The sequence below is a fragment of the Streptomyces antibioticus genome (genome assembly GCF_002019855.1).
Classification (GTDB): domain Bacteria; phylum Actinomycetota; class Actinomycetes; order Streptomycetales; family Streptomycetaceae; genus Streptomyces; species Streptomyces antibioticus_B.
The window spans coordinates 4,063,928-4,120,540 of record NZ_CM007717.1 but is presented as its reverse complement, the minus strand read 5'-3'; the positions used below and the strand labels follow the sequence as shown (position 1 = coordinate 4,120,540).

General features: G+C 71.9%; 51 protein-coding genes, 1 tRNA gene and 1 pseudogene (2 of these 53 only partly in view). 33 read left to right on the top strand and 20 right to left on the bottom strand.

What is annotated here, in order from left to right; all coding sequences use genetic code 11:
* On the bottom strand, positions 1–92 hold the start of the coding sequence (gene dtd / locus AFM16_RS18480) for a D-aminoacyl-tRNA deacylase (protein ID WP_078633979.1). The gene continues 334 nt to the left of window position 1, outside the view; the window shows 92 of its 426 coding nt (coding positions 1–92); it begins with the start codon at positions 90–92; the stop codon falls past the left edge of the window.
* Between the two features lie 215 nt (positions 93–307).
* On the opposite strand from dtd, the gene AFM16_RS18475 reads away from it, so the two are divergent.
* The 3 genes from AFM16_RS18475 to AFM16_RS18465 all read left to right on the top strand — a co-directional run bounded on the left by AFM16_RS18475 (position 308) and on the right by AFM16_RS18465 (position 3,556).
* Positions 308–940: an RsiG family protein gene (locus AFM16_RS18475; RefSeq protein ID WP_078633978.1), complete on the top strand. Its 633-nt coding sequence runs from the start codon at positions 308–310 to the stop codon at positions 938–940.
* Positions 941–1,016: 76 nt separating this feature from the next.
* Positions 1,017–2,282, top strand: coding sequence for a GNAT family N-acetyltransferase (locus AFM16_RS18470; RefSeq protein WP_078633977.1), 1,266 nt, complete (start codon positions 1,017–1,019; stop codon positions 2,280–2,282).
* Positions 2,283–2,656: 374 nt separating this feature from the next.
* Positions 2,657–3,556, top strand: coding sequence for a winged helix-turn-helix domain-containing protein (locus AFM16_RS18465; RefSeq protein WP_245177728.1), 900 nt, complete (start codon positions 2,657–2,659; stop codon positions 3,554–3,556).
* Positions 3,557–3,612: 56 nt separating this feature from the next.
* Here AFM16_RS18465 and AFM16_RS18460 read toward each other — a convergent pair whose 3' ends face one another.
* On the bottom strand, positions 3,613–3,807 hold the full coding sequence (locus tag AFM16_RS18460; protein WP_030795223.1) for a hypothetical protein: 195 nt from the start codon (positions 3,805–3,807) through the stop codon (positions 3,613–3,615).
* A 118-nt stretch (positions 3,808–3,925) separates the two neighbouring features.
* Between AFM16_RS18460 and AFM16_RS18455 the strand changes: the two genes are divergently transcribed.
* The gene (locus AFM16_RS18455; protein ID WP_175519232.1) at positions 3,926–4,804 is read left to right on the top strand and encodes a FadR/GntR family transcriptional regulator; all 879 of its coding nucleotides are present in this window, start codon (positions 3,926–3,928) and stop codon (positions 4,802–4,804) included.
* A complete protein-coding gene (locus tag AFM16_RS18450; RefSeq protein ID WP_078633975.1) occupies positions 4,753–5,553 on the top strand; it encodes an HAD family hydrolase in 801 nt (266 codons plus the stop codon). Before AFM16_RS18455 ends, AFM16_RS18450 begins: the two co-directional genes overlap by 52 nt.
* Before the next feature lie 4 nt (positions 5,554–5,557).
* On the opposite strand, the gene AFM16_RS18445 is transcribed toward AFM16_RS18450, so the two are convergent.
* Positions 5,558–5,740 (bottom strand): hypothetical protein, encoded by a 183-nt coding sequence (locus tag AFM16_RS18445; protein ID WP_078633974.1) that lies wholly within the window; start codon positions 5,738–5,740, stop codon positions 5,558–5,560.
* A 173-nt stretch (positions 5,741–5,913) separates the two neighbouring features.
* Between AFM16_RS18445 and AFM16_RS18440 the strand changes: the two genes are divergently transcribed.
* Both AFM16_RS18440 and AFM16_RS18435 read left to right on the top strand, forming a co-directional pair.
* Positions 5,914–6,798, top strand: a complete 885-nt coding sequence (locus AFM16_RS18440; RefSeq protein ID WP_078633973.1) for a GntR family transcriptional regulator — start codon at positions 5,914–5,916, stop codon at positions 6,796–6,798.
* 288 nt (positions 6,799–7,086) lie between these two features.
* Entirely contained in the window at positions 7,087–9,198 is a 2,112-nt protein-coding gene (locus tag AFM16_RS18435) for an aminoglycoside phosphotransferase family protein (RefSeq protein ID WP_078633972.1), read from the top strand.
* 7 nt (positions 9,199–9,205) lie between these two features.
* On the opposite strand, the gene AFM16_RS18430 is transcribed toward AFM16_RS18435, so the two are convergent.
* The gene (locus AFM16_RS18430) at positions 9,206–10,180 is read right to left on the bottom strand and encodes a zinc-binding dehydrogenase (RefSeq protein ID WP_078637012.1); all 975 of its coding nucleotides are present in this window, start codon (positions 10,178–10,180) and stop codon (positions 9,206–9,208) included.
* 118 nt (positions 10,181–10,298) lie between these two features.
* Between AFM16_RS18430 and AFM16_RS18425 the strand changes: the two genes are divergently transcribed.
* Together AFM16_RS18425 and rox are read left to right on the top strand one after the other, a co-directional pair.
* On the top strand, positions 10,299–10,826 hold the full coding sequence (locus AFM16_RS18425) for an HAD domain-containing protein (RefSeq protein ID WP_078637011.1): 528 nt from the start codon (positions 10,299–10,301) through the stop codon (positions 10,824–10,826).
* A 130-nt stretch (positions 10,827–10,956) separates the two neighbouring features.
* Positions 10,957–12,396: a rifampin monooxygenase gene (rox, locus tag AFM16_RS18420; protein ID WP_078633971.1), complete on the top strand. Its 1,440-nt coding sequence runs from the start codon at positions 10,957–10,959 to the stop codon at positions 12,394–12,396.
* A gap of 50 nt (positions 12,397–12,446) precedes the next feature.
* Here rox and AFM16_RS18415 read toward each other — a convergent pair whose 3' ends face one another.
* On the bottom strand, positions 12,447–12,782 hold the full coding sequence (locus AFM16_RS18415) for a YnfA family protein (RefSeq protein WP_030795199.1): 336 nt from the start codon (positions 12,780–12,782) through the stop codon (positions 12,447–12,449).
* Between the two features lie 69 nt (positions 12,783–12,851).
* Positions 12,852–13,700, bottom strand: a complete 849-nt coding sequence (locus AFM16_RS18410) for a GNAT family N-acetyltransferase (RefSeq protein WP_030795197.1) — start codon at positions 13,698–13,700, stop codon at positions 12,852–12,854.
* Positions 13,701–13,812: 112 nt separating this feature from the next.
* On the opposite strand from AFM16_RS18410, the gene AFM16_RS18405 reads away from it, so the two are divergent.
* From AFM16_RS18405 to AFM16_RS18380, 6 genes are all read left to right on the top strand, one after another.
* The gene (locus tag AFM16_RS18405) at positions 13,813–14,208 is read left to right on the top strand and encodes a GNAT family N-acetyltransferase (RefSeq protein ID WP_078633970.1); all 396 of its coding nucleotides are present in this window, start codon (positions 13,813–13,815) and stop codon (positions 14,206–14,208) included.
* Between the two features lie 116 nt (positions 14,209–14,324).
* A complete protein-coding gene (locus AFM16_RS18400; protein WP_209313226.1) occupies positions 14,325–15,488 on the top strand; it encodes a hypothetical protein in 1,164 nt (387 codons plus the stop codon).
* A gap of 11 nt (positions 15,489–15,499) precedes the next feature.
* Positions 15,500–15,859, top strand: a complete 360-nt coding sequence (locus AFM16_RS18395) for a VOC family protein (protein WP_078633969.1) — start codon at positions 15,500–15,502, stop codon at positions 15,857–15,859.
* Positions 15,860–15,956: 97 nt separating this feature from the next.
* Positions 15,957–16,394 (top strand): helix-turn-helix domain-containing protein, encoded by a 438-nt coding sequence (locus tag AFM16_RS18390; protein WP_030795187.1) that lies wholly within the window; start codon positions 15,957–15,959, stop codon positions 16,392–16,394.
* A gap of 137 nt (positions 16,395–16,531) precedes the next feature.
* On the top strand, positions 16,532–17,200 hold the full coding sequence (locus AFM16_RS18385; RefSeq protein WP_030795184.1) for a hypothetical protein: 669 nt from the start codon (positions 16,532–16,534) through the stop codon (positions 17,198–17,200).
* Positions 17,201–17,374: 174 nt separating this feature from the next.
* Entirely contained in the window at positions 17,375–17,713 is a 339-nt protein-coding gene (locus AFM16_RS18380; protein ID WP_030795181.1) for a DUF2516 family protein, read from the top strand.
* Positions 17,714–17,800: 87 nt separating this feature from the next.
* On the opposite strand, the gene AFM16_RS18375 is transcribed toward AFM16_RS18380, so the two are convergent.
* From AFM16_RS18375 to AFM16_RS18365, 3 genes are all read right to left on the bottom strand, one after another.
* On the bottom strand, positions 17,801–19,240 hold the full coding sequence (locus tag AFM16_RS18375) for a PP2C family protein-serine/threonine phosphatase (protein ID WP_078633968.1): 1,440 nt from the start codon (positions 19,238–19,240) through the stop codon (positions 17,801–17,803).
* 338 nt (positions 19,241–19,578) lie between these two features.
* Positions 19,579–20,667, bottom strand: a complete 1,089-nt coding sequence (locus AFM16_RS18370) for a C40 family peptidase (RefSeq protein WP_030795175.1) — start codon at positions 20,665–20,667, stop codon at positions 19,579–19,581.
* Between the two features lie 956 nt (positions 20,668–21,623).
* On the bottom strand, positions 21,624–22,433 hold the full coding sequence (locus tag AFM16_RS18365; RefSeq protein WP_078637009.1) for a class I SAM-dependent methyltransferase: 810 nt from the start codon (positions 22,431–22,433) through the stop codon (positions 21,624–21,626).
* 212 nt (positions 22,434–22,645) lie between these two features.
* Between AFM16_RS18365 and mshA the strand changes: the two genes are divergently transcribed.
* Both mshA and AFM16_RS18355 read left to right on the top strand, forming a co-directional pair.
* Positions 22,646–23,986: a D-inositol-3-phosphate glycosyltransferase gene (gene mshA / locus AFM16_RS18360; RefSeq protein WP_179123287.1), complete on the top strand. Its 1,341-nt coding sequence runs from the start codon at positions 22,646–22,648 to the stop codon at positions 23,984–23,986.
* Positions 23,979–24,503: a type III secretion system chaperone family protein gene (locus AFM16_RS18355; protein ID WP_078633966.1), complete on the top strand. Its 525-nt coding sequence runs from the start codon at positions 23,979–23,981 to the stop codon at positions 24,501–24,503. The genes mshA and AFM16_RS18355 overlap by 8 nt, the downstream gene beginning before the upstream one ends.
* A gap of 17 nt (positions 24,504–24,520) precedes the next feature.
* On the opposite strand, the gene AFM16_RS18350 is transcribed toward AFM16_RS18355, so the two are convergent.
* The gene (locus AFM16_RS18350; RefSeq protein WP_078633965.1) at positions 24,521–25,369 is read right to left on the bottom strand and encodes an AraC family transcriptional regulator; all 849 of its coding nucleotides are present in this window, start codon (positions 25,367–25,369) and stop codon (positions 24,521–24,523) included.
* A 49-nt stretch (positions 25,370–25,418) separates the two neighbouring features.
* On the opposite strand from AFM16_RS18350, the gene AFM16_RS18345 reads away from it, so the two are divergent.
* Positions 25,419–25,874, top strand: a complete 456-nt coding sequence (locus tag AFM16_RS18345) for a DUF2000 domain-containing protein (protein WP_179123286.1) — start codon at positions 25,419–25,421, stop codon at positions 25,872–25,874.
* Between the two features lie 34 nt (positions 25,875–25,908).
* Here AFM16_RS18345 and AFM16_RS18340 read toward each other — a convergent pair whose 3' ends face one another.
* Positions 25,909–27,219, bottom strand: a complete 1,311-nt coding sequence (locus AFM16_RS18340; RefSeq protein WP_051780913.1) for an MDR family MFS transporter — start codon at positions 27,217–27,219, stop codon at positions 25,909–25,911.
* Positions 27,220–27,400: 181 nt separating this feature from the next.
* On the opposite strand from AFM16_RS18340, the gene AFM16_RS18335 reads away from it, so the two are divergent.
* Positions 27,401–28,162 carry a phosphoglyceromutase gene (locus AFM16_RS18335; protein ID WP_030795152.1) on the top strand — a complete coding sequence of 254 codons (762 nt, stop codon included), beginning with the start codon at positions 27,401–27,403 and terminating at the stop codon, positions 28,160–28,162.
* A 78-nt stretch (positions 28,163–28,240) separates the two neighbouring features.
* Here the strand turns inward: AFM16_RS18335 and AFM16_RS18330 are convergent.
* Positions 28,241–28,925 (bottom strand): annotated as a pseudogene (locus AFM16_RS18330) (tyrosine-type recombinase/integrase); the annotation flags it as partial.
* 899 nt (positions 28,926–29,824) lie between these two features.
* Here AFM16_RS18330 and AFM16_RS18320 point away from each other — a divergent pair.
* Entirely contained in the window at positions 29,825–31,183 is a 1,359-nt protein-coding gene (locus AFM16_RS18320; RefSeq protein ID WP_078637008.1) for an alpha/beta hydrolase family protein, read from the top strand.
* Between the two features lie 364 nt (positions 31,184–31,547).
* Here the strand turns inward: AFM16_RS18320 and phoU are convergent, their stop codons facing one another.
* Positions 31,548–32,255: a phosphate signaling complex protein PhoU gene (phoU, locus tag AFM16_RS18315; protein ID WP_030795144.1), complete on the bottom strand. Its 708-nt coding sequence runs from the start codon at positions 32,253–32,255 to the stop codon at positions 31,548–31,550.
* Between the two features lie 210 nt (positions 32,256–32,465).
* On the opposite strand from phoU, the gene phoR reads away from it, so the two are divergent.
* Both phoR and phoP read left to right on the top strand, forming a co-directional pair.
* Positions 32,466–33,743, top strand: coding sequence for a two-component system sensor histidine kinase PhoR (phoR, locus tag AFM16_RS18310; RefSeq protein ID WP_030795141.1), 1,278 nt, complete (start codon positions 32,466–32,468; stop codon positions 33,741–33,743).
* Between the two features lie 5 nt (positions 33,744–33,748).
* Positions 33,749–34,420: a two-component system response regulator PhoP gene (gene phoP, locus AFM16_RS18305; protein ID WP_018568744.1), complete on the top strand. Its 672-nt coding sequence runs from the start codon at positions 33,749–33,751 to the stop codon at positions 34,418–34,420.
* 122 nt (positions 34,421–34,542) lie between these two features.
* Here the strand turns inward: phoP and AFM16_RS18300 are convergent, their stop codons facing one another.
* Complete coding sequence (locus tag AFM16_RS18300; RefSeq protein WP_078633962.1) at positions 34,543–35,226, bottom strand: DUF461 domain-containing protein; 684 nt, start codon at positions 35,224–35,226, stop codon at positions 34,543–34,545.
* Between the two features lie 665 nt (positions 35,227–35,891).
* Between AFM16_RS18300 and AFM16_RS18290 the strand changes: the two genes are divergently transcribed.
* The 6 genes from AFM16_RS18290 to AFM16_RS18265 all read left to right on the top strand — a co-directional run bounded on the left by AFM16_RS18290 (position 35,892) and on the right by AFM16_RS18265 (position 42,372).
* Complete coding sequence (locus tag AFM16_RS18290; protein WP_003953493.1) at positions 35,892–36,374, top strand: CarD family transcriptional regulator; 483 nt, start codon at positions 35,892–35,894, stop codon at positions 36,372–36,374.
* Positions 36,375–36,701: 327 nt separating this feature from the next.
* Positions 36,702–37,478 (top strand): 2-C-methyl-D-erythritol 4-phosphate cytidylyltransferase, encoded by a 777-nt coding sequence (ispD, locus tag AFM16_RS18285; protein WP_078633960.1) that lies wholly within the window; start codon positions 36,702–36,704, stop codon positions 37,476–37,478.
* Positions 37,468–37,971, top strand: a complete 504-nt coding sequence (gene ispF, locus AFM16_RS18280; protein ID WP_078633959.1) for a 2-C-methyl-D-erythritol 2,4-cyclodiphosphate synthase — start codon at positions 37,468–37,470, stop codon at positions 37,969–37,971. Before ispD ends, ispF begins: the two co-directional genes overlap by 11 nt.
* A 131-nt stretch (positions 37,972–38,102) precedes the next feature.
* A complete protein-coding gene (gene cysS, locus AFM16_RS18275) occupies positions 38,103–39,503 on the top strand; it encodes a cysteine--tRNA ligase (RefSeq protein ID WP_030795124.1) in 1,401 nt (466 codons plus the stop codon).
* A 108-nt stretch (positions 39,504–39,611) separates the two neighbouring features.
* Positions 39,612–40,553: a 23S rRNA (guanosine(2251)-2'-O)-methyltransferase RlmB gene (rlmB, locus tag AFM16_RS18270; protein WP_030795121.1), complete on the top strand. Its 942-nt coding sequence runs from the start codon at positions 39,612–39,614 to the stop codon at positions 40,551–40,553.
* Between the two features lie 115 nt (positions 40,554–40,668).
* Positions 40,669–42,372 (top strand): DoxX family membrane protein, encoded by a 1,704-nt coding sequence (locus tag AFM16_RS18265; RefSeq protein ID WP_078633958.1) that lies wholly within the window; start codon positions 40,669–40,671, stop codon positions 42,370–42,372.
* A 72-nt stretch (positions 42,373–42,444) separates the two neighbouring features.
* Here the strand turns inward: AFM16_RS18265 and AFM16_RS18260 are convergent, their stop codons facing one another.
* The 3 genes from AFM16_RS18260 to AFM16_RS18250 all read right to left on the bottom strand — a co-directional run bounded on the left by AFM16_RS18260 (position 42,445) and on the right by AFM16_RS18250 (position 46,078).
* Complete coding sequence (locus tag AFM16_RS18260; RefSeq protein WP_030795115.1) at positions 42,445–43,176, bottom strand: nucleotidyltransferase family protein; 732 nt, start codon at positions 43,174–43,176, stop codon at positions 42,445–42,447.
* A gap of 1,114 nt (positions 43,177–44,290) precedes the next feature.
* Positions 44,291–44,761, bottom strand: a complete 471-nt coding sequence (locus tag AFM16_RS18255; RefSeq protein WP_030785590.1) for a hypothetical protein — start codon at positions 44,759–44,761, stop codon at positions 44,291–44,293.
* Positions 44,762–44,989: 228 nt separating this feature from the next.
* Positions 44,990–46,078: an ABC transporter ATP-binding protein gene (locus tag AFM16_RS18250; RefSeq protein ID WP_030785588.1), complete on the bottom strand. Its 1,089-nt coding sequence runs from the start codon at positions 46,076–46,078 to the stop codon at positions 44,990–44,992.
* Between the two features lie 219 nt (positions 46,079–46,297).
* Here AFM16_RS18250 and AFM16_RS18245 point away from each other — a divergent pair.
* The 3 genes from AFM16_RS18245 to fxsT all read left to right on the top strand — a co-directional run bounded on the left by AFM16_RS18245 (position 46,298) and on the right by fxsT (position 52,389).
* A tRNA-Thr gene (locus AFM16_RS18245) sits at positions 46,298–46,370 on the top strand.
* 137 nt (positions 46,371–46,507) lie between these two features.
* Entirely contained in the window at positions 46,508–47,980 is a 1,473-nt protein-coding gene (locus AFM16_RS18240; RefSeq protein WP_143648391.1) for a VMAP-C domain-containing protein, read from the top strand.
* 332 nt (positions 47,981–48,312) lie between these two features.
* On the top strand, positions 48,313–52,389 hold the full coding sequence (fxsT, locus tag AFM16_RS18235) for an FxSxx-COOH system tetratricopeptide repeat protein (protein WP_078633957.1): 4,077 nt from the start codon (positions 48,313–48,315) through the stop codon (positions 52,387–52,389).
* A gap of 79 nt (positions 52,390–52,468) precedes the next feature.
* Here the strand turns inward: fxsT and AFM16_RS18230 are convergent, their stop codons facing one another.
* The 3 genes from AFM16_RS18230 to AFM16_RS38585 form a co-directional block, all read right to left on the bottom strand.
* Positions 52,469–54,286, bottom strand: a complete 1,818-nt coding sequence (locus AFM16_RS18230; RefSeq protein ID WP_078633956.1) for an HEXXH motif domain-containing protein — start codon at positions 54,284–54,286, stop codon at positions 52,469–52,471.
* 18 nt (positions 54,287–54,304) lie between these two features.
* Positions 54,305–54,475 carry an FxSxx-COOH-like cyclophane-containing RiPP peptide gene (locus AFM16_RS39385; RefSeq protein WP_167797211.1) on the bottom strand — a complete coding sequence of 57 codons (171 nt, stop codon included), beginning with the start codon at positions 54,473–54,475 and terminating at the stop codon, positions 54,305–54,307.
* Between the two features lie 127 nt (positions 54,476–54,602).
* On the bottom strand, positions 54,603–55,748 hold the full coding sequence (locus AFM16_RS38585) for an effector-associated domain 2-containing protein (RefSeq protein ID WP_143648389.1): 1,146 nt from the start codon (positions 55,746–55,748) through the stop codon (positions 54,603–54,605).
* 211 nt (positions 55,749–55,959) lie between these two features.
* On the opposite strand from AFM16_RS38585, the gene AFM16_RS39380 reads away from it, so the two are divergent.
* Both AFM16_RS39380 and AFM16_RS18215 read left to right on the top strand, forming a co-directional pair.
* Positions 55,960–56,130 (top strand): hypothetical protein, encoded by a 171-nt coding sequence (locus AFM16_RS39380; protein WP_167797210.1) that lies wholly within the window; start codon positions 55,960–55,962, stop codon positions 56,128–56,130.
* A 4-nt stretch (positions 56,131–56,134) separates the two neighbouring features.
* Positions 56,135–56,613: the start of an HEXXH motif domain-containing protein gene (locus AFM16_RS18215; RefSeq protein ID WP_167797209.1), read on the top strand. The gene runs 1,225 nt beyond the window's last position; the window shows 479 of its 1,704 coding nt (coding positions 1–479); it begins with the start codon at positions 56,135–56,137; its stop codon lies beyond the right edge, outside the window.

Genomic DNA, 56,613 nt, shown 5'->3' with positions numbered 1-56,613 from the left:
AGGACGCACAGTCCCTCGCCGGTGATCTCCCCGACCGTCTCGCCGTCCACGACGACACTCGCGCCGTCCACTCTCTGCACCACCGCTCGCATGCGCACCATGATGCCGGGTGCGCGGCGGGGCCCGGCGGCGACCCCCGGGCCCGGGCTCCAGGGCCCCGCGGCTCCAGGGCTCCAGGGCTCCCGGGCGAAACTTCCTTTGATCCTTAACGTCCCATCTAGGGCCGTTCGGGGGCACTCGGTCACATTGCGGCCACTTGGGGTGGCACGATGCTTGCACACGCCGGTCGAGGGGACGGTTGAGGCGTATGAGCACACCGAGTACCGGGCGGCTGGAGACACACCGGCCGCCCCCACAGCGCGGCGACAGCCCGGCGACGGCACCGGCTCCGGCCGGCGGACCGCCCGGGCACGAGCTGCTCCGGCTGAGCCTGCCCGAACTGCGCACCCTGCGCCGGGACGCCCAGCGCGACGAGGCCGACCTCAGCTATGTACGGCGGCTGCTCCAGGGCCGTATCGACATCCTGCGCGCGGAACTCTCCCGCCGCGGCCCCGCGCCCGCGCCCGGGACCAGGGCCGCCCTCGGCCCGGTGACCGTGCCGCAGCCCGCCTCCGAGGCGTCCGTCGTGGCGCGGCTGCCGGAGATCCTCACCGACGCCCCGGCCCGCCAGCGGTCCTCCGCCCGCCATGTCACGCTCGGCACCCCGCACAGCGAGGAGTACGGCCGGCTCGCCGCCGAGATGCTCTCCGAGGTCGAGCTGTCCGACCTCGTCGCGCGCACCGACCCGGAGCTGCACGAGGCGATGGCCCGTCTCGTCCGCTACGAACAGCAGGTCTCCAGCCGCCGCCAGCGCCTCCAGCACACCGCGGACGGGGCGGGCGCCGAGATCTCCCGCCGCTACCGGGAGGGCGAGGCCCAGGTGGACGACCTGCTGCTGTGAGCGGCCCGCGCGGGGTGGCACGCGGCGTGCGGAAAATGGGCCGCGGTGAGGCCGGTCCGCTGCATACCGTGGGCGTATGAGCCGTCGTTCCGCCGCACTTGAGTTCCGCCAGACCGAAGACAACGACCTCGCCGACTGGATGCGGGCCCTGAAGACGGGCTTCCTGCGGTCGCCGGTGGTGACCGAGGAGCAGTTGGCCGCCCGGCGCGCCGCCACCCCCGGCTCCCGCACCTCGGGCGCCTACGACGCCGGCCGGTGCGTCGGCACCTTCCGCTCCTTCCCGCAGGAGGTGACCGCCGTCGGCGGCGCCGCGGTGCCCGCCGACGCGATCACCAACGTCTCCGTCCTCCCCACCCACCGCCGCCGCGGCGTCCTCAGCCGGCTGATGTCGGACGACCTGGCCGCCGCGAAGGAGCGCGGTGACGTGCTCGCCACCCTGATCGCCGCCGAGTACCGGATCTACGGCCGTTACGGCTTCGGCCCGGCCACCACGATGACCGAGTGGGCGGTCGACGTCTCCCGCTCCGGCCTCGACGGGCGCGCCCCGGTCCCGGACCCGCGTGACGGCGGCCGTATCGACCTGGTCGACGGCGGGGAGATCCGCAAGCTCGGCCCCGCGCTGCACGCCCGGCTGCGCCCCGCCCAGCCCGGCGCGGTCAGCCGGGACGAGAGCTGGTGGGAGGTCAACACCGGTGTGCTGCGGCCGTACGGCGACGAATGGAGCGAGCCGTTCTACGCCGTGTACCGCTCGGCGGACGACGAGGTCGAGGGCGCGGTGTCGTACCGCGCGGACGACCGCTGGAGCGACGCCAAGCAGCCGCTGAACACCGCCTCGGTCAACTGGCTCCTCTCCGTGACCCCGGCCGCCGAGCGCGCCCTGTGGCACTACCTGTGCTCCGTCGACTGGATCACCCGGGTGAAGTCGGGCTGGCGCTCCCCGGACGACCTGCTGCCGCTGCTGCTGCCCGACCCGCGCGCGGCGAGCATCACCACCCAGGCCGACTGGCTGTGGATACGGATCCTGGACGTCGTACGGGCGCTGGAGGCGCGGACGTACGACACGGCGGGCGCGCTGGTGCTGGAGGTGGCCGACGCGGCCGGTCTGGCCGGCGGGCGGTATCTGCTGGACGCCGGTCCCGACGGGGCGTCCTGCACGCCGACGGACCGCGGTGCCGATCTCACGCTGGACGTGGCGGAGCTGGCGTCGCTGTGGCTGGGCGACGAGTCGGCGGCGCGGCTCGCGCGGCTGGGCCGGGTCCGGGAAGAACGAACGGGCGCCGCCCGGAAGGCCGACGCCCTGCTGCGTTCGTCCGCGCGACCGTGGTGCCCGGACCTGTTCTGACTCTGACTCTGGCTGTGATTCTGGCTCTGACTCTGCGGCCGGCTCCTTCCGTGGGGTCGGTGGGACGGGTCGCTCGATCTCATCCGTAGCTGTGCCTGTTGCTCGGTGCGGTGCCTGCTTGTTCAGTTGTGGCTGTGCGCGCGATGTTCGGTTGTGGCTGTGCCGCGATGTGAAGTTGTGGCTGTACGTCGGTGCCGGCCGTCCGGGCTCCCGGCTCCCCTCCGGAAGGGAGCCCGACCGCCAACCGTATGAAAGCTTGACCATGTCGGTGAAGTTGGCTGCCAACTTCACTGTACTTATGTCCGCTTGGAAGCGTCCTATAACCATCTCTCTTTGAACTGCCCAAAGATGGCGGGAAGTTGTACGGTGCGGTGGTGGAGCCGGAACATGCCTCCGTCAATGGGCGGAGGAGGGCCGAGCGGACGCACCGAGAGGTGGCCGACGAGCTGCGCACCCGGATCAGAACCGGTGTGCTGCGGCCCGGCCAGCGCATGCCCACGCAGGCCGAACTGGCCGTCGAGTTCGGTGTCGAGCGGGGTGCCGTGCGCCAGGCGCTGCGCATTCTCCAGTCGGAGCAGTTGCTCACCAACGTCTCCAAGGGGAGCCCCGCGACGGTCGCCCTGACGCCCCTCGCGCCCGGTCCGCCCGCCGGGTTCCGGACGGAGCCCCAACCCGCCATGGCGGAGCTGCCGTTGAGGATGACCGAGGCGTTCGCGGCGGACCATGTCCAGGTGGACGCCCTGTGTCTGACCGCGGTCTCGCTGACGGCGGCGATCGGTGAACCGGTCCGCCAGATCCACGCGGGACGGCTGAAACCGGCCAAGATCGACGTACGGGTCCTGCTGCCCTCCCGGAACATCGAGCTGGCCTTCCCGGCCGCGGTGGACTCCGCCGCCGCCGGGCACCTCAGACGCCACTGGGTGGCCCACCGCAACGCTCAGGGCCAGGTGCTGCGGCACAACCTGCTCACCCTGCGCTCCACACACGGCATCGAGGTCGACGTCACCTTCCGCGCGCTGCCGTTCACCCCGCCGGTGAAGCTGTACCTCCTCAACGGGACCCGGGCGCTGTTCGCGTACTACACGGTCCAGCGCCATGAGCAGACGGTCGGCAAGGAGCACCTGGAGATGTATGACGCCGAGGGCACGCGGTCGGTGCTGTTCGCCTTTGAACAGGGCGCGGGGCCGCGGGACACGGCGTTCGTGACGCAGTCGCGTCTGTGGTTCGACGCGCTGTGGGAGACGATCAGTTCGGATCTCCAGCTCACGAGCTGAGGATCCGGGGTGGATCAGAGATCAGGGATCACAGATCAGGGATCACGGATCACGGATCACGAGTTGAGCGCGGGACCGGAGGCCAGGAGGGCGAGGATCACGGCTCCGACGGAGCTGAGGGCGGGGCTCTTCGCCTTGATGCCGACGCTGAGCAGAAGCAGGCCGACGGCGCCGGCGGTGCCGTACTTCCACTCGATGGTGCGCTCGACGACGAAGACGAAGACGGCGCAGAGAACAGCGAGGACGGGCATGGTGGTTCCTCCAACTCTACTAAGTTGGCAACCAACTCTTGCTATGTTGTCCCCACTTGGCGACAACTACTAAACAACTTTCAAACAACTGCCCATAGATGGGTGGAAGTTGTAGCGTTTGGTCGTGACCCAGGAGAACGTGGCAGTGAACGGCAGCAGAAGGCTCTCGCCCCAGGAGATCGCCGACGTCCTGCGGGAACGCATCCGCGCGGGCGAACTGCGGGCCGGCGACCGCCTGCCCACCCAGGCCGAGCTGGCCGACGAGTTCGGCGTGGAACGCGGCGCCGTACGCCAGGCCCTGCGCGCGCTCCAGGACGACGGACTGCTCACCAACGTCAGCAAGGGCAGCCCCCCGAGGATCGCCGAGCCGCCCGCCCCGGGCCACGACGAGCCCCAGCCCACCATGGTGGGCCTCTCCCCGCGCCTCACCGCGGCCTTCTCCGCCCCGCACGTGCGCATCGACGCGGCCTGTCTGACCGCCGAGAGCCTCATCCCGGCGCTCGGCGAACCGCTGCGGCTGATCCACGGCGGCAGCCTGCGCCCGGAGCGCATCGACGTCCGCATCCTGCTGCCCTCCCGGGACATCGACCTCGCCTTCCCGGTCCCGGTCGAGGGCCGCGGCGACGACGACCCGGTGCACGAACGCTGGCTGGCGATGCGCAACGCCCAGGGCCATGTCCTGCGGCACAACCTCCAGACCCTGCGCTCGCACGGGATCGACGTCCACATCACCTTCCGCGCACTGCCCTTCACCCCGCCCGTGAAGCTGTACCTCCTCAACGGCTCCGAGGCGCTGATGGCGTACTACATGGTCACCCGCCGCGAGGAGCCCACCGACACCGGGACGCTCGACATGTACGACGTCCTGGGCACCGAGTCCCTCCTGTTCTCCTTCGAGAAGGCCGCCGGTCAGCGCGACGCCGCGTTCGTGGAGGAATCCCAGAAGTGGTTCGACGCCCTCTGGGAAACCATCACGACGGACCTGACACTCTCTTAGTGACCTCTGATATGCGGCAGACTCAAAAGGCGACCTCCGACACCCGCACCGAGGCGGCGGACCTGCGAGAAGTGATCACCCGCGCGCGAGTCGTCCTCTGGGACTTCGACGGCCCGATCTGCCGGCTGTTCGCCGGGCATTCGGCGGAGCGGGTGGCCGAGCGGCTGGTGGACTGGCTGGAGGGGCGGGGGCTGCACGGGTTGCTGACGGAGCCGGAGCGGGAGTCGCTGGACCCGCATGTCGTACTGCGCGCCGTCGACCGCAGACATCCCGGCAGCGACCTCGTGGCGGAGCTGGAGGAACGTCTCACCAAGGAGGAACTGCGGGCGGTGGTCTCGGCGTGGCCCACCCCGTACGCCGATCCGCTGATCCGCACCTGGACCGCCGTGGGCGCGCGGCTGGCCGTCACCACGAACAACTCGCCCCGGGTCGCGAGCAGGTACCTGGAGGGCCGCGGGCTGATGGCGTGCTTCGCCCCCCACCTCTACGGCCGCACCCAGGACCTCCACCTCCTCAAGCCCGACCCGCACTGCCTGAAGCGGGCCCTGAACGCCATGGGTTCCGCTCCGGGCGACGCGCTGATGATCGGCGACACCCCCTCCGACTTCCTGGCCGCCAGCGCGGCCGGTGTGCCGTTCCTCGGCTACGCGCGCAACGAGCGCAAGGAGAAGCTGCTGCGGGGCGTGGGGGCCACGGCCGTGGTGGGCTCACTGGACGTCGTCCTGAAGGTGATAAGGCGTCAAGGCTGAGCTGTCATGCTTGCGTCATCAGGAACATCAGCACGACGGCGGCGCCGACGGCCAGGCCGTTGTGCCTGGCCCGCAGGCCCACCCCCACCCCGAACAGCAGGATCAGTCCCACGGTGCCGAGTCTCGCCTGCGCGAGCACGCCCACGGTGATCTCCAGCAGTCCCTGCAGTGCCGATAACAGGAGCATTTCCTTCCACCTCCCTGCCACTCTCCGTCAAGCGAGCAACTCTCGGTCCAATTGGACTGGTTGTCGTAAAGTGGATTTCCCCGGGCGGGCTGATCCTTAAGCAGCAGGCCAGTTGGCACCTCAACCTGACTGAATTTGGTTTGTGACTGGACCGGGAGCGGTACGGTCGCATTGTGGAGGCGCAACGGAGTGGCAGTGGCGAGGGTGGCGGGCGGGAGTTTCAGCGGGTCGCCGATGAACTCCGGGCCCGGATAGCCGATGGGACGTACCCACTGCGCACGCTTCTGCCGTCCCAGCGTGATCTCGCCGCGGAACTCGATGTTTCCCGTGACACCGTTCAGAAGGTGCTACGGGAACTCGTCGGGGAGGGCTTGATCGAGTCTCGGCAGGGCAGCGGATCACGCGTCATCGACGTGCCGCACAGGCAACGTGTGTCCACCAAGGACGGCCGCCTCCATGGCGGGCCGACACTCGGGCCGCTGCTGGCCGAAGCCTTCGAGCAACGGGAAGTGACGCTGGACGTCTACTCGTTGACCGCGGAGTCGCTGGCCGCTCATCTCGCGGTGCAGGCAGAGCGGATTCTCGGCCGTGACATCACTCCCGACAGTATCGTCCTGCGTCTGATCCTGCCGTCCCAGGACCTGCCGTTGCCCTATCCGAGGGTGAAGGGTGATCTTGCGGATCTGCGTCTGACGGACCGCCTGCGTCTGATTTCAGAGAGGTCGTTGGCGTCTGTGCGCCACCTGCGCACGGCCCTGGCCGAGGTCGACACCGACGTCGTCATTGATGTCCGTTGGGCTCCGCTCACCCCGACCTTCAAGCTCTACCTGCTCAACGGAACGCAAGCGCTGCTGGCTCCGTACGAGGTGATCGAACGGGAGATCAGGCTGGATTCGGGCGGGGTGGTCAACGCCTTGGACGTCCTGGGCTTCGGGGCGCCGATCACCCGGCATGTGAGGAACGCCGATCCCGACTCACCCGACACGCTATTCGTCGAGAGTTGGCAGCGGTGGTTCAACTCGGTCTGGAACCGCGTCGCGGAAATCCCGTCGACATGATGGTGCGCTAGCATGCCCCGCATCGCGCGCGAACAAACGCCTCCGCCCGTACGTATGACACGGCGAACCAGCCATTTCGAACGACCTGACGCAGACTGAGTGACATGCCACCCCCGTGCTCACTCCGCCGGTCATCCTGGTCGTGCGGCGCGGCACCCGGCATTCCACGATTGCTGTACCCATTCGACTGAGCGTCACATTCCGGAGCGGCCCGTGCTCGAACCTCCTGTCTCCCGGCAACTGCCCGGAGACCGAGTCGCCGCCGTTCGGCCTGACGCCGTCTCCCACATGTTCCGCCGTGCGGTGGAGTCGTCCCGGGAGTATTCGGGTCACCACAACCAGAACTACGTGGTCTGCCTCACCGAGGACCTTGCGCCCCTCGTGGGCGGCGAGGCCGGCACCGAGGTGACGGTACGGTTTCCGCGTTCCGGCGTGCTGCCTGTGGTGATCAGGACCTGGCGGGACGAGTCGGAGATCCTCGACGCCGTGCAGGGTGTTCTGCCGCATGTGCCCCGATGCCTGACGAAGGGCGAGGGGTACGCGATCCACAGCTATGTGGAGGGTGTACCGCTCTCCACCATCTGCGGAAACGGTAAGCCGGTCGACACGCTGATCGTCAGGGCGCTTGCCGAGCTGCTGGCCCGGATGACCTTGGTGCGCCGGTCGGCCCTGCCGCCTCTGCCGACCGGGTGGCCCACCAACCACACCGACAGCCAGAGCTTCCTGAAGGCGCTGGCCAGGAGTGCCGACCAGCAGATCCGTCGGCCCAATTGGACTGCTTTCGGTGGGCTGTTCACCGCGCTGGGCCTGCCCGAGCGAGCCCTGTTGGACTTCGCTGGGCGGGTGCCCGCCATGACCCGACGGCCGTTCAGTCTGCTCCACGCGGATCTCCACCGGGACAACCTGATCGTGTCCTTCGACGGAGAACCCCCGCTGATCTGCGTCGACTGGGAGCTGGCGACCTACGGCGACCCTCTGCACGACCTCGCCACGCATCTGGTGCGGATGCAGTACCCGGAGTACCAGTGGGACGAAGTGATCGACGCCTGGGCCGAGGCCATGCTGAGAATCCGTCCTGCGGCGGTCAACGGCCTGCGCCGGGATCTGCCGCACTACCTCGATTTCGAACGGGCGCAGTCGGTGTTCCCTGACGTGATGCGGGCCGCGCAGTCCCTGAGCGACGCGTTCACCCCGAGGAAGCTGGACGAGGCGACCGCCGAGGTGCACCGGGCGCTGATGGCCGCCGCCGATCCGCTGCGACTGCGGAGCGTGCCGACGGCCGGGGAGATCGAGAGCGCCCTGTTCCGGTGGCTGGCCTCACGCGGTGACGTAAGTGGACGGGACTGGCTGGAGGCGGCGCTGGACTGGAAACGCGACCAGCGTTTCCCGGAACACCCGGCCTTTCCCGACGCCGCGGTCCGCGACGCACTGCTTGCCGAGGGTGCCGCCCGTGCCGACCAGGTGTTCAAGGGCACCGCGCACCTGAACACCGTGGTCAGGGTGGCGGGCAGCCCAGGCCCCGTCGTCGTACGGCGCAAGCTGCCGCACGTCTCGCGGCGCGAGCCCAGTTACCTGAGCGAGCACGCCGTGCTGCGTGCCATCCAGGAGTCCGGGGCCCAGGTGGCCGCCCCGAAGGTCCTGGCACTGGGCGAGAGCTATGTGAAGGATCGGTTCACCATCCACACGTACGTGGGACCGCAGGGAGGTCAGCCGCCCCGCCACCCGGTCAACGGACTTCTCCCGCACGAAGCGGACGGACTGGTCGACCAGCTCTGCGCCCTGACGGAGGTCGACTACCGCGCGGTGGATCCGGCCGCCGGGGCGGGCCGCTTCCACGAGTGGCTGGCGGAACAGCTCACCCTCCTGGTGCGGGACCTGCCGGTGGAGTCCCTGAGACTGGCCCGGACCCTCGGCCTGCCCGACCACGTCCGCCTGCGCCAGCTCCTCTCCCGCCACCAGGTCACCGACCGCCCCCCCGTCCTCCTCCACGGCGACCTCAACCCCTGGAACCTGGTCTGCCGGGACGACCGTCTGGGCGTCACCATCATCGACTGGGAGATGGCCCTCGTCGGCGACCCGCTCTACGACCTGGTCCGGCATGTGCATCTGACCCCGACCCGGCCGGAGATCAAGGAACGGATGGTCCGCCGCTGGGAGCGTCTGCTGAGCGCCGAGCACACCAAGGACTGGCAGCGGGACTGGGGTGTCTACCGGCGCATCGAGATCGTCCGCTCCGCGTACATCGACCTCGACCGCCTGGTCACCCGGGCCAGCCTGGACGTCCCGAACGTCAGCCGCGCCGTGAACTCCTACGCCGCCACCCTCGCCGCGGCGACGGCGGCGTTGGGCCTGCCACTCCCCGCGACGGCCAACCCGTACCTCGCACTGGCACTGGCCTGAGGGCCGATCACAGCGCGCCGGACGCCTCCAAGATCACCTTCCCTACGACCCCCCGCCCCTCCACCGCCCGATGCGCCGCCTCCGCCTCGGCGAGCGGGAACACCGCCCCGATCACCACCCGCAGACGGCCCGCCGCCGCCTCGGCCAGGGCGTGGGCCGTCAGCCGGCGCAGGTCGGACGGGCCGAACTGGACGTCGGCGATACCGAAGACGGTGATGCCGAGGCGGTCGACGGCCTCGGCATCGAGGGACGCGAAGCCCCCTGAGGGCGCCCCGTGCGCGGAGAAGCGCCCCAGCCCGACGGTCAACGGAAGCGCCGCCGCACCGACTTCACCGCCCACCCCGTCCAGGACCACCTCCGCCCCGCCGCCCAGCACCTCCCGCGCCCGCTCCACCCACCCGGGCGCGGAGACGTCGACGGTCGCGTGGGCGCCGAGGTCCGCCACCAGGGCCAGCTTCTCCGCTCCCCGGGCCGCCGCGACCACCGTCGCGCCCCGGGCCCGGGCCGACTGGACGAGCAGGGTGCCCATGCCGCCCGAGGCGCCGAGAACGAGGACCCGGTCACCGGGGGAGACGGCGGTGCGTTCGAGGAGACCGGCCGCCGTCACACCGTCGTGGACCAGGGCGGCCGCGGTCCGCAGTTCCAACCCGTCGGGCACTGCCACCAGCCTGGCCACCGGCGCGATCACCCGCTCGGCGTAGCTGCCGTCGACCAGACACACCACCCGCCGCCCCACCCACCCGGCGTCCACCCCCGCCCCGACCGCGGCGACCGTACCGGAGACCCCGCCGCCGGGAACGTACGGCGGCACGACGGGGAAGTACGCGCGGGCCAGCCCCCTGCGGATCTGGGTCTCCACGAAGATCGTGTCGACGTACGCGACATCGACCACGACCTCCCCGCCCCCGGGCACCGGCTCGCCGACCTCCACGGCGCCCAGCACCTCCGGCCCACCGAACGCCTTCACCTGTACCGCGTGCATGCCCATACCCCCGTCGCGTCGTGTCGGACTGACTGACTGCCTATCTGTGGATACGCGTACGCAGTCTCCGACCTCAATCAAGGTTGAGGTCAAGTCGCGCCGGGAAGCTGTGGTGGTGATTTCCGTTCTCCTCTTCCTGGACATCGACGGGACCCTGATCCCGTTCGGCGGCCCCGGCCCCCACCCCGTGTACGGCACATCGCCGCATCCCCTGCTGCCCCGCCTCGACCCGGCTCTCGGTCCCCGGCTGCGAGCCCTGGGGGCCGAACTGGTGTGGGCGACCACATGGCTGGACGACGCGAACGACCTGCTGTCCCCCTGGCTCGGTCTGCCCGCGCTGCCGGTGGTGCGGTGGCCGGACGTGGACGACGACGAGGGCGACGAGGGCGCGGACGAGCCCCACGGCGTGGGTCTGCACTGGAAGACGCGGTCGCTGGTCGAGTGGGCGGCGGGGCGGCCGTTCGTCTGGGTGGACGACGAGATCAGCGGTGCCGATCGCGCCTGGGTGGCCGACCGTCACCCCGGCCCCGCGCTGCTGTACCGCGTGGATCACCGGCTCGGGCTCGTGGACGCGGACCTCGCGGCGCTGGGCGAGTGGATCGGGAGACAGGGCGAAGCCCAGTGCCCCGGCGACCCGGTGGCATAAGGAAAGGCAAGGAGTTCCCGACTCCTCGCCACTCTCAACGTATAGCGCACAGGGGGGCTTGCGGCAAGGCCCCCGTCGTGGCGCAGAATCGTCGGCCGAGCCCGTGACCAGCGGAAATCAAGGGGGACTCATGACAGACGTGATCGTGGTCGGTGCCGGGCCGACCGGGCTGATGCTCGCCGCCGAGCTGCGCCTGCACGGCGTACGGGTGCTCGTGCTGGAGCGGGACCCGGAACCGACTCCGGTCGTCCGCGCGCTCGGTCTGCACGTGCGCAGCATCGAGGTGATGGATCAGCGCGGCCTGCTGGAACGCTTCCTCGCGCACGGCACCCAGCACAGGGTCGGCGGCTTCTTCGCCGGCCTCGGCACCCGCTGGCCCGAACGGCTGGACACCGCGCACTCGTACGTCCTCGGCATCCCGCAGACCGTCACCGACCGTCTGCTCGCCGAGCACGCCACGGACCTCGGCGCCGAGATCCGGCGCGGCCACGAACTGGTCGGCCTGAGCCAGGACGACGACGGCGTGACCGTCGACCTCGCCGACGGCACCCGGCTGCGCGCCCGCCATCTCGTCGGCTGCGACGGCGGCCGCAGCACCGTGCGCAAGCTGCTCGGCGTCGGCTTCCCCGGCGAGCCCGCCCGGGTCGAGACGCTGCTGGGCGAGATGCGGGTGACGACGGAACCGGAGGAGCTGGCCGCCGTGGTGGCCCGGGTGCGCGAGACCGAGAAGAGGTTCGGCCTCGGGCCGCTCGGAGACGGCGCCTACCGTGTCGTCGTACCCGCCGACGGGGTGGCCGAGGACCGCACGGTCCCGCCGACCCTGGACGACTTCAAGCGGCAGCTCCGGGCGTACGCCGGTACCGACTTCGGCGTGCACGCGCCGCGCTGGCTCTCCCGCTTCGGCGACGCCACCCGGCAGGCCGAGCGCTACCGGGTCGGCCGGGTGCTGCTGGCCGGCGACGCCGCGCACATCCACCCGCCGACCGGCGGGCAGGGGCTGAACCTCGGTGTCCAGGACGCGTTCAACCTGGGCTGGAAGCTGGCCGCAGAGGTGGCCGGCTGGGCGCCGCCGGACCTCCTGGACAGCTACCACGCCGAACGGCACCCGGTGGCGACCGCCGTGCTGGACAACACCCGCGCGCAGATGGAGCTGATGTCCACCGCCCCCGGCCCGCAGGCGGTGCGCCGGCTGCTGTCGGAACTCGTCGAATTCGAGGACGTCAACCGCCACCTGATCGAGAAGATCACCGCCATCGGCGTCCGCTACGACTTCGGCGACGATTTCGGCGACGGCCACGAGCTGCTCGGCCGCCGCATGCGGGACATCACCCTGAAGCGCGGCCGCCTCTACGAGCTGACGCGCACCGGCCGCGGCCTCCTGCTCGACCAGACCGGCCGGTTGTCGGTGGCGGGCTGGGGGGACCGGGTCGACCACGTCGTGGACGTCAGCGAGGAACTCGACGTCCCGGCGGTCCTGCTCCGCCCGGACGGGCACGTGGCGTGGGCGGGGGAGGACCAGCGGGAGCTGCTCGGCCGACTCCCGAGGTGGTTCGGCAAGGCCGACGACTGATCGTGGACCGCTCACCGCGGACCGCTCAACGCTGACCGCTGATCGTTTGGTCAGTTCCCGCGCGGCGCGTACATGATGACGGCCATCCCCGCGAGGCACACCAGGGCGCCGGCGACGTCCCAGCGGTCGGGCCGGTAGCCGTCGGCGACCATGCCCCAGGCGATGGACCCGGCGACGAAGACCCCGCCGTACGCGGCGAGGATGCGGCCGAAGTTGTCGTCGGACTGGAGGGTCGCGACCACGCCGTAGAGCCCCAGCGCGACGACTCCGGCCCCGATCCAGACCCAGCCCCTGTGCTCGCGGATGCCCTGCCAGACCAGCCAGGCGCCACCGATCTCGAAGAGAGCGGCGACTGCGAACAGAGCGACGGAACGGGCGACGACCATGCCGGGACCCTACCGGCCGGGCCCGGGAGCCCCACTTCGGCACTGGAACGCCACTTCGGCCCTGGGACCTCATCCGCCGTCGAAGTCGTACCCCGCCCAGTCGGTGAGGGTGCGGTAGCCGAGGCGCTGGTAGAGGGCGTTGCTGGTGGGGTTGGAGAGGTCCGCGAACAGGACGACGTCCTGCGCGCCCGCGGCCAGCGCGGCCCGGCTCACCTCCGTCACGACGGCGCCCGCGTAGCCGCGTCCGCGCAGGTGGGCCGGGGTGTGGACGACGTCCACCTGGATCTGGCCGCCGATCAGCGGGTTGGCGCCGGCGACGGAGACGGGGGTGCCGTCCGGGGTCTCCCAGAGCGTGTAGCGCTTGTCGGCGAAGCGGCTGCCGGCCCAGGTGGCGGCGTCGAGGAAGACGTCCTCGCCGACAGATCTCGCGAACTTGCCGCACCAGAAGACGACTTGGTCGAGATCCTGCTCGCCCAGCACACGAGCCCGGCCCGCCGGTGGTGGCTCCGGCGGGGTGAGCGTGCCGAGCCGGTACAGACGGAGCCGCAGGTCACGGGGTGTCGCCGCGACCCCGCTGTGCCGCCGCCACGCCTCGGCGAAGGCGACGGCGGTCCGCTCGTCCGCGCTGACGGACGGCACGGCGTGCCCCAGGGCGGCCAGCCGGGCGGCGAGGGAGTCGGCCTGCTCGGGGGTGAGGGGGGAGAGCCCGAGACCACGGTCTTGGAGCCGGAAGAAGGTGCCGTGGACCTCACGCCCCCGCCCCGACACACCGAAGAGAGCGGCCAGGCCCCGCACCCGCACCCGCTCGGCCCAGGTGAGCTGCATGACGTGCGCCCCGGGCCGCGAACGCAGAAACCCTCCGGCACGCGCGAGGAAGTCGTCGACGTCTTCGGTGAGGTACCAGTCGTCCGCGGACATGCTTCGGGTCCCCCTCTTCCTTTTCCTTCCGCCGGCCACGAACGCCACCGCAGTGACGTGAGTCCATCCTGCCCCAGCCGTTCGACGGGGACGAGGCTGTTGACTTCGCACCATGACGATCAGATACGAGTGGCGAGGCGACATCGACAACTCGGCCCTCAACGCACTGCACGCCGAAGGGTTCGACCACCCGGTGGGCCGGACGGACTGGCGCACCCGCCTCCAACGCCACAGCCTCGGCTGGGTCTGCGCCCGCGAAGACGATCGCCTGGTCGGCTTCGTCAACGTCGCCTGGGACGGCGGAGTCCACGCCTTCATCCTGGACACGGTCGTCGCCCGACACAGCCGCTCGAACGGCGTGGGCGCCACCCTGATCAAGGTCGCCGCCGAGGGCTCCCGCACGGCGGGGTGCGAGTGGCTGCACGTCGACTTCGAAGAACACCTGCGGCCGTTCTACTTCGACGCGTGCGGCTTCAGGGGGACGGTGGCGGGGTTGATCGCGCTGTGACGCCGAGACGCTCACCGCCCTGAGGCGCGGAGATACCGGTCGAGCATCGGCCTGCTGTCCGGCGTAAAGGCCCGCCGCCCCATGAACTCGAACAACTCGGACTCCTCCAACCACCCGTGCCATGCGACTTCGTCGGCGAGCAGGTGCGGCACCGCAAGGTGAAGGACGCCCTGTTCCTCGCCCAACTCCCGGCGCGCGGCCTCTTCGTAGGACTCCCGACGGCGACCGTAGACTCCCGCGCCATGGAAACGATCTACAGGCTCGGTGAGATCAGTTGTCCGGCGGGGATTCTGGTCCTGGTGGACGGTGGGCATCTGGGGCTGTGGAGTGGGGAGCGGTCGCCCGCGGAGATCGACCCGGCGCTGCTCGGTGTCGACGATCCGGCGATGGTTGCCGATGTGCTCGGTTCGGTCGACCTCGTCGGCGTCGGGCCGGATGCCTCGGCGGCGGTCCGTAGTTTTGATCGGCAGCCGGGCCGGGTGCTGCACGACATCCCCGCCTCCCGGGCGGCGGAGCTGACGGCGATGTTCGAGGAGCACTGTCGGGGTGCCGGGCTGGATGCCCGTCTGGAGGCGTTGCCGGGCCGTGAGTCGCATGCGCGGCGTGTGCGGCGGACTGCCGCTGAAGGCGGTGGGAGTTTTCTGATGTTCGGGGTGCCGGTCGTCGTGGTCGGCGGGGTGCCCCGTGACCGTCACCTGCCGGTGCTGGCGTCACGGGTCGACGCCGGGGACGGTGTGCGCTGGGCCGAGATGTCGGTCCGGGTGAGCGACGCCGAGGTGGAGTCGTCCGTGCCACTGGGGGACATCGGCGTCGACTGGGGCCGGGTGCTCTTCGGTGACGCCGACGCCCTGAACGCCTGGCGGCACGACGATCCGGTGGACGGCCTGGCCGACGTCGCGTTCTGGGGCGCCGCCGCGGACGAAGCCGCCGAGGCGTTCGCGGCACCGGAACTGGGGGAGCCCGGCGAGGACGGTGTCCGCGGATGGACCGGGCTGGCCGTGACGGAGGCGGTGGAGAAGGCCCTCGCCGTGCAGAAGTGGAAGGAGGAGCAGCCCGGGCGGGGCCTGATGGTGGACTTCCGCCCCCACTCCCACCACTGGCAGGTCATGCGCCAGGTCCGCGCCTCCGAGACCGAGTCCGGAACCGTGGACATCGGCGACGCCCGCCTTCTCTGCGCGATGACGACCTGGGGCGACGGCTACTTCCCCGTGTCGGCCGACCTGGACGCGAAGGGCGCCTTGGTCGCGGTACGGGTCCGCTTCGCCGACACGGCCGCGTAGTCTCCGTGCGGATGAAGTTGATCGCGATCAATCTCGACTGCCCCGACCCGTTGGCCCTGGCCGCGTTCTACCAGCAGGCCACCGGCCTCGAACCGCATCCGAAGTCGGACGCCGACTTCGCGGGACTCAACGGTGAGCACGGGCTCTTCATCGGGTTTCAGCGCGTCGACGCCTACCGTGCTCCGAGCTGGCCCGACCAGACCGTCCCTCAGCAGCTCCACATCTGCTTCAAGGTCGACGAGGACTTGGACGCGGCCGAGGCACGCCTGCTGGAGCTGGGCGCGAGCAAGCCGGACCACCAGCCGCACGGGGACCGGGCCCGGGTCCTGCTAGACCCGGCCGGGCATCCCTTCTGCATCCTCACGCGCTGATCGAACCCCTGCCGCCCCCCCCCGGTAAACGCCCCTCCGACACACTTTTGCAAGCAGGTGCTTGCAAAAGTTAGCGGGGGTGGGGCAAGGTGGAGGCATGGCATCGCTCAACGTCGGCAATCTCGGTGACTACCTGCGCGAGCAGCGGCGGAACGCCAAGCTCTCGCTTCGGCAGCTCGCCGATGCCGCCGGGGTGTCCAATCCGTATCTGAGCCAGATCGAGCGCGGGCTGCGCAAGCCGAGCGCGGAGGTGCTCCAGCAGGTCGCCAAGGCGCTGCGCATCTCCGCGGAGACGCTGTACGTGCGGGCCGGCATCCTCGACGCGGAGCGGGACCGGGACGAGGTCGAGACCCGCGCGGTCATCCTCGCCGATCCCACCCTGACCGAGGCGCAGAAGCAGGCGCTCCTCCAGATCTACGAGTCCTTCCGCAAGGAGAACGGATTCGAGACCGTACGGGAGAGCCCTGCGGACGACGGACGGACGGACATTCCGGAGCCGGGCGGTGACGCCGGTCCGCAGCAGACGGCCAGTTGACCGGACCAGGGGACCGGCCGTCCCGCCGCGGACCTGTACCACCCTCAGCCGAACACGAAGAGCACGAAGAGCACGAAGAGCACGACGAACAAGACGAACTCGACGAACGACCCACGCATCCGGGAGGACGCTTCACCATGGCCATCACCGACGATCTGCGCAAGACCTTCAGCGACCCGACCCCGCTCTACTTCGCCGCCGGTACGGCCGACCTCGCCCTCCAGCAGGCGAAGAAGGTGCCCGGTCTGGTCGAGCAGCTCCGCTCCGAGGCCCCGGCGCGGATCGACGCCGTCCGCAACACCGACCCCAAGGCCGTGCAGGAGAGGGCCGCCGCCCGCGCCAAGGAGGCCGGTGCCAAGGCCAAGGAGGCGCAGGAGACCTTCCAGGCCAAGGTCAACGACTTCATCACCACCCTCGACGGTGACATCAAGAAGCTCGGCAGCACCCTCGACGCCGACCTGAAGAAGCTCGGCGAGTCCGCCCAGGACCTCGCGCTGCGCGGTGTCGGCGTCGCCGCCGAGTACGCCGTCAAGGCCCGTGAGACCTACGAGAAGGTCGCCGAGCACGGCGAGCAGGCCGTGAAGACCTGGCGCGGCGAGGCCGCCGAGGGCATCGAGGAGATCGCCGTCGCGGTCGAGCCGAGCGCCGAGCCGAAGCCGGAGCCCGCCCCCGTGCCGGCCCCCGCCGCGGTCAAGGCCGAGCCCGCCGCCGTCAAGCCGGAGCCCGCCGCCAAGAAGCCGGTCGCCAAGAAGGCCCCGGCCGCCCGCAAGGCCCCCGCGAAGAAGCCCACGCCGCCGGCCAAGTGAGACCGACGGCCCGGCTGGGCACGGAGGACGTGGACATACGGTCATGGGCCGGGCACTCATCGGGTGCCCGGCCCGTTGTACGGACTGAACGGGTAGGAGCGGCGTGGTTGCGGGTACGGTGACCGCGTAAGTACGAGCCGGGACGTGCCGAATCGGGTGGTGGACGTAGTGCTGATGCAGGGGTTCGACAATTTCCTGGCGCTGTTGAGCCTGGCCCTGATCGTGTTCAGCGGCTTCGCTCTGATCGACGCCGCGATCCGCCGGGAGGACGGCTACCGGGCTGCCGACAAGCAGACCAAGCCCTTCTGGCTGATCGTCCTCGGGCTCGCCTTCGTGGTGAACCTGATCTTCAACATCTTCTCGTTCCTGCCGATCATCGGGCTGATCGCGACGATCGTCTACATGGTGGACGTCCGCCCGGCCCTGCGCTCCCTGCCCGGCGGCGGGCGCGGGCAGCGCGGCGGCGGCTCCAGCAGCGACGGACCGTACGGGCCGTACAACGGCGGACGGTAAGCACCCACCCCGGCGCCCCCCGGTGCCCCCCGGCTGACCTGGCAGGCGGGCGCGCGGGCTCGCGGCGTTACGGCATCCAGTGCGGCGTTACGGCACCCGGTCCAGCAGGACCAGCGCCACGTCGTCCGTCAGTTCGCCGCCGTTCAGCTCGCGCACCTCGTTCACCGCGGCCCGCAGCAGCTCCTCGCCGCTCAGTCCCTCAGCGATCTGGCGGCGGATCATCTCCACCATGCCGTCCTGGCCGAGCCGCTCGCGGCCGTCGCCGATACGGCCCTCGATCAGCCCGTCGGTGTAGAGCATCAGGCTCCACCGTGCGCCCAGCTCCACCTGCATCCGCGGCCAGCGGGCACCCGGCAGCAGTCCGAGCGCCGGGCCGTTGTTCTCGTACGGCAGCAGCCGCGCCGGCCGGTCGGGGCGGGCGATCAGCGGTGCCGGATGGCCGGCCAGGCACAGACCCGCGCGGCGGCCGTCCGGCGCGATGTCGACGGTGCACAGGGTCGCGAAGATCTCGTCGTCGTCGCGTTCGTGCTCCAGCACCTGCTGGAGCGTGTTGAGCAGCTCGTCCCCGCACAGCCCGGCCAGGGTCAGCGCCCGCCAGGCGATCCGCAGCTCCACGCCGAGCGCGGCCTCGTCCGGGCCATGGCCGCAGACGTCACCGATCATGGCGTGCACGGTGCCGTCGGGGGTGCGGACCGTGTCGTAGAAGTCGCCGCCGAGCAGGGCGCGGGAGCGGCCGGGGCGGTAGCGGGCGGCGAAGCGCAGCGGGGAGCCCTCCAGCAGGGGCGTGGGCAGCAGGCCGCGCTCCAGGCGGGCGTTCTCCTGCGCCCGCAGCCGGCCCTCGGCCAGCCGTCGCTCCGCCGTGTCGGAACGTTTCCTCTCCACGGCGTAGCGGATCGCGCGGCTGAGCAGGCGGCTGTCCAGCTCGTCGCGGAAGAGGTAGTCCTGGGCGCCCACGCGCACCGCTTCGGCGCCGCGCTCGGCGTCGCCGGACGCGGTGAGTGCGAGCACGGCGTGCCGGGGGGCCAGCTCCAGGACGTGCCGGAGTACGGCGAGTTCGTCGTCGCCGGCGGCGCGGCCGGGGGCGGGCAGCGTCAGGTCGAGCAGGATGCAGTGCACGTCGTCGGTGAGCAGCCGGCCGGCCTCGGTGAGGTTGCGGGCGGTGCGGACGCGCATCGGCTTGCCGTCGGAGTCCCGCAGGTCGGGGACGATCGGTCCGGCCGCGGGATCGTCCTCGATCAGCAGCAGGGTGAGCGCGGTGGTGTGCGAGGTGCCGTGCGGCGCCGGGCGCGGGGCCGGGTGCACGGCGGTGGGCGCGGTGGGTGCGGTGGCGGGCGTGGCGGTGGACGTGGCGGTGCGCGCGCTGTCGTCCTCGGCTGTCGCGTCGTTGCGAACGGTCTCTTCCTTGCGGGCGGGGTCCCGGTGGAGCGGAGCTTCTGCCTCGGAGGGGCCGCCGACTGTGGGCGCGGCCGGCGCCTGACCACTTTCCACGGCCGGGATCGCTCTCTGCCGCGGTACGGGTACGGGCATCGTCTTGGGTTCCTTCCCTCCCCCCGAGGGCATGGCGGGGGCGAGGGACCTCGACCCACCGACGGGGACCATAGCGGCAGAAGGCGCCGCAGCGGAATGGTGTGCGACACCCAGCTTGATCTCAGGCCGCTGTCATATGCCGCGATCCCTACCGCAGTTGGGCAGGGTGGGCCGGGTGCGGGGATGACGAACGTCACGTCCGTACGGAGTTTGGCGGCCGTCCGGGGTGCCGTGGGTCACGTGGTGGGGGTCACCCGCCCGGCCTCGCGGTGGGCCGGGCAAGAGAGTTAACCCCTTTTTGGCTGTTTTGCCCTACGCGTCTGTCGTACGGATTCGGCTCACGCGTCCGGGCGGACCACACCGAGGATCGGCATCGTGCCCGCCCCCGCCAGGGTGATGTCGCGGCCCGGGCGCGGGGCGTGGACGATCGCGCCGTCCCCCACGTACAGCGCGACATGGCTCGCGTCGTCGAAGTAGATGATCAGATCGCCGGGACGCATGTCCTTCACGGCGACCCGGTGCAACTGCTTCCACTGCTCCTGCGAGGTACGGGGGATGGTGGTGCCGGCGCTTCTCCATGCCTCGGAGGTCAGCCCGGAGCAGTCGTAGGTGGCGGGGCCCTCGGCGCCCCACTCGTAGGGCTTGCCGATCTGCGCGGTGGCGTACTTGATCGCCTTCTTGCCCTGCGCGGACGCCTTGCCGTCGATCTCGTCGAGTATCCCGGTGTCCAGCCAGGCCGTCTGGGCCTTCAGGGCGGCCTGCTCCTGGAGCTTGGCGAGGCGCTCCTTCTCCTCCTTCTCCAGTTGCGATTCGAGCTTCTTCGCCGCGGCGATCTGCTTCTCGATCCGCTTCTGGGCGGTCGCCTTGACCTTGCGGTTGGCCTCCAGCTTCTGCCACTGGGCCGAGGCGTCCCGGGAGTACTGTTCCAAGTCCTCCTGCGTCCGGGTCAGTTCGCCGAGCAGGCCCTTCGTGGCGCGCTGGCCCTGGATGACCCGGCCGGCGCCGTCCAGGAAGTCGCCCGGGTCGTCGCTCAGCATCAACTGGGCCTCGTCGGGCAGGCCGCCGGTGCGGTACTGGGAGCGGGCCGCGGCGCCGGCGCGGTCCTTGAGGTCGTCCAGCTTCTTCTGGCCCTCGACGATCTTCTTCGCCAGGGCGACGATCTCCGCGGACTGCTTCTCCGCCGCTTCCTCCGCCGCGTTGTAGGCGTCGGTCGCCACCGCGGCGTCGTGGTACAGCGCGTCGAGCTTCTCGCGTACGGCTTCGAGATCGGTGCTCGGAGCGGGGGTCAGGTCCGGGCTGGTGGTCGGTGCCGACGACGGGGCCGGCGGGGCCGGACTCGCGAACGCCATGCCGGGTGCGCCCAGCACGGTCACCGCGCAGACGACGGCCACCGCCACCGCGTACACGCTGCGCTTGCTCCGCCCCATACCCCGTCCCCTCGACTGATTTCCCGTCAGTAACTTACGGTGCCCGGGGGATCGTGCCACGTCACGGTGGAAAACGACAGAGGCCGTGACCCGACGGGACCACTCCTCCCCACGCATCCTCCGCACCATGTCGACCGCCCTGCCCATGTGACGAACGGCTCACGGAGATCGTTCCACCGTCCACGAACGGGTGAACGATCGGGGCGGATGGCCCCGAAGCGGGGGGCTGCCGTGCGGGGTTGGCGGCGGACGTCCGGGCGAGCCTCCGGTGCCGACGCCCCTGCGGCCGGGGGGTCCTTGCCCGGGTCCGGTCGGCACCCCGCCGGGCCGCGTCCACCTCACCGGCTCCGCGTCGGCAGCCGGCACCGAGCGCCTGACGCCCCGCCTCCTCGCGACACCGCCTGCCCTTGCCCCGGTGGGACGGTCGGCTCCGCGGCGCTGAGGCTTCTGCCGCGCTGAAGCCCTGCCGGGCAACGCCCGCCGCACCTCACCGCGCTGCACCATGTCCGGCGGCTCCGCAAGCCCTTCCCCTCGGGGCCGTTAGCCCTTGCCCGAGCCGGGTCGGCTCTGCGCAGCCGCGCCGTCTGCCGCAGCAGTGCCCGCCGCGTCGCAAGCCCGCCCCCTTGGGGCCGCTGGCCCGTGCCCCGGCCCGGTCGGCTTCGCGCCGCCGAGGCTCCTGCCGTAGCAACGCCCCGCCGGGCCGCGCCCACTACACCCTGCCGTGTCCGACGGACGGCCGCCGAACGCCTGACGCCGCCTCAACCCCGCCTTCCCGTGACACAGCAAGCTCTTTCCCCTCGGGGCTGTCATCTCCTACCCGGCCCGATCGGCCTCGCGCCCCCGCTGCCGCACCAACACCCCTCCGGGCCGCACCGACGCGCCACCGCGCCGCGTCCGGCGGCAGGCACCGTACGCCTGACACCCCCTCAGCGCCCTCAGCGCCCCCGCACCCCCCCTCACCCCCGAGGCGCCACCGCCCCCCACTCCACCGTCACTTCCCCCTGCCGCCACCGCGTGGGACCGTCCGTCACCGGCCATGTGGTTGTCAACGTGCGGACCGTTCGGATCCAGCGTTGGCGGGCGCCGTACGAGGCGTAGGGCGCGGCCGCCGCCCACGCGCGGTCGAAGTCGTGGAGGAAGGTGTGTATCGGCTCGCCGGGGACGTTGCGGTGGATCAGGGCCTTCGGGAGTCGTTCCGCGAGGTCGGACGGGCGGTCCAGGGAGCCAAGCCGGGTCGCGAAGGTGACCGTGCGGGGGCCCTCGGGGCCGAGCGCGACCCAGACGTGCCGCCGTCCGATCTCGTCGCACGTGCCCTCGACGAGGAGCCCGCCCCGCGACCCCCCGGACGCCGGCGCGAGCCGTGCGCACAGGCGTTGCCAGACCTCGGCGACCTGGTCCTCGTCGTACTGCCGGAGCACATTCGCGGCGCGGACGAGGTGCGGCCGCTGCGGCACCGGGATCTCGAAGCCGCCGTGCCGGAAGACCAGCCCCTCCCGCTCGTACGGCCGGGCCGCCGCGACCCGGGCCGGGTCGATCTCGACGCCGACGACACGCGTGCGTGGCGCGACGGTCCGCAGCCGGGACAGCAGCTCGACGGCCGTCCAGGGGGCCGCCCCGTAGCCGAGGTCGACCGCCACCGGGTCGGCGGCGCGGCGCAGCTCGGCGCCGTGCGTCGCGGCGATCCAGCGGTCCATGCGGCGCAGCCGGTTGGGGTTGGTGGTCCCGCGCGTGACGGTGCCCACGGGGCGATGTACGCGGGAGGTCATGGAAAAGAGGGTAGGCCGCCGCCAGCCCGCGGCGAGCCGCGAGGGACGCACCCGCACCTCGAACGGTTGAGCGATACCCGGTAACGCTCAGGCAAAAATCCCCTCCGCCGCCACCCGCCCGGAATGGGAATCGCGCCCTCCGGCGTTGGCGCCCAGTGGAGGGAGCCCCACACCCCTCCGTCCGGCATGCCCGCAGCAAGGAGGAAGGTCACGTGAGCCAGTACGTCAGCAGGCTCGGGCGTCGCTCCACGGCGGCCGCCCCGTCGCGGCTCAGGCTCCACCGCCGCCCCCGCCGGGTGGCGATGCTCTCCGTGCACACCTCACCGCTCCACCAGCCCGGCACCGGCGACGCCGGCGGCATGAACGTCTACATCGTGGAGCTGGCCCAGCGCCTCGCCGCCATCAACATCGAGGTCGAGATCTTCACCCGCGCGACCACGGCCGCGCTCCCGCCGACCGTCCAGATGGCACCCGGCGTCCTCGTCCGGCACGTCGACGCCGGCCCCTACGAGGGCCTCGCCAAGGAGGACCTCCCCGCCCAGCTCTGCGCCTTCACCCACGGCGTGATGCAGGCGTGGGCCGGCCACCGCCCCGGCTACTACGACCTCGTCCACTCGCACTACTGGCTCTCCGGCCACGTCGGCTGGCTCGCCGCCCAGCGCTGGGGCGCCCCCCTGGTGCACGCCATGCACACCATGGCCAAGGTCAAGAACGCCAACCTGGCCTACGGCGACACCCCCGAGCCCGCCGCGCGCGTGATCGGCGAGACCCAGATCGTCTCCGCCGCCGACCGCCTCATCGCCAACACGGCGGAGGAGGCCGACGAACTCGTACGGCACTACAGCGCCGACCCCCGCAAGGTCGCCGTCGTCCACCCGGGCGTCAACCTCGACCGCTTCTCCCCGGCCGACGGCCGTGCCGCCGCCCGGGCCCGCCTCGGCCTCCCGCAGGACGCGCTCGTCCCCCTCTTCGCGGGCCGTATCCAGCCCCTGAAGGCCCCCGACGTGCTGCTCCGCTCGGTCGCGGCGCTGCTGGACAACCGCCCCGAGCTGCGGTCGCGGATCGTCGTACCCGTCGTCGGCGGCCCCAGCGGCAGCGGCCTCGCCAAGCCGGAGGGGCTCCAGAAGCTGGCGGCGCGGCTCGGGGTCGCGGACGTCGTACGGTTCCGGCCGCCGGTCGGCCAGGACCAGCTCGCGGACTGGTTCCGGGCCGCGTCCGTCCTCGTCGTCCCCTCCTACAGCGAGTCCTTCGGCCTGGTCGCCATAGAGGCGCAGGCGGCGGGCACCCCGGTCCTCGCGGCCGCCGTGGGCGGGCTGCCGGTCGCGGTGCGGGACGGCGAGACCGGCTTCCTGGTCCAGGGGCACGATCCGGCGGCGTACGCGCGCGTGCTGGAGCGGTTCGCCGACGGCCCCGAACTCCCCGCCCGGATGGGCGCGGCCGCCGCCCGGCACGCCCGGTCGTTCGGCTGGGACACCGCGGCCGCCGCCACCGCCGACGTCTACACGGCCGCCGCCCAGGCCCACCGCCGTCGCGTACGCTCCCAGCATGGGTGACAGGGATACCGGCCAGGACATGGAGCAGACCGCGGCCGTACGGATCATCGAGGGCTTTCTCACGGACGCGGAGCTGGAGTGGGAGCGCCCCGAACCCGGCACCTACGTCGTCCAGCTCCCCGGCACCCGCAAGCTGAAGACGACGGTCTCGCTGATCGTCGGCCGCCACTCGCTGTCGCTGAACGCCTTCGTCATCCGCCACCCCGACGAGAACGAACCCGGCGTCCACCGCTGGCTCCTGGAGCGCAACCTCAAGCTGTACGGCGTGAGTTACGCCGTCGACCCACTCGGCGACATCTACGTCACCGCCCGCCTCCCGCTCGCCTCCGTCACCGCCGAGGAGATCGACCGCATCTTCGGCCAGGTCCTGGAGGCGGCCGACGGCGCCTTCAACACCCTGCTGGAGCTGGGCTTCGCCTCCGCGATCCGCCGCGAGTACGCCTGGCGGGTGTCCCGTGGCGAACCCACCCACAACCTGGACGCGTTCGCCCACCTGACCCGGCGGTCCGCCGACTGAGCCAGGTCACGCGCCGTTCACGGCCGCCGTGCCGCCGACCCCGAGTAGCGCCCCGGAGTGACCCCCACCAACCGCCTGAAGTGCCGGGTGAGATGGGCCTGGTCGTAGAAACCGGTGTCCGTCGCGACCTCGGCCGCCGGACGGCCCGTCAGCAGCAGCCGGCGGGCCCGGTCGATCCGGCGGGCGGTCAGATACTGGTGCGGCGCGATGCCGTACGCCCCGCTGAACGCCCGGACCAGATGCGCCGGATGCGCCTGGAGCACCCGCGCGGCCTCCTCCAGACCGATGCCCTGGACGACGTACGCGTCGAGGAGTTCGCGCAGCCGGCGCGCGAGGTGCGGGTCGGAGGAGGGGGCGGGGCGCGAGGGACCCTCGGTGCGCCCCAGGTGGTCCCGGAGCCGCTCCCCGATCAGCGTCAGCCGGCTGTCCGCCTCCAGTTCGTCGCCGGGGCGGGCGAGCGCGGAGTGGAGTTGTCCCACCCGCCGCCGCAGCACCGGGTCCCGCAGGTCGGGGCCGTCCACCGCCGCCCCGATCAGGTCCTCCCCGAGCACGCTCGCGTCCAGGTACAGCACCCGTTTGCGGAAGCCGCTGGGGTCGACGGGGGAGCCGTTGTGCGGGACGTGCGGTGGCAGCAGGGTCACCGTGTCGTGCGGGGTGCCGTGCTCGTGGCGTTCGAGGTCGTACCGTACGGCGCCGTCGTCCACGATGAGCAGCGTCCAGGCGTCGTGGACGTGCATGGGGTACGCGTACTCGGTGAAGCGGGCGTGGAAGACCTCGACGACGCCCGGGACGCGCGGGCGCCAGGCGGAGACTTCCTGCCGGGAGGGCCGGGGATGCCGGGAGGGCCGGGGATGCCGGGAGGCCATGCAAAGAACGTACAAGACCGGGTCGGGGGCGGGACGGCAGTCTCACGTCATGAGCACCGTGAGCACTGTGAGCATGGGGGACCCTGACGCCCCCGTCCGTTTCGACACGAAGATCGCCGTCCTGCTGCGGGACGACCTGGAGTCCTGGCAGCGTCTGAACGTCACCGCGTTCCTGGTCAGCGGCCTGGGGACGGCCGCCCCCGAGGTGATCGGGGAGCCGTACGAGGACGCGGACGGGGTGGTCAGTCTGCCGATGTTCCGGCAGCCGGTGCTGGTCTTCGAGGGGACGAAGGAGACGCTGACCGCCGCCCACGCGCGCGTGCTGGCCCGCTCGCTCCCGCGCGCGGTGTTCACCGGCGACCTCTTCGCCACCGGCAACGACCGCGACAACCGGGCGGCGGTGCGGGCCGTGCCGACGGCGGAGCTGGATCTGGTGGGGCTGGCGGTGTACGGGCCGCGGAACGCGGTGGACAAGGTGCTGAAGGGGGCGCGGATGCATCCGTAGCTTGTCTGCCGGGGTCTGCCGGGCGGGCGTGGGCTCAGGGGGCGGCGCTCACCTCGGCGGCCTTCGCCGCCACGACCGGAGATTCCCCGTCGGCCTGGTCGGCGTCGTGGCCCCGCCCCTCCTGATGCGCCCCCTGATCCCCCTCTTCCTCCGGGAGCCGCCGCATGAGGACGGCGTACCCGGCGCCCGCCACCGTCCCCACGACCGCGCACATCCCCCACAGCCACTCCGCGCCGAACCGGTCGATGACGAAACCGGACATCACCGGGGCGACCAGCGAGGCCACCGCCCAGGACATCGTGTACATGCCCTGGTAGCGGCCGCGGCCGTGGGTGGGGGAGAGACGGACGACGATCCCGGTCTGGGTCGGCGCGTTGACGATCTCGGCGAGCGTCCACACGCAGACGGTGAGCGCGAAGACGCCGACCGACCCGGCGAAGGCGGTGAGTCCGAAGCCGTACCCCGCGAGGGCGGAGGAGATCACGAGCAGCCGGCGCGGGTCGCGGTGCTCGATGAACCGGGTGACCGGGATCTGGAGCACGACGATCAGGAAGCCGTTGACGGCGATGGCCATGCCGTAGTCCGCGGGGGTGAACCCGGCCTCGCCCATCGCGACCGGCAGTCCGACCGCGCCCTGCTGGAAGACGAACGCGACGAGGAAGGACAGCCCGACGACGCTCATGAACCGGGTGTCGCGCAGGACGGTCCCGAGTCCTACGGAGTCCTCCCGGCCGGCCTTCTCCTGCCGTTCGGGCCGTGACTCGGGCAGTTTGAGGAAGACGACGACCGCGCAGACGAGGGTCATCCCCGCCTCCAGCAGGAACCCGGCCCGGTAGCTGACCTCGGCGATGAAACCGGCGGCCATGGAGGAGACGGCGAAGCCGAGGTTGATGGCCCAGTAGTTGAGGGAGAACGCCCGGATACGGTCCTTGGGCGGCACGATGTCGGCCATCATCGCCTGCACGGCGGGCCGCGAGGCGTTGGAGGCCATGCCGACCAGGAAGGCGACCCCGGCGATGGCGACGGGGTCGGTGATGAACGCGAGCAGCGCGACCGAGAACGCGGTGGCGGTCTGCGCGACGAGCAGGGTGGGCCGCCGTCCGATCCGGTCGGCCATCACCCCGCCGCCGAGCGAGGAGACGACCCCGCCGAGGCCGTGCAGGGAGACGACGAGACCGGCGTAGAAGGCGGAGTAGCCGCGGTCGAGGGTCAGGTACAGCGCCATGAAGGTGGCGACGAAGGCGCCGAGACGGTTGACGAGCGTGCTGGTCCACAGCCACCAGAACTCGCGGGGGAGACCGGAGAGGGTCTCGCGTGCGGCACGTCGGACGACGGCGACGGACATGGCGGAGTCCCCCCGAGGGTGTAAGTGGCGAAGGCGGCAACGGCAACTTACGGAGGTGGCCGCGGGGAGCACCACTCAATTAACAGATCCCGTCAAGCGTGGGCGGCGGCGTTCGGGAGGGGGCGTCCGGGGTATGAGCGGCGGACGCGGGCCACCAGGACGGTCCATTACGCTCGGACCCATGGCCGACGCACCGTACAAGCTGATCCTCCTCCGCCACGGCGAGAGCGAGTGGAACGCGAAGAACCTGTTCACCGGCTGGGTGGACGTCAACCTCAACGAGAAGGGCGAGAAGGAGGCGGTCCGCGGTGGCGAACTCCTGAAGGACGCCGACCTCCTGCCCGACGTGGTGCACACGTCCCTCCAGAAGCGCGCGATCCGTACCGCGCAGCTCGCCCTCGAGGCCGCGGACCGCCACTGGATCCCGGTCCACCGCTCCTGGCGGCTGAACGAGCGCCACTACGGCGCCCTCCAGGGCAAGGACAAGGCGCAGACCCTCGCGGAGTACGGCGAGGAGCAGTTCATGCTGTGGCGCCGCTCCTACGACACCCCGCCCCCGCCGCTCGACCGCGACGCCGAGTACTCCCAGTTCGACGACGCGCGCTACGCGACCCTCCCGCCGGAGCTGCGCCCGCAGACGGAGTGCCTCAAGGACGTCGTCGTCCGGATGCTCCCCTACTGGTTCGACGGCATCGTCCCCGACCTCCTCACCGGCCGCACGGTCCTGGTCGCCGCCCACGGCAACAGCCTGCGCGCCCTGGTCAAGCACCTCGACGGCATCTCCGACGCCGACATCGCGGGCCTGAACATCCCCACCGGCATCCCCCTCTCCTACGAGCTGGACGCCGACTTCAAGCCCCTCAACCCGGGCGGCACCTACCTCGACCCGGACGCGGCAGCGGCAGCGATCGAGGCGGTCAAGAACCAGGGCAAGAAGAAGTAGGGTTCGTGATCATGCCCTCGACCTGCGCAGACGGCGCGGGGCGGGGGCATTTTCATGGCCTGGGCCCTCTGTGGGACCTCAGCGCGGCGGGTCCTGCGGCGGGCGGAGTGCTTGACCGAGAGCCTTCCGGGCCCGGTCGCGGCTGCTCGGCATGAGGTGCGCGTACACCTTCAGCGTGAGTCCCGGGTCGGAGTGCCCGAGGTACTCGCTCACGGCCTTGATGCTCTCGCCCGCGCCCAGTAGCACCGACGCGTAGAAGCGCCTCCAGGGCGTGCATGCCGTGCTCGCGCGCGGCGGTGTGCTCTCGGCTCTTGGCCTTGGGGATGACGCCCACGGACGCCAGAGCAGGCTTCCAGTGGTCCTCATTCAGTGAGGTACGCCAGACGTGACCACCGTTCGGCCCGGTGAAGATCAGCCGCTTGGTCACGGGCTGGCCGTTCGCTCGCATCCAGGGCAGCGTGATCTCCACGGGCGGGAACCGCTTGATGTGCTCCTTGAGCGCTTCCGCCACGGGATCGGGCAGCGGGACGTCACGGAGCTTGCCGCCCTTTGGGGGCGCGAACACGGCTTTGCTCAGGCTGAGCTTGAGCCGCTGCACCACGTGCAGGGTGCCGCTGTCGAAGTCCAGCTCATCCACGGACAGTCCGAGGATCTCGCCTTGCCGTAGGCCGCAGCCGGCGCCCATGTCCACCATGGGCCGGAAGCGTTCCACCATGGCGGCCCGCATGGCGAAAACGCGGTCCGGCTGCCAGGGAACGGGACGCACCCAGGGCCCTAGCACCACCCCGCCGCAGGTCAGCACAGCAATCGCCGCCGGGAAACCCGAGTTTCCCAAGCTGAGGTTCCAGGTACGCTCTCGTCGGCAGAGACCGGCACAGACGAGGAGCGTCGTGGAGCTATCGCCAGCGATGTTGAACCGTCTTGCGAACGGCAGCCTCGGAGCCGTTCCGGCGGCCGCTGCTGTTGCCTACGTAGCGCAAGCCAGTTCCGGCTTCTCGCGGCTCATGGCCTGTTTCGCTGTGATTGGGTTCGCGATCCTCGCTGTGAGGGGGTACCGGCTCGGCGTTACGTGTGAGCGCGGGAGACTCTCAATCCGCGGCTACCTACGCACACGCGTGATTACGCGAGAGTGCATCACAGAGATCACGGACTTCCCCGCCGTCAGATGGACGGCCCGCAAGGGGGGCAAGCGATGGACCCCTATCACGGCGTTCATGACGAGCCCGAGCGAAGCCTCGGCAACCCGACTCCACAAGGCCCATGTCACCACTAAGTTGCGACGGTGGGCAGGACGCTAGGCGACAGGCCGACGCGGGACCGTCTCCCGATGAGCGCGCGGCCGGCAGAGCTGACTTTCGAATGTGTATCGGGCCGTCTCTGGGCCGTCCGAGGTTGCTCAACAGTGGCCAATGACGACCAACGACGACCACGAGGCGCACGAGCCCACCACTCCTGAGCAGCAAAGACCCAGCTCACCAAGATCTCCGGCAAGACCCAGGGCAAGAAGAAGTAGGCGAACGCCTCGCTCTTGAGCCCCCGCTCTGCGATGTGTTCGCAGGGCGGGGGCTTTTGCGGCCTCCGGGGTGGTTCATGCGGCCGTGTGGAGGAGTCCGAGGCGCGGTGGCTCGGGACCTGTGCATGGGGCGTCGTACGGTCCGCGGCATGATCGCTCGTGCTGCGTACCCGTCGTCCTCGCTCAGCCGTCGCGCGGCCCTCACCGGACTGGCCGCCGGGGCCGGTGCGCTCGCCGTCGGGGCGGGAACGGCCCGTGCGGCCGCCGCTGCCCCCGATCCCACGCCCGGCGTGATGCGGCTCTTCGACGACCCCGGGTTCAACTTCGCGGGGCTGCTCGCGCTCGGGGCCGCCGGGATGCGGGCCTCCGAGGTCGGCGAGGTGCTGACGGCCGTCAACACCATCAACGCGGCCGGGCTTTCGGAGCAGACGTTCAGCGACACCTTCCGCGCCTGGGGCGACCGGCTGGCCGCGGGCCGTGGCGGCGGGCACGAGGAGACCCGCCGTTTCCGCTCGCTGCGCGCCGCCCAGTACTACGCCCAGTCGCTGTTCTACGTCCTCGGCACCGACCACCCCGAGGACGAGGAGGCGGTCTACCTCGCCGGGCGCAAGGCGTGGGACACGTTCACCCGGCTGTGCACGCCGGCCGCGGTCACGGCGCGGGTACCGTACGGCAGGACGCGGCTGCCGGTCTGGTTCTTCCGCCCGGACGGTCCCGTCGAGCCGCGGCCCACGGTCATCCTCACCAACGGCAGCGACGGCCAGAACCTGGACATGTGGACCTACGGCGTGGCGGCCGCCCTCGACCGGGGCTGGAACGCCGTCGTCTACGACGGTCCCGGCCAGGGGCAGTTGCTGTTCGTGGAGGAGATCCCGTTCACGACGCGCTGGGAGACGGTGGTCCGGCCGGTGATCGACTGGCTGGAGCGCCGCAAGGACGTGGACCGCTCCCGGATCGCGATCACCGGGCTCAGCATGGGCGGCAACCTCGTCGCACGCGCCGCCGCGTTCGAGCGCCGGCTCGCGGCCGTCGCCTGTCTGCCGGGGTGCGTCAGCCCGTGGCTGGGCTTCGACGCGGAACTCCGGGCGATCATCACGCCCGACAAGGAGGAGACCAACCGGGTCTGGAACGAGGACGTCGTCCCCGAACTGACCCCGCAGCTCGCCTTCACGGTCAAGAAACGCTTCGAGATCTTCTCCGCACAGGCCCTGCGCCAGGCCCGCCAGGGCATCGTCCTCACGGACATCTGGACGCCGGCACAGGTGGCCATGGGCCTCGACATCACGAAGGTCGTCCCGAGGATCAAGGCCCCGACACTCGTCCTGGACTACGACTTCGAGGAGTTCTACCCCGGCCAGCCCCGCCAGATGTACGACCTCCTCCGCACCCGCCGCGAGTACGTGAAGCTGACGACAGCCACCGGAGCCCAACTCCACTGCTCCCCGATGGCCCCCCAACAGCACTGCGACGTCGTCTTCGACTGGCTGGCGAGCGTCCTGCGGCGCTAGACGTACCGGCTCGCGAAGCGTTGAGGCCGCCGGTGGCGCGTCGCAGGGACACGGGACCCGGAGCCAGAAGGCGCCGGGCCCCGGCCCGTCGGAAGGGTCAGCCGCACTGGCAAGGGTTGCCCGACTGGCAGCCGCAGCCGCAGCCCGAGCCGCAGCCGCAGGCGGCCAGTAGGGGGAGGCTTCTCGGCTCGGGGGGCTGCTCGGTCGGGCGTTCCTGGGTCGGGTCGGGCGTGGGAACACTGGGGGACTCGGCCATGGGGTTCCTCCCGGACGCGTAGGGCCTGTGCCCATTGCATGCCCGCTGCGTCCGGCGCATCAACGGCGCACAGTGGCTCGCGCACTCCCCGGAAGCCATCCCGTGCGCTCAGGACCCGTCCGCCCCCGTACCCGTCACCGGCTGGATGTCGGGCTGGATGTCCGGCTGGAACTCGTCCGCGTGCTCGCCCGTGACCAGGAAGACGACCCGCTTGGCGACCGCCACCGCGTGGTCGGCGAACCGCTCGTAGTAGCGGCCCAGCAGGGTGACGTCGACCGCCGTCTCGATGCCGTGCTTCCAGCGCTCGTCGATCAGGTGCTGGAACAGCGTGCGGTGCAGCAGGTCCATCGCGTCGTCGTCCGTCTCGAGCTGGAGCGCGAGGTCGACGTCCTTGGTGATGATGCACTCCGCCGCCTTCGCCATCAGGCGCTGCGCGAGCTGGCCCATCTCCAGGATCGTGGCGTGCAGGTCCTGCGGGACCGCACGGTTGGGGAAGCGCAGCCGCGCGAGCTTCGCCACGTGCTGGGCGAGGTCGCCGGAGCGCTCCAGGTCGGCGGACATCCGCAGCGACGTGACGACGATCCGCAGATCCGTCGCCACCGGCTGCTGCCGCGCCAGCAGCGCTATGGCCTTGGCCTCCAGGTCGTGCTGGAGCTCGTCGACCTTCTGGTCGGCCTCGATCACGCTCTCGGCGAGCTTCAGATCGGAGTCGAGGATCGCGGTCGTGGCGCGCCCGATCGCGGACCCGACCAGCCGGGCCATCTCCACCAGGCTGTCGCCGATCGAGTCAAGTTCCTCGTGGTACGCGTCCCGCATCAGGCTTCCCTCTCGTACGTCGTTCTCACGTCAGTCCCGGAGTTCCGGGGGGCCGGGAACCCCACGGTGCCACGGTCGGCCCCGCACGCGTCGGTTTGCGTCACCCCAAATGAACCACCACTGGCTCCCAGGTGAACTCTGGGCGACGAGTGTTCGAGGTCGCACCTCGATGGCTGTGGCCAGGCCGGATCGCGTGCCTAACCTGGACGCATGGACGTGAACGCGGCGGTCGCCGCAGCGGCAGCGATCGCCGGGGTGCTCACCGGTGTCATCGCCATGCTGGCGTTCCGCTGGAGCGAGCGCGACCAGGCCCGCCCCACCCGTACCTCCCTGCACACGGACCCGGTGCTTCCGCCGGGCGTGGACACCGTCCTGTCCGTGCTGCGCTCCTCGGCCGTCGTCCTCGACGAGGCGGACGCCGTGGTCAAGGCCAGCTCGGCGGCGTACGCCCTCGGCCTGGTCCGGGGCGGGAAACTCGCCGTGGAGCCGATGCTCCAGATGGCCCGCGACACCCGTCGCGACGGCGAGATACGCCAGGTCGAGCTGGACCTCCCCCGGCGCGGCACCGGACGCGGCGAGGCCCTCGCCGTGTCCGCCAGAGTGGCCCCACTGGGCTCCCGGCTCGTGCTGCTGCTGGTGGAGGACCTCACTGAGGCCCGCCGGATCGAGGCCGTACGCCGCGACTTCGTGGCGAACGTCAGCCATGAGCTGAAGACGCCCGTCGGGGCGCTCTCGCTGCTCTCGGAGGCCGTCATGGACGCCTCCGACGACCCGGAGGCGGTGCAGCGGTTCGCCGGCCGGATGCAGATCGAGGCCACGCGGCTCACCAACCTGGTGCAGGAACTGATCGACCTCTCCCGGGTCCAGAACGACGACCCGCTGGAGGACGCCGAGCCGGTGGGCATCGACGAACTCGTCGCCGAGGCCGTCGACCGCTGCCGGCACCAGGCCGGCACCAAGCAGATCACCATGGCCGCCGGAGGCACCGCCGACCTGCGCGTCTGGGGCCACCGCGGCCAGCTCGCCGCGGCCCTCGGCAACCTCGTCGAGAACGCCGTCAACTACTCACCCGCCCGCACCCGCGTCGGGATAGCCGCCCGCCGGGTGACCGCACCCGGCGGGGACCTGATCGAGATCGCCGTCACCGACCAGGGCATCGGCATATCCGACAAGGACAAGGAGCGCATCTTCGAGCGCTTCTACCGCGTCGACCCGGCCCGCTCCCGTGCCACCGGCGGTACGGGCCTCGGGCTGGCGATCGTCAAACACGTGGCCGCCTCGCACGGCGGGGAGGTCACGGTGTGGAGCGCCGAGGGACAGGGCTCCACCTTCACGCTGCGGCTGCCGGAGGCGGGCGCCGCCCGCGACCGCGACCGGGCACAACAGCACCCCGACCTCGACGATGACGAAGAGGACGGGCCGTCCGCCCAGACACCCCCAGAGTCAACCGCGTACCAGACGCTTTCCGCCCCGGAGGTCCTTCCGTGACCCGTGTGCTCGTCGTCGAGGACGAGGAGTCCTTCTCCGACGCCCTGTCGTACATGCTCCGCAAGGAGGGCTTCGAGGTCGCCGTGGCGGCCACCGGGCCCGACGGCCTCGACGAGTTCGAGCGCAACGGCGCCGACCTCGTCCTCCTCGACCTGATGCTGCCGGGGCTGCCCGGCACCGAGGTGTGCCGCCAGCTGCGCGGCCGCTCCAACGTCCCTGTGATCATGGTGACCGCCAAGGACAGCGAGATCGACAAGGTCGTCGGGCTGGAGATAGGAGCCGACGACTACGTCACCAAGCCCTTCTCCTCCCGCGAGCTGGTCGCCCGGATCCGGGCCGTCCTGCGCCGCCGCGGCGAGCCGGAGGAGGTGACCCCGGCGGCCCTGGAGGCCGGGCCGGTGCGGATGGACGTCGACCGGCACGTGGTGACGGTCTCCGGCTCCAAGGTCGACCTCCCGCTGAAGGAGTTCGACCTGCTGGAGATGCTGCTGCGCAACGCCGGGCGGGTCCTGACCCGGATGCAGCTCATCGACCGGGTCTGGGGCGCCGACTACGTGGGCGACACCAAGACCCTCGACGTCCACGTCAAGCGGCTGCGCGCCAAGATCGAGCCGGACCCGGGCGCGCCGCGGTACCTGGTGACGGTGCGGGGACTGGGGTACAAGTTCGAGCCGTAGGCCGTATGTGAGGAAGCCTCGGGCGTACGTGAGGAAGCCTTGGGCCGTACGTGAGGAAAGGGCGGCATCCCGCGAGGGGTGCCGCCCTTTTCCTTGCCGTCTTTACGCTGCCGCGGGCCGGGTCAGTGACCCGTGCCCTCCTCGGTGCCCTCGGTACCGGCCTCCGCGCCCGCCGCGGGGGCCGACGCCGTGTCCGACGGGCTCGCCTCGGCGCTCTCGCCGGCCGCCGGGGACTCGGTGGACCCGGCCGGGGCGCTCGCGCTCTCGGACGGCTTCGGCTGCGGCGCCGAGGGGATGTCGCTGGGGCCCCAGCTCGAGAAGTAGCTCTCGGCGGGGACGACGAAGGCGCGCAGGGTCACCGCGCCCGTCTCGCTGAAGGTGAAGGTGGTCTTCTGGGCGTTGCCGTCGAGGGAGTCCTCGCCGGGGCTCTCCAGGACGGCGGAGGCGTTGCCGTCGCCGCCGATGACGAGGGAGCCGAAGGCCGGGACGGTCACCTTGCCCTCGCCCTTCGCGGGGGTGAGCTTGGCGGTGCCGAGGCCCTCGACCTCGATCGACTCCACCGTCTGATCGGTGTCACCGCCGTTGAAGACGGTGGCCGAGACGGCGACCGGGCCGCTGCCCTCCGGGGCCGGCTGGGTGATCACGACGGCGTTCTGCACCTTGATGACGCCGACGCTGGTCGCGGCGTTGTCCGGCTTGATCTCCAAGGTCTGGCTGTTGTTGCCGGCGCCGCAGGCGGCGAGCGTGGCGATCGAGAACGCGAGGGCGGATGCGGCGAGGGCGCCGCGTCGAAGGCTGCTGCTCACGGCGGCGGCATCTCCTTGAACGCACAGGGGCAGCTCACCTGGTGATAAAGCCGCCCTAAGGGTCTGTCAGCGGCCTTAGGTTACCGAGCTGTTCCCACGGGGCCGCACCCGACCCGCCTCTAGCGCGTTCCGCACTCCCGCGCGCACCTCCTCGCGCACCGCCGTCCCCCGCTCTTCCGGACGACCTCGTTCACCCACAAGTGACTCGCGAGTCACTTCCGTTTCACCCCGGCTCTTGTGCCGTGGCGCGGCTCGTCCGTCATTCGGATAACCGCCGCGGAGGCGGTCCCACGGATTTTCCGTGAAGGAATGCGGGGCCGTCCCGGAAATTGATCACGGGCGCGAGCGAAGAGCCGATGATCAATTCCGGAAACGATCGGTATCCGGCCAGGGCCGCCGAACGGAGTAGCGGAAGTCGCACACTTGGAAGCGGACATTTGTGGACGTTCGACCGTTCGGCTCCGCCTCCGGATGCGTGTAACGTACGCGTTTCACCCCCCTCGGAGAGCGCCTCCGACCTGCGAATACCTGCTTCCGCGAGCCCTTCGAAGCACGTCCCTGTCGCTGTTGTCAAGCCCCGAGATATGCCCTGACCTGCGAAAACGCCATTCAGGAACGGCAGTTTCCGTGTTACTCTGGATAGCCACGGAAGGGGTACCTGTCACATGACGTTCAAGGTTGGCGACACCGTGGTCTATCCCCATCACGGGGCCGCGCTGATCGAGGCCATCGAAACTCGCCAGATCAAAGGCGTGGACAAGACCTACTTGGTGCTGAAGGTCGCCCAGGGTGACCTGACGGTACGTGTGCCAGCGGACAATGCGGAGTTCGTCGGCGTGCGTGATGTGGTCGGTCAGGACGGGCTGGACCGGGTCTTCGAGGTGCTGCGCGCGCCGTACGCCGAGGAGCCCACGAACTGGTCGCGTCGCTACAAGGCAAATCTGGAGAAGCTCGCCTCCGGCGATGTCATCAAGGTCGCGGAAGTCGTGCGTGACCTGTGGCGTCGTGAGCGCGAGCGTGGACTCTCCGCAGGTGAGAAGCGCATGCTCGCCAAGGCCCGCCAGATCCTGGTGAGCGAGCTGGCCCTCGCGGAGAACACCAACGAGGACAAGGCGGAGGCCCTGCTCGACGAGGTTCTCGCGTCCTGACGCCGGCACCAGCCGACTTCAGCACTGAAGAGCGCTCTGAAGAACACTGAAATGCCGCGGTGCCCGATGACGTATTTCTCGTCGCCGGGCGCTGCGGCATGTTCGCGTCCGAGTCGCCGCGGTCACCAGGTCGCTCCGTCACCACGTCGTCACCACGTCGCGTCGGACCCTCTCGGGAAAACGCCTCGGGAAACCCCGATACTTAGCGTGCCGGGCCCGGGGCGCTGGCTCGACCGGAACGTCACGGAAGGGTCCGGTCAAGGCGTCGCGCCCGGCACGCTGTGTCCGTACCCAACATGGCCGAGCACACAAACCTGACAGGAACCGATGTCTGACGATTCGCTTCCCTCGACCGCGGACGCCCCGGCGGACACCCGCGCGTCCGCCCGTACGGCCGCCGTGATCCCGGCCGCCGGCCGGGGCGTACGCCTCGGTCCGGGCGCCCCCAAGGCACTGCGCGCGCTGAACGGCACGCCCATGCTGATCCACGCGGTGCGCGCCCTCGCCGCCTCCCGCGCCGTCTCCCTGGTCGTCGTCGTGGCCCCGCCGGACGGCGCCGCCGAGGTCAAGTCGCTGCTCGACGCGCACGCCCTGCCCGAGCGCACCGACTTCCTCGTGGTGCCCGGCGGCGACACCCGCCAGGAGTCCGTGAAGCTCGGCCTGGACGCGCTGCCGCCGGAGTACGACATCGTCCTCGTGCACGACGCCGCCCGGCCGCTCGTCCCCGTGGACACCGTGGACGCCGTCATCGAGGCCGTCCGGGACGGCGCCGCCGCCGTGGTCCCCGCGCTGCCGCTCGCCGACACCGTCAAGGAGGTCGAGCCGGCCGCCGTGCCCGGTGACCCCGAACCGGTCGTCGCCACCCCGGACCGCGCCCGGCTGCGGGCCGTCCAGACCCCGCAGGGCTTCGACCGGGCCACGCTCGTCCGGGCCCACGAGACGGTCACCGAGGACGTCACCGACGACGCGAGCATGGTCGAGCGGCTCGGCCCGGCGGTCGTGGTCGTGCCCGGCCACGAGGAGGCGTTCAAGGTCACCCGGCCCCTCGACCTCGTCCTCGCCGAGGCGGTCCTGGCCCGCAGGAGGCTCAACGATGGCTTCTGAGCCCGTGGCCGGGGTGCCGCTTCCCCAGGTCGGCATCGGCACCGACATCCATGCCTTCGAGGAGGGCCGCGAGCTGTGGTGCGCGGGCCTGAAGTGGGAGGGCGAGGGTCCCGGTCTGGCCGGGCACAGCGACGCGGACGTCGTCGCGCACGCCGCGTGCAACGCGCTGTTCTCGGCCGCCGGGCTCGGTGACCTCGGGCAGCACTTCGGCACCGGACGGCCCGAGTGGTCCGGCGCCGCCGGGGTCACCCTGCTCACCGAGGCCGCCCGGATCGTGCGCGCGGCCGGCTTCACCATCGGCAACATCGCCGTCCAGGTGGTCGGACCCCGCCCGAAGATCGGCAAGCGCCGCGACGAGGCGCAGAAGCTGCTGTCGGAGGCGGCGGGCGCACCCGTGTCGGTCTCGGGCGCGACCACCGACGGGCTCGGCTTCCCCGGGCGCGACGAGGGGCTCATGGCGATCGCCACGGCACTGGTGGCCCGTACCGGCTGACCCGTGCGGCACGGCGGTATCGGGCCAGGTGGCGTCGCACGGGCGGGCGCCATCGCACCGCATGTCACGAAAGTGTGGCCCTTGGGGGGAAGGGGCTCGGGGCATCGCCTCGCGCCCACTACCCTGGAGTGGTGACTATTCGCCTGTACGACACCAGCGCCCGGCAGATTCGTGACTTCATCCCGCTCCAGCCGGGTTGTGTCTCGATCTACCTGTGTGGTGCCACCGTGCAGGCCGCCCCGCACATCGGGCACATCCGTTCCGGCCTGAACTTCGACATCATGCGCCGCTGGTTCACCCACCGGGGCTACGACGTCACCTTCATCCGCAACGTCACGGACATCGACGACAAGATCATCGCCAAGTCGCACGACCAGGGCCGCCCCTGGTGGTCCATCGGCTACGAGAACGAGCGGGCGTTCAACGACGGCTACCAGGCCCTCGGCTGCCTCCCGCCGACCTACGAGCCGCGCGCCACCGGGCACGTCCCCGAGATGATCGAGATGATGCGCGGTCTCATCGAGCGCGGTCACGCCTACGAGTCCGACGGCAACGTCTACTTCGACGTGCGCTCCTACCCGGAGTACCTCCAGCTCTCCAACCAGGAGCTGGACAACCTGCTCCAGCCCTCGGGCGACGGCGAGACTGGCAAGCGCGACCCCCGCGACTTCGCCATGTGGAAGGCGGCCAAGCCGGGCGAGCCGAGCTGGGAGACGCCGTGGGGCCGCGGCCGCCCCGGCTGGCACCTGGAGTGCTCGGCGATGGCGCACAAGTACCTGGGCGCGTCCTTCGACATCCACGGCGGCGGCCTCGACCTGATCTTCCCGCACCACGAGAACGAGATCGCCCAGGCCAAGGGCTACGGCGACGAGTTCGCGCGGTACTGGGTGCACAACGCCTGGGTCACCATGAGCGGCGAGAAGATGTCGAAGTCCCTCGGGAACTCGGTGCTCGTCTCCGAGATGGTCAAGCAGTGGCGTCCGATCGTGCTGCGCTACTACCTCGGCACCCCGCACTACCGTTCGATGATCGAGTACAGCGAGGAGTCGCTGCGCGAGGCCGAGGCGGCGTTCGCGCGGATCGAGGGCTTCGTGCAGCGCGTGACCGAGCTGGCGGGGGACGTCGTCGAGCCCGCCGCCGAGGTCCCGCCGGCCTTCGCCGAGGCGATGGACGACGACCTGGGCGTCCCGCAGGCGCTGGCCGTCGTGCACACCACCGTCCGGCAGGGCAACTCCGCGCTCGCCGCCGACGACAAGGAAGCCGCGGTGGCCCGCCTCGCCGAGGTGCGCGCCATGCTCGGTGTCCTCGGTCTCGACCCCCTCGACCCGCACTGGGCCGGGGAGAGCGACCGCGGCGAGGATCTGAACGGCGTCGTCGACAGTCTCGTACGACTGGTCCTGGACCAGCGGGAGGCCGCGCGCGGGCGGAAGGACTGGGCGACCGCGGACGCCATCCGCGACCAGCTCAACCAGTCCGGGCTGACCATCGAGGACAGCCCCGCCGGGCCGCGCTGGTCGCTCGCCCCCCGGTAGCCGCCGTTTCTTGATCGATTGTGCCGCCCGGCCGTCCGGGCGGCACACTGCATGTACGTACGTACGCACGGCGTGCGCTTTCGCGCGCCTCACACAGACAGGTAGGTCATGGCAGCCAACAACCGCCGCATGTCCGGCAAGAAGGGCGCGCAGGTCGGCAGTGGCGGCCAGCGGCGCCGGGGCCTGGAGGGCAAGGGTCCGACCCCGCCCGCCGAGATGCGCAAGGGCCACAAGAAGAACCGCCTCGCCACGGCCAAGGCCAAGCAGTCCCAGCGCCGTCCGGCGCCCCGCGGCCGCGGCGGCAAGGGCACGTCCGAGCTGGTCGTCGGCCGCAACCCGGTCGTGGAGGCGCTGCGCGAGGGCGTGCCCGCGTCCACGCTCTACGTCCAGCAGTTCATCGACAACGACGAGCGGGTGCGCGAGGCGCTCCAGCTCGCGGCCGAGCGCGGCGGCATCAACCTCATGGAGGCCCCGCGTCCCGAGCTGGACCGGATGACCAACGGCCTCAACCACCAGGGGCTCGTGCTCCAGGTCCCGCCGTACGAGTACGCGCACCCCGAGGACCTCGCCGAGGCCGCCTACGCGGAGGGCCAGGACCCGCTGATCGTCGCCCTCGACGGCGTGACCGACCCGCGCAACCTGGGCGCCGTGGTGCGGTCCGTCTCCGCGTTCGGCGGCCACGGCGTCGTCGTCCCGGAGCGGCGCGCGGCCGGTATGACCGCCGGTGCGTGGAAGACCTCGGCGGGCACGGCGGCCCGTACGCCGGTCGCGCGGGCCACCAACCTGACCCGCGCCCTGGAGGCGTACAAGAAGGCGGGGATCGTGGTCGTCGGTCTGGCCGCCGACGGCGAGGCCGAGATCGGCGAACTGCCCGCCCTGGACGGGCCGGTCGTCATCGTCGTCGGCAGCGAGGGCAAGGGGCTGTCCCGGCTGGTCGGCGAGACCTGCGACCACCGGGTGCGGATCCCGATGCCGGGCGGCGCGGAATCGCTCAACGCCGGTGTGGCGGCGGGCATCGTGCTGTACGAGGCGGCTCGGCGCCGGGTCTGAGGGCTCCCGCGGGTTCACTCACACGGGTTAATTCCGACGTGTCGCGCAACCTTGACGCGGTCCGGACACATCCGGTGGGTCAAAGCAGTGTCCTAACCACACGTCACTCGGTTAGATGAGTGTGGACACCAGAACACCCCGCACTCCCACGGGGGACCGCTCGTCGGGCTTCGACGACGTTCCCGCGCTGAGCATGGTGAAGGTGCCGAGCGATCCGGCGCAGGTCATCGTCACGCACGCGAGTTTCCGTGTGCAGTTGGGCGCGTCGGCGCGGCGCAGCCAATCCCCGCGGATCGCCCGGCACATGAGCGCCTTTCAGGACGCCCCGCGCGTCCCCCTCGCCGGGCCGGCGGGCAGGGCGGGCGCCGCCGCCGGTGCCCGCCGCCGGCCCGTCGTCTGGAGCGGCCAGACCGCCCCCGACGACACCGGCGCGCACCGACTGCTCCAGGCCGTGCGGGCGGGCAGCGTCGGCCACGGCGACCCGGCGGCCGCCGACGCCGGCGCCACCCAGGTCATCCCGCGCGTCGGCGTCGGCGGTTACGACGGCTACGAGGGGCACACCGGGTCCGGGTACGACGGATACGACGCCGACCTCACCGCCCAGACCCTCGAGACGCCGATCGTCGGCGCCCAGCGCGCCCCCGTGGCCGGCGAGCACCGGCTGCTGCCGCAGATGCGCCCCGTCGGCAGCGCCTACGACGAACCCGCCTACGACGACGGTCAGTTCGACGACTTCGAGGAGCCGACCGCCGCCGGGAGCGCGCCGCGCGGCGGCCGCCGGCACGCCGACGACGACGCCCGGCACGCCTACTTCCCCGGCCGCCGGATGAACCTCGGCGTGGTCCTCCTGCCGCTGCGCATCCTGCTCGGCTTCATGTCCGTGTACGCCGGCATGGGCAAGCTGTGCGACCCCGTCTACTTCGACGGCGGTGAGCGCGGCTCCATGGTGAAGTGGCTCAACACCCTGCACCCGTGGGAAGTCGCCGAGCCGCTGCGGCAGTTCGCCCTGCACCACCCGGTCGGCTCCGGGCTCGTGATCGCCTTCCTCCAGGTCGTGGTGGGCGTCCTGACCGTCCTGGGCTGCTGGCAGCGGGTCGCGGCGAGCGTGGGCGCGCTGCTGTCCGCCGCGCTCATCGTCACCGTGAGCTGGAAGACCGTCCCGGTCTACCAGACGCCCGACATCATCTACCTGGCCGCCTGGTCGCCGCTGATCATCGCCGGCGCGCCCGTCTACTCCGTCGACGGACGGCTCGCGGCGAGCGCCTGGCGGCGGCTCGGCCCGCGCTCCGACCTGTGGGAGCTGCGCCGGTACGTGCTGCGGCGGGGTGCGCTGGTCACCGCGATCGTCGTCGGTCTGACCCTGCTGACCGGCGCCCTGCTCGGCGGTGCCGTGCGGGACGCGGACCGGGTCGTCGTACCGGGACCGGGCGAGGCCCCGCGCAACGAACTGCCCGGCACGCCGCTGCCGGAGGAGTCCGGCTCCCACCCGGCGAGCGGCAGCCCCGCCGCGTCCACCTCGCCGACCCGGGAGGCCACCTCGGCGGCGCCCACGGCCGGCACGTCCGGTGCGTCCGGTACGGGCAGCGCCCCGGCCACGGACGCCGGCAGCAGCACGGCCGGTGCGCCCAGCCAGACCCAGGGCACGGCCGGCGAGGCCCCGCCGCAGCAGCCCGAACCGGTGGAACAGGCGCCGAGCACCAGCTCCGGTCCCACGTCCGGCGGTTCGACCGGCACGGGGGGTGCGACGAGCGGTGGCTCGGACTCCGGCTCGTCGTCATCGACGGGGCAGCCGGGTCTGGTGGGGGGTCTGCTGGGGTAAGGCGGTCCGAGTGAGCATGGGAACGGGGGTGCCTCGCGGAGGCACCCCCGTTCCTCTTGCGTCCGTCTGGGGTCAACGGCCCAGCGCGGCCAGCTCCTTCGCGGCCTCGGTGAGGTCCTTCGCCGTGTCGATGGCCCGCCAGTACGCGCCCTGCGGGATGGGGAAGCCGGCCAGCCTGCGCTCGCGCGCCAGGTGCGGGAACGTGGTCCGCTCGTGGTCACCGCGCTCGGGCAGCAGCGCGGCGAACTCCGGGGAGAAGACGTAGACGCCCGCGTTGATCTCGTACGTCGTCGGCGGGGCCTCGATGAAGTCGGTGATGTGTCCGAAGCCGTCCGTCTGCACGGCGCCCCAGGGGATACGGGGGCGGGCGAGGGCCAGGGTGGCGACGGCGTCCCGCTCGGTGTGGAAGTCGGCCATCTCGCGCAGCGAGAAGCGGGTCCAGATGTCGCCGTTGGTGGCGTACCAGGGGCGGTCCGGGTGGGGCAGATGGGCGGCGGCGTACCGCAGACCGCCGCCGCGGCCGAGGGGCTCGGTCTCGACGACCGTGGTGACCTTCACGGGCAGGTCGGCGGAGTCCAGCCACTCCTGGAGGACCTCGGCGAGGTGCCCGCAGGAGACGACGACGTCCGTGACGCCCTCTTCGGCGAGCCAGCCGAGCTGATGCCCGATGATCGGCGTCCCCGTGCCGGGGATCTCCACCATCGGCTTGGGCCGGTCATCGGTGTACGGCCGCAACCGCGACCCCTGGCCCCCGGCCAGGACAACGGCTTGCGTGGGACGGGAGGCGGCGTGCGGGTGAGTCATGGCGGAACTGTACGTGGTGGGTGTTACGAGAGTGGTGGGCGGCCGGTTTCGGCTTGCGCTGGGGGGGCGCTTGGGCTGGGCCGAGGGGGGAGGAGGGATGGGGGAGGGGGAGGGGGGAGGCGGCGGGTGGGTTCGCAGGACGGCGCGGGGGTGCGGTCGGGGCGCCGGGTGGGGGTCGGGTGTTGGGGCCCGGAACGTGGGGCTGCGGGTGGTCTGGGCGGGTCCCCCCCGACAGGGATGTGCGGGAGGTGGCGCAGGCGGCGGGCAGGGTGGGTGTGGGCCGTGGTCGGGGTGCGGCGGGGGCCGGGTCCGGCGGGAGGCGCCCGTCTGCCCGCGAGCGTGCGGTCGCTGGCGGCATGTGGCGTGGGCGGCGCCGTGCATGGTGGATTGCCGCGGGGGCCGGGTGCCGGTGGGGGCAGGTGGTGTCGCGCGGGCTGGGGGTCGGGCGGGGCCCGCGGCAGGGGCCGTCCGCTGGGAAGGGTGCGGTCGCTGGCGGCACGCGGCGTGGGCGTTGCCGTGCAGGGTGGGTTGCCGCAGGGGCCGGGTGCGGGCGGGCGCAGGCAGTCTCGCGCGGGCCGCCTGCCGGGCAGGGCGAGGTCGGCGGGAGGCGCCCGTCTGCCTGGGGGCGTGCGGTTGCTGGCGGCACGGCGGCGTGGGCGGCGCCGCGCACGGTGAGTTCCCGCAGGGACCGGGGCCGGTGGGAGCGGGCAGTCTCACGCGGGCCGCCTGCCGGGCAGGGCGAGGCCGACGGCGGGGCCCGTCCGCCCGGAATCATGCGGTCGCCGACGGCATGCGGCGCGGGCAGCGCCGTACATGGTGGGTTGCCGCAGGGGCGGGGTCCGGTGGGGGCAGGCGGGGTCGCGCGGGCCGCCGGGCAGGGCGAGGCCGGTGGCGGGGGCCCGTCCGCTTGGAAGGGTGCGGTCGCCGGTGGTGTGGGCAGTGCCGGGGTTGGGGGAGCTGCGGTGCCCTGGCGTCAGCCAATCGGGGCCTGTGGTGTCGTCCCGTCCCGTCTTGCCGCTGTCGTTCGGTCTCGTGGAGGGCCTTGTGCAGGTGCCCCTGGGCCGGTGTGGGTGGGGCCGGGCCCCGGGGGTCGGTTGGCCCCCGGGGTGGGGGGTCAGCTGTGGGCCGTCAGGACGCCGGAGGCGAAGGCCGTGTCGCAGACCGGGCGGGCGTAGGACTGGGCGCGGGAGGGGCCGTACGCGCGGACCGCGGCGCGGCCCAGGGCGCGGGCGATCGAGGCGCAGTGCTTGGCGAGGGACGGCTTGCCGTTCACCGCGGCCTGGAGGTGGGTCAGGGCGACGCCCGGGTCCTTCTCCTGGAGCTCGGTCAGCAACTGGTCGCGCAGGACGTCCTGCGGGGCCTTGGCGGTGTTGTGGGCGACCTGGTGCGCGGTGGAGACGTCGGAGGCGGTGAGCACCGAGTCCGAGGGGTCCCCCGACCAGTTGACCCGGGTGACCGCGAGGGTCCCCGAGAGCACCATGACGACGGGCAGGACGAGGGCGAGCGAGCGGCCGATCCGGCGGGCTGGGCCGCCCTGGCCGCGTCGCGTGCGCTGGGTGGTGGAGTGGTTCGCGGAGTGCTTCACGCGTGAGAGGGTAGCGCCCGGTAATCATCCGGCGACATTTGGTCACCCGGACGGGGGATGAAGTGGTGCCTCTTTTTGGGTAGGGCGTTGACGGGCAAGGGGCCGTACGGGTCGAAAACGGCGTGGATGCCGGGGTTTGTGCGGGGAACGGGGAAGGGCCCCGCGGCAGTCCGCGGGGCCCTCTCCGTCAATCGTCGTTCGACCGTCGTTCTCGCCGTCCGGGACGGGTCAGTCGGACAGGCGGGCGCCCGTCGACGTGGAGAACACGTGGGTCTCGCCGCCGCGCGGGACGACGTGCAGCGTGCTGCCCTTCTCCGGGACGTCACGGCCGCCGACGCGGACCACGAGGTCCTTCGACTCGCCGCCGACCTGGGCGGTGCCGTAGACGAAGGCGTCCGAGCCCAGCTCCTCGACGACGTTCACGGTGACCGCGAGGCCCTGGTCGGAGTCGGCGCCGGCCACGTCGAAGTGCTCGGGGCGGACACCCACGGTGACCGTCTTGTCGGTGGTGGAGGAGAGCGCGTCGCGCTGCACCGGCACCACGGAGTTGCCGAACTTCACGCCGCCGTCGGCGATCGGGACCTCGACGAGGTTCATCGCGGGGGAGCCGATGAAGCCGGCCACGAAGAGGTTGGCGGGCTTGTCGTACATGTTGCGCGGGGTGTCGACCTGCTGGAGCAGACCGTCCTTGAGGACGGCGACCCGGTCGCCCATGGTGAGGGCCTCGACCTGGTCGTGGGTGACGTACACCGTGGTGATGCCGAGCCGGCGCTGGAGGGACGCGATCTGCGTACGGGTCGAGACGCGGAGCTTGGCGTCCAGGTTGGACAGCGGCTCGTCCATGAGGAAGACCTGCGGCTCACGCACGATGGCGCGGCCCATCGCGACGCGCTGGCGCTGACCGCCGGAGAGGGCCTTCGGCTTGCGGTCCAGGTACTCGGTGAGGTCGAGGATCTTCGCGGCCTCCTCGACCTTCTGGCGGATCACCGTCTTGTTGACGCCGGCGATCTTCAGCGCGAAGCCCATGTTGTCGGCGACCGACATGTGCGGGTAGAGCGCGTAGTTCTGGAACACCATGGCGATGTCCCGGTCCTTCGGCGGCAGGTGCGTGACGTCGCGGTCGCCGATGCGGATCGCGCCGCCGTTGACGTCCTCGAGACCCGCGAGCATCCGCAGGGAGGTGGACTTGCCGCAACCGGACGGGCCGACGAGGACGAGGAACTCACCGTCCGCGATGTCGATCTCCAGGGCGTCGACCGCGGGCTTGGTGGAACCCGGGTAGATCCGGGTCGCCTTGTCGAACGTAACAGTGGCCATGGCTCAGAGGCCCCCTTCTACCGGCAGGAACGTGCCGGACGATCCGTTGTAGGAAGGTGGTGTGGTGTAGTCCACCTGAGTGAACTTCCCGAGACGCTACCTGCCGTCCGCCCGATCTGTCAGTACCTGGCGGCATGTGAACTTCGCGGAAATTTTCGACGGGCCGCCCCGGCGGCCTGGGTACACTGCACGGGCACGTACGTGACCACGCACGCGCACGCCTCCTTAGCTCAGCTGGTAGAGCACCGCTCTTGTAAAGCGAAGGTCGTCGGTTCGAGTCCGACAGGGGGCTCCGATCGTCACCGCGCCTCTCCTCTCCCTCAAGCCCTCTCTCCGCTTTCTGCGGTACTTGCTGCCCCCGCCCCACCCCACGGCCGTACCCTGGTCGGCACCGTCAGGGAACCGTGCAGGCTGTCTGGAGGTAACGGGGTGGGAGAGCGGAGTCCGGAGCGGGTGCGGAACGAGCTGGTTGCGGCTGTCGTGGACGCGCTTCAGCGGTCGGGGACGGTGGGGCAGGCGGCCAGTCGGGAGATCTGGCGCGACATGCTCTCGGGTGAGCTGGGCGCCCGGGTGGAGCCGCTCACCGGGGACCGGCTGCGGCCGTGGCTGCTGACGGTGGTGCGGGAGTGCACCGCGGTCGGTGACGGGCTGGCCTGTCTGGTGCGGTCGCTGGAGTATGTGGAGCGGGAGTCCGCGACGGTCGCCGAGCTGTGGCCGCTGGTGGACGAGTGGGAGGCCGTCGACTTCTTCGGCCAGGCCGACCTGCGGGGCTTACAGCCGGTCCTCCAGTCGATCGGCGCCGCCGACATCTCGGCGATGGCCCGCCGCGCCACCCGGTCCCGGGTGCAGGAGCTGCCCGTCTGGTGCCGTACGGCGTGGCAGGTGTTCCTCCGGCTCGCGGGGGAGAACACCCCGCGCGGTGAGCTGCCGCCGAGCATGGCGTTCCTGTCGCTGACGGCGGAGTGGCTGGTGGAGGACGGCCGGGCGGAGGCCGCCGAGCTGCTGCGCCGCTTCAACCGGGAGCAGGCCGTGCCGCTCGGGGTGGAGACGCTGCTCGCGGACTGGCAGCACTCGGAGTTCCCGCGGCCGGAGCCCTCGCTGGTGCCGGCGTATCTGCTGATCCAGTTCGAGCCGGACCGGGTCGAGGCCGACCGCTACTACCTTTCGCACTGGCGGCAGTCCGACTCCGAGGGCTGGCACCCGGTGCGCGGCGAGACCGACCACCTGCGGCGCGATGAGCTGCCCGGCGCGGTGGAGCGGCTCGTGGAGGAGACCGAGAGCCGGTGGGCCGATCTGCGCCAGCCGGTGATCCTCGAGTTCGTGCTGCCCTGGGAGCTGCTGAACGAGCCCGTCGAGTGGTGGTCCAAGGAGTCCGACTCTCCCTACCCGACCCCGCTCGCCCTCGACTACCCGGTCGTCGTGCGTTCCCTTGAGCGGTTGCAGCGGGCCGCCTGGCACCGGCCCTGGCACATCAAGTGGCGGCAGTTCAGCGAGCGCCCGGCCGACAGCCACTCGCACTGGAGCCGGCCCGCGCAGGACGGGGCGTACTTCTTCCATCTGGAGCGGGAGCTGAAGGAGGACCGCAACGCCGTCTGCCTGGTGCTCAGCGAGCCGCCCGGCGAGGACGCGGGCGCCGGCCGCCGCGAGATGCTGGCCGGGCTGCGCGCCGGGGTGCCGGCGATGATCTGGCACCGGGAGGACTGTTCCGACGCGGCCTTCCACGACGCCGTCGGGGAGATCCTCCAGGACCGTTCCCTCGGGGGCCTCGCCGACCGGATCCGGCAGTGGCGGAAGGAGGCGCTGGCGCTCGGGCCCGAGGGCTGGCACGACCACGTGGGGCGGCATCTGGCCATCCTGCTGGACGACCCCGACCGCAAGCCGACCCCGCCCGGGCCGGTGTAGCCGCCGTGGCCGCCCGCGGCGGGGCGCACGCCCCCGCGTCCGACGGTCCGTTAGGCCCCCTTCCCGGCCCCCTTCCTGGCCCCCCTTCCTGGCCCCCTCCCGGCCCCCCTCCAGGCCCGCCCGAGGCACCCTTGCGTCCGCCCTGGCGCGGTGTCATGTTGGTACGACCGCGTGTCCGTTCCCTGTTGTCCCACCCTTTGTGGCCTGCCGCCTTGCACCCCGAGCAGACCGCTGACAGGCTGGGCGCGTGGATGTCACGCATGCCCGCGCAATGCGGGGCCTCCTCCCGCTTTCCGCGGCGGCCAGCAGCCCTGGACGCTCAGAGAGTGCTTATGCGGTGTGACGATGATTCACGATCAGCGACGGCACCGACTTCTGACGAGGCATCCCTCCGCGCGGCGCTGGAGGCGCTGAACGGACTCGCCGCCCCGGACGCGGACCCCGCCGAGCGCCCCGCCGTCCTGTTCGTCGTGGACGACCACGTCACCATGCGGGTGTGGGACGCGCGCATCGCCCGGCTCGTCGACGCCGTCGCCGCCGCGGGCACCCTGGGCCCCGTCTTCACCACCCGGCTGCTCTGCTCCGACGACACCGAACCCGCCCGGATCCGGCTCGCCGGACTGCCCGCCGACGACGCCCCCCACCGGGTCGTGCTGATCCTCACCGACGGCCTCGCGGCGGGCTGGCGCTCCGACGCCGTCCTGCCCCTGCTGCGCGAACTCGGCCGCACCGAACCGGTCGCCCTGCTCCAACTCCCGCCGCAGCGGCTGTGGTTCCGCACCGGCCCCGAGGTCCTGCGGATGCGGCTGCGGGCCGACCGCCCCTGGGCCGCGAACGCCGCGCTGCGCTGGGAGCTGCGCACCTCCCCGCTGGAGACCACCGACGACGGCCTCGACGGTACGGGGGTGATGCCGGTCCCCGTCCTGGAGCTGACCGAGCGGTCCCTGTCCGGCTGGGTGGCCCTGGTGACCGGGCGCTGCCGGGGCTGGACGGAGATGTCCGGGCTGCGCGCCCGCGAGTGGAAGCGGCGGGCGGACGCGGCGCGCGCCGTCCCGTGGATCGACGACGTGCCCGATCCGGCGAGCGCGGTGCCGCCCTGGGAGCGGGTCTCGGAGTACCGGGCGGCGGCCTCGCCGACCGCGTTCGCGCTGGCCACCCGGCTGGCGGCGGCCCCGCTGACGCTGCCCGTGATGACCGCCGTCACCGCGTCCACGCCCGGCGCCGGGCCCGCGCATCTCAGCGAGCTGCTGATGAGCGGGCTGGTGCGGCCCGCGGGCGCGGAGGGTGAGCTGGCGGCCGGGGTGGCGTTCGCCTTCGGGCCCAACATCCGCGCGGAGTTACTGGCCCTGTCCCGGCGACGGGACACCGTACGGGTCCTGCACGACGTCCGGGCGCTGACGGCGGCGGCGGCGACGGCGGCCGAGTCGCAGGAGCAGGACCCGGATCCGGACCCGGACTCCGATCAGGAACAGGATCCTGAGCGGGAGGGCGACGACGTGCCGCGGGTGACCGTGGGCAACGTGGCCTTTCTGCGGGTCGAGCTGGCGGCCCTGTCGGCGCTCTCCGGGCCGCGGTTCCTCGCGCGCGCCGGGCGCCTGGCGCGGGCGCTGGAGGAGTACGACCGGCAGCACAGCGTGAGTCTGAGCAAGGACGGGACCCGGCGGCGGCCGGTCGAGCCGGTCGAGCCAGCGGGTCCGGTGGATCCGGTGAACCCCGCGTCTTCCGGGGCCGGGGCCGCGCCGCACCGGGGAAGCCCCGCCCCGCACCAGGGACACGACGTGTCCGCACCAACCCCCAGGGGGTCCGGGACAACTTCAGAAGGAGCCACGGACATGGCGACCACCCAGCAGCAGCCCTCGGTGGAGAGCGGGCAGTCGACGACGCCGCGCGTCTGGGGCAACATCCCGCCCCGGAACCCGAATTTCACCGGCCGGGTGGACCTTCTCGAACGTCTGGGCGAACGATTGGCCGAGGGCACGACCACCGTGCTGCCCGAGGCGATCCACGGCATGGGCGGTGTCGGCAAGACCCAGCTCGCGATCGAGTACGCGTACCGGCACCAGTCCGAGTACGACATCGTGTGGTGGATCCCGGCCGAGCGCCCCGGTCAGATCGGTCAGGCGCTGGTGGAACTGGCCCAGCGGCTCGGCCTGGTGAGCAGCGCCGAGGCGAACATCGCCGGGCCCGCCGTGCGGGAGGCGCTGCGCGAGGGGCGGCCGTACTCGCGCTGGCTGCTGATCTTCGACAACGCCGACAGTCCGGAGCGGGTGCGCGACTACTTCCCCACCGGCGGCAGCGGCACCATCCTCGTCACCTCCCGCAACCGGCGCTGGAGCGTCGTAGGACCCTCCCTCGAAGTGGACGTGTTCACGCGCGAGGAGAGCAAGCAACTGCTGCGCCGTTCCAGTGCCTACGGCGAGGAACTCGACGACACCGACGCCGATCTGCTCGCCGAGGCGCTCGGCGATCTGCCGCTCGCGCTGGAGCAGGCCGCGGCCTGGCGGGCCGAGACGGGGATGCCCGTGTCGGAGTATCTGCGGCTGTTCGAGCACAAGCGCAGCGAACTGCTGGAGGTCTCGCCGCCGCCCGACTACCAGCTTCCGGTGGCCGCCGCCTGGAACGTCTCCCTCGACCATCTGGAGACCCGCAGCCCCGCCGCGCTGCGGCTGCTCCAGTTGTGCTCCTACTTCGCGCCCGACCCCATCTCGCGGTCGATCTTCTCCGGCCTCGGCGGCTCCCGGATCGACCCCGACCTGGACCGGGCGCTCAACGACCCGATGCGGCTGGCCCGGGCCATACGGGAGATCAACCGCTACTCGCTCGCCCGTATCGACCACCGGACCAACTCGATCGAGATGCACCGCCTCGTGCAGGCCGTGCTGATCCACCGGATGACCCCCGAGGAACAGAAACGCATGCGCAATGGGGCTCACACGCTGCTGGCCGCCGCCGACCCGAAGGGACCGAACCAGGCGGCCAACTGGCCCCGGTACGCGGAGCTGTACGGCCATGTCATCGCCTCCACCGCCGTCGAGTCCGACCAGCCGTGGGTGCGCGCGCTGGTGATGAACGTCGCCAAGTACCTCTGGTACTGGGGTGATCACCGGGTCGCCATCGAGTTCTCCGAGCAGGCGTGGGAGACATGGCAGCGGCTGTTCGGCCAGGAGGACCAGCAGACGCTGCTGATGGGGTGGTGGCTGGGGTTCCTGTACCTGATGGTGGGGCGCCACGACGAGGCGTCGGCGGTCGTCTCGGTCCTCAAGGACGTCTACACGCGCACGGCTCCCGCGGATCAGGAGGACACGCGGGAGGACGCGTTGGTGGCGTTGAACCTGGAGGCGTCGGTCCGCCGCCACCAGGGGGACTTCGAGGCCGGCGCGGAGCTGGACGAGATGGCCTACCAGCGGGCCCGGCGCGCCTTCGGCGACGACGACCCGACGACGCTGATCACCTCCCACAACCTCGGCGTGAGCCTGCGGCTGATGGGCGAGTTCCAGCGGGCGCTGGAGCTGGACCGCCGTACCCACGAGATGAAGGTGCGGCTGTTCGGCCGTGACCACCAGCAGGCGCTGGTGACGGAGGCGAGCGTCGCCGTCGACGTACGGGAGACCGGCAACTATGTCGGGGCGCGGTCGTTGCAGCAGGCGGTGGTGGACGGGTACCGGGCCTCCTTCGGCCCGGAGAACCCCACGACGCTGCGGACCCAGCGGCAACTGAGCGAGGCGTGCCGCAAGGAGGGCGACCCGGTCACCGCGCTCCGGCTGGCCCGGGAGACCTTCGAACAGTTCAGCCGCCGGTACGGCCCCGGCCACCCGGACTCCCAGACGTCCGCGCTCGCCCTGTCGGTGGCGCTGCGGCAGAACGGCAAGCTGGAGGAGGCCCTGGAGCGGGGCCAGAAGGCCGGTGCGGGTCTGCGGGGCATCTTCCGGCCGGACCATCCGCATGTCATGGCCGCCGACGTCGACCTCGCGGTGACGCTGCGGCTCCTGGGTCGGGCGCAGGAGGCCAGGGAACTGGACGAGGCGGCGCTGGCGTCACTGACCGGGCGGCTCGGGGAGAACCATCCGATCGTGCTGGCCTGCGCGATCAACCTGGCGAGCGATCTGAGCGCGCTGGGCCTGCTCGCCGAGGCCCGGGGGCTGGGCGAGCGGACGGTGGCGCTGTGCCGGACGCGGCTCGGGGAGAACCACCCGACCACGCTGGTGTGCGCGGCGAACCTCTCCCTGGATCTCCTCGCGCTCGGTGAGGAGGCGGAGGGCGAGGCGCTGCGCGCGGACACCCTGGCCCGGATGGAGCGGTCCCTGGACCAGCCGCGGCACGCCTCGGGCGAGGCCACTCCGCACCCGGCGACGACCCAGGCCAGGGCGCGGCAGCGCAGCGACTGCGACATCGACCCCATGCCGATGTGAGACCGGCGGGACAGCCTTCGAGCGCTCTTGTGTGACGCCGACCGGCCGGCCTCCGGTGCTCCGATGTGAGGCCGGCTGGTCAGCTCTCCAGCGCTCCGAGCCAGTCGGCCAGCCGGACCGGGTCCGGAGCGGTGCCCGAGGTGTTCAGCAGAGCCCGGTGCACCGCGCGGGCCAGTTCGGGGCGGCGGCGCAGCAGGCGGGCCGCCGCCGGGTCGGTGCCGGACAGGTCCAGGGCGCTGCCCAGTCCGGCCCAGGCCGCGGGCGCGCCGGGGTCCGCGGCGAGGTCCGTGAGGTAGGCGTGCCGTGCCGCCGCCGGGTCGCCCATGCTCAGCAGGGCGTCCCCGGTGAGTGCCCCGGTGACCCGTGCCGCGCGTTTCTCCGGGCCGTCGGGCGACACACGGTCGTCGTCCGAGCCGCTCAGCCGGTACCGGACGAGGACGGTGAGGCTGTCCAGCCAGCGGGCCGAGGGGGAGGGCACGACCTCGGGCTCGGCCGCCGCCGCGCGCGGAGGCACGGCGGCGCGTTGCGACCAGGCGCGCACGGCCGCGTCGACCGCCGCCGCGGGAGGACGGCGGTGATGGGCGCGCCAGCGGGCGAGGTGGTCGTCGGCGCAGAGCCGGGCCAACTCCAGCCACGGGGCGGGGACCGGCTCCGCCAGCCAGCGGGCGCAGTGGGCCGCCAGCGTGTCCAGCAGCGCGGCCCCGAGCGGGGTGCGGCGCGGATGGTCCCGTACCTCCGCCACGGCCCGTGCCACCTGGGCGCGCCACAGCGCGAACTCGAAGTGCGCCAGGCCGTTTTGTTCGGACGCGACGGCGCGGTGGCCGGCCCAGAACCGGGTGATGCCCACGAAGGCGTAGATGCCCTGGAGCAGCCCTTCGACGGGCCGTGGGTCGTCCCGCCACGGCGCGTACCACCACTCCGGCGGGTCGGCGCCGGTGCCGGGGGTGAGGAGGGGAGCCAGGTGCAGCAGGCCGCCGAGTTTGACGTGCTGGAACTCGTGCACGAGGGTCACGGCGAGCTGGAGGGCGTCGTCGGGTTCGGACGCCTCGACGCCGCCGAAGGCGTCCCCGGACGTCACACTTCGCGGCCGAAACCTTTCCCTCGCCACTGTCGGTGTCAGCGACAGCAGCCCGCGCCGCATCGCGTCGGCCGTCGCGGGCTGTCCCGCGAGCAGCACCGCCCAGGCGCGCTCCAGCAGATGACGCCAGTGCGCGGTGTCGTCGGCCGACAGCGGCCGGGGCTCGGCGGGACGAGGGTAGGTCCGGTACGGGTCCGTGTCGTCCAGCGTGATGTCGAGCCGCCCGCCCTGGGGGCCGACGGTGAGGCGGCGCACCGGGTGCCACCCCGGACCGGGTGTGCCGGCCGGGGGCAGGGTGACGGTGCCGCCGGGGCCGGTCAGCGTGGCGTGTCCGCCGTCGGCGCGCGCGGTGGCCAGCGCCCAGGGTTCGGTCACGGGCAGGACCGCGCACCCGAGCGTCGGCAGGGGGACGCGGCCGTGGCGCACCGGAACGTCGAGGGAGAAGTCCAGGCCCGCGCGGAGCGCCGCCGCCGCGGCCAGGGCGTTGGCATGACCGAGGACGACCCACAGCGGCGGCTCGTCGTCCCCGGCCGTCGTGCCGCGCAGCCGGCGCAGGGCGGTGGCCAGCCACATGCCCGTCTGCGGGTACATGAGGAGGTCCTCGATGACCTCGGGGGAGTGCCGCTGCGTCCTGCTGAGCAGATCCCAGGCGGGGCCGAGGTCCGTGGCGTCGTCGAGCATCCGCAACAGCAGCAGCCGACGGCTGCGTTCGGCCTTCAGGAGGAGTCCGACGGTGTCCGGGCCGCCCTCGCCGCGCAGGATCTCGCTCACGCCGCTCACGGGCAGATGGTGGTGGGGCAGGGACGGCTCGTCAGTCACGAGCGGCCCCGGAGCGGGTCACCGGGAACGCATGACACCGCCGTCGATACCGCTGACACTGGCCGACTGCCGGTCGATCTCCGGAAGAAGCTCCCGCACAGAGGCGGCGAGGATCCGGTCGTCAATGGAGCGCAGCGTTTCAAGAGATACCCCCGCGAGATCGACCAGGCTGGACTCGACGGCGGCCACAGTCGGCTCCATGACGGCCAAACCCCTTCCCCCCGGCTCGTTGGATGCTGGCTGCTCACATCCTCCTGATGATGACCCACCGCACGGGTGATGAAACCCCGGGTCCCGTCGGGCGCGCGATATCAGGTCATCGTGGGTCCGGGGCGCGGCGGTTGCGCCGGGACAGTGCCGCCGTCTCCCGGTCCATACGGGCCACCCCGGCGGAGTCGCCCTCCAACAACCGTATCGCTTCAAGGAGTTGATCCAGGGTGCCCGGATAGCGCAGACAGGTGCGCAGGATGCCGAAGACGTCGGGGCGCAGGGCGTCCGAGCGGGGGCTCATCGCGGCGATCGCCGGGTCGATGCCGGACAGGACGAGGTCGAGGGTGGTGCGCCGGGCGACGGTGGGGAGGGCGGTCAACGCGCCCACCAGGCCGTGGAGTTCGGAGAGGGGGAGGCCGTCGGGGAGGGTGTCGAGGCGTGGGGTAGGGGTCGTGAGGTCCGGGGTCGGGTGGGTCAAGTCGGCCAGGGTGAGGGGGAGTCCGGCGTGGGTGTGCAGGGTGGTCAGGGCGGTCCGGTCGAGCAGGGTGTACCAGCGGCTCACCCGGACCGCGGCGAGCCGGCCCGGTCCGTCCGCGCGGTGGTGGGCGCTCACCAGGCCGATCAGCGTGCCGTCGTGCCAGACGGCCGCGCCCGACATGCCCTCCCAGGGCGAGCGCTCGGGGTCCGGGTCGGCGGCGGGCGGCGGGACGGCGAGTTCCAGCGTGCCCTCGCGGCGGTTGGACAGGACGGACGTCAGACCGGACGCGTGACAGGAGTCCCGGTACTGGGACGGTGAGCCGTCGTCCGCCGAGCGGGCCCGGTCCGTGCGGAGCTTGAAGCGGGGGAAACCCAGCGCGCTGCACGGCAGATGGACGTCCGCGTCCGGCAGGTCGCCGTAGACCGGAGGGTCGACGGGGGCGGCGTGCGGGCCGGGTGGAGGGTCGTCGGTGATCTTCAGGAGGGCCACGTCCGCCGTGTCGGAGGCGAGGACGACCCTGGCCCGCGCGGTCCACTCGTCGGCGCGGTCGGCCTCGAACCGGACCCGGACGCCGTCCGCGCCCGGACCGCGCACCACGTGCGCGGCGGTGAGCAGCCACCGGGTGCCGACCCGGTAGCCGGAGCCCCGGCGGCCGGGGGCGCCGGTCCGCGGGGCGGCCGGGACCATCACCTCCGCCACCCGGAGGGGGTCCAGTCCCGCCGGGCGGTCGTGCGCCTTCCCCGTGGGCCGGTCCCGTCGATCCCGTTCCGTCACGGGCAGGTTCTACCCGCCTCGGGCATCCGGTCATCCGATCCGGGCAGATTCCGTGCGGCTGCGGTGTGGGATGCCGGTGATGCACTAGAGTCGATCAAGTGGTCTGAAAACCGCCGAAAAGGTGGCTTCCCATCATATTTACGCTGTGTATAGGTGTTCAGGGGTTCCGGAGTAACCGGAGTACCGGAGTTTCAGAGTTCAGGGGCAGCGCATGCAGAAGCCGTCAGTCGAGTCCGAGCTGGTCGACCTCGGCGGCGTCCCGCTGGATGCCTGGCCCACCCTGGACCTTCCGTCGGCCGACGCCTCCCTGCGGCGGCTGCTCAGCCGGATCGACGACCCCGAGGGCAGCTTCGGCGGCTACCAGCCGCCACGCGAGGCGTAGCCGGATGCGGACGCCGTCCCACGCCCTCGCCCCCGAGACCCTCGCCGCGCTGCTCGGCGGTGGGGGCGGGAGTACGGCGGTGGAGGAGCTGCGGGCCGGGGAGCGCAGTTGGCGGCTGCTCGTCGTACGGGCCGTGCTGGACGCCGCGCCCGCCGGGCGGGCCGGGCCGTTGCCGCCGCCCGGCGACGGCTGGCGGCTGCTGACCCGGGCCTGGACGGCCGACGCACGGGCGGCGGAACGGGTGCTGGCGTATCCGGCGGTCGGCGTCTGGGCCGCGCACACCCTGCGCCGGCTGCGCGGCAGCGCCACGGACGAGGCGCCGCTGTGGGTGCACACCGGGCATCTGCACGCCCTCGCCGCGAGCGCGGCCGTCCTCGCCGGGATCGCGTTCCGCACCGACGTCCCCGTCCGGGACGGGTGGGTGGTCCTGCCGCTCGTCGGGGCGCTGCGGCTGCCCGAAGGGGGCGGTGGGCACGGCTGGGG

Bases quoted from the DNA above. Each gene is read 5' to 3' on its own strand.
- AFM16_RS18370 (WP_030795175.1), bottom strand. From the start codon at position 20,667: ATGGGGCGGAGCAAGCGCAGCGTGTACGCGGTGGCGGTGGCCGTCGTC.
- AFM16_RS18355 (WP_078633966.1), top strand. From the start codon at position 23,979: ATGGGTGACAGGGATACCGGCCAGGACATGGAGCAGACCGCGGCCGTA.
- AFM16_RS18260 (WP_030795115.1), bottom strand. From the start codon at position 43,176: ATGACTCACCCGCACGCCGCCTCCCGTCCCACGCAAGCCGTTGTCCTG.
- ispD (WP_078633960.1), top strand. From the start codon at position 36,702: ATGTCTGACGATTCGCTTCCCTCGACCGCGGACGCCCCGGCGGACACC.
- AFM16_RS39380 (WP_167797210.1), top strand. From the start codon at position 55,960: ATGCAGAAGCCGTCAGTCGAGTCCGAGCTGGTCGACCTCGGCGGCGTC.
- phoR (WP_030795141.1), top strand. From the start codon at position 32,466: ATGGACGTGAACGCGGCGGTCGCCGCAGCGGCAGCGATCGCCGGGGTG.
- AFM16_RS18410 (WP_030795197.1), bottom strand. From the start codon at position 13,700: ATGTCCGCGGACGACTGGTACCTCACCGAAGACGTCGACGACTTCCTC.
- AFM16_RS18415 (WP_030795199.1), bottom strand. From the start codon at position 12,782: ATGGTCGTCGCCCGTTCCGTCGCTCTGTTCGCAGTCGCCGCTCTCTTC.
- ispF (WP_078633959.1), top strand. From the start codon at position 37,468: ATGGCTTCTGAGCCCGTGGCCGGGGTGCCGCTTCCCCAGGTCGGCATC.
- AFM16_RS18390 (WP_030795187.1), top strand. From the start codon at position 15,957: ATGGCATCGCTCAACGTCGGCAATCTCGGTGACTACCTGCGCGAGCAG.
- AFM16_RS18335 (WP_030795152.1), top strand. From the start codon at position 27,401: ATGGCCGACGCACCGTACAAGCTGATCCTCCTCCGCCACGGCGAGAGC.
- AFM16_RS18430 (WP_078637012.1), bottom strand. From the start codon at position 10,180: ATGCACGCGGTACAGGTGAAGGCGTTCGGTGGGCCGGAGGTGCTGGGC.
- rox (WP_078633971.1), top strand. From the start codon at position 10,957: ATGACAGACGTGATCGTGGTCGGTGCCGGGCCGACCGGGCTGATGCTC.
- AFM16_RS18405 (WP_078633970.1), top strand. From the start codon at position 13,813: ATGACGATCAGATACGAGTGGCGAGGCGACATCGACAACTCGGCCCTC.
- AFM16_RS18250 (WP_030785588.1), bottom strand. From the start codon at position 46,078: ATGGCCACTGTTACGTTCGACAAGGCGACCCGGATCTACCCGGGTTCC.
- AFM16_RS18435 (WP_078633972.1), top strand. From the start codon at position 7,087: ATGTTCCGCCGTGCGGTGGAGTCGTCCCGGGAGTATTCGGGTCACCAC.
- AFM16_RS18385 (WP_030795184.1), top strand. From the start codon at position 16,532: ATGGCCATCACCGACGATCTGCGCAAGACCTTCAGCGACCCGACCCCG.
- phoU (WP_030795144.1), bottom strand. From the start codon at position 32,255: ATGCGGGACGCGTACCACGAGGAACTTGACTCGATCGGCGACAGCCTG.
- AFM16_RS18265 (WP_078633958.1), top strand. From the start codon at position 40,669: ATGAGTGTGGACACCAGAACACCCCGCACTCCCACGGGGGACCGCTCG.
- AFM16_RS18320 (WP_078637008.1), top strand. From the start codon at position 29,825: ATGATCGCTCGTGCTGCGTACCCGTCGTCCTCGCTCAGCCGTCGCGCG.
- AFM16_RS18350 (WP_078633965.1), bottom strand. From the start codon at position 25,369: ATGGCCTCCCGGCATCCCCGGCCCTCCCGGCATCCCCGGCCCTCCCGG.
- AFM16_RS18365 (WP_078637009.1), bottom strand. From the start codon at position 22,433: ATGACCTCCCGCGTACATCGCCCCGTGGGCACCGTCACGCGCGGGACC.
- rlmB (WP_030795121.1), top strand. From the start codon at position 39,612: ATGGCAGCCAACAACCGCCGCATGTCCGGCAAGAAGGGCGCGCAGGTC.
- AFM16_RS18375 (WP_078633968.1), bottom strand. From the start codon at position 19,240: ATGCCCGTACCCGTACCGCGGCAGAGAGCGATCCCGGCCGTGGAAAGT.
- AFM16_RS18380 (WP_030795181.1), top strand. From the start codon at position 17,375: ATGCAGGGGTTCGACAATTTCCTGGCGCTGTTGAGCCTGGCCCTGATC.
- AFM16_RS18460 (WP_030795223.1), bottom strand. From the start codon at position 3,807: ATGCCCGTCCTCGCTGTTCTCTGCGCCGTCTTCGTCTTCGTCGTCGAG.
- fxsT (WP_078633957.1), top strand. From the start codon at position 48,313: ATGCGGTGTGACGATGATTCACGATCAGCGACGGCACCGACTTCTGAC.
- AFM16_RS18395 (WP_078633969.1), top strand. From the start codon at position 15,500: ATGAAGTTGATCGCGATCAATCTCGACTGCCCCGACCCGTTGGCCCTG.
- AFM16_RS18445 (WP_078633974.1), bottom strand. From the start codon at position 5,740: ATGCTCCTGTTATCGGCACTGCAGGGACTGCTGGAGATCACCGTGGGC.
- AFM16_RS18470 (WP_078633977.1), top strand. From the start codon at position 1,017: ATGAGCCGTCGTTCCGCCGCACTTGAGTTCCGCCAGACCGAAGACAAC.
- AFM16_RS18290 (WP_003953493.1), top strand. From the start codon at position 35,892: ATGACGTTCAAGGTTGGCGACACCGTGGTCTATCCCCATCACGGGGCC.
- AFM16_RS18340 (WP_051780913.1), bottom strand. From the start codon at position 27,219: ATGTCCGTCGCCGTCGTCCGACGTGCCGCACGCGAGACCCTCTCCGGT.
- AFM16_RS18475 (WP_078633978.1), top strand. From the start codon at position 308: ATGAGCACACCGAGTACCGGGCGGCTGGAGACACACCGGCCGCCCCCA.
- AFM16_RS18345 (WP_179123286.1), top strand. From the start codon at position 25,419: ATGAGCACCGTGAGCACTGTGAGCATGGGGGACCCTGACGCCCCCGTC.